The organism is Isoptericola maris, assembly GCF_048065335.1.
GTDB classification, from domain to species: domain Bacteria; phylum Actinomycetota; class Actinomycetes; order Actinomycetales; family Cellulomonadaceae; genus Isoptericola; species Isoptericola rhizosphaerae.
Genome location: NZ_JBLUNY010000002.1, coordinates 1 through 55,895, shown reverse-complemented (window position 1 = coordinate 55,895; position 55,895 = coordinate 1). Strand labels below are relative to the sequence as shown.

Here is a 55,895-nt window from a genome sequence, read left to right as displayed (position 1 = left end):
GACGGGCGGGTCGTGCACGCCTCCGCGGACGAGAACCCCGACCTGTTCTGGGGGCTGCGGGGCGCCGGCGGCAACCTCGGCGCGGTCACCTGGGTGGAGGTCGAGGCGATGGATCTGGGCGACGTCGTCTTCTCCCAGATGACCCTCGACGCCACCGACACCGCGGGGCTGCTCGAGCGGTGGGGTGCCGCGGTCGAGACGGCGCCGCGCGAGCTCACGAGCTTCCTCATCCTCTCGCCGCCCCGGCGGGGCCAGGGGCCGGTGGCGCAGCTCATGACCGTCTACGCCGGTGACGACACGACAGCGGCGGTCACCCAGCTGGAACGTCTCGCCGACGCAGGTCCGCTGCTCGACCACCAGGCGTACCTGCTGCCGTACGCCGGCGTCGTGCAGGCGGGGGACAAGCGCCACACGGGAGGTGGCGACCCCTCCGTGCGATCCGCGCTCGTCACGCACCTCGACACCGCGACGTCCCGCGCCTTCGAGCGCGTGGCGGCGTCGGGCTCGGCGACCTTCCTGCAGGTCCGCGCCACCGGCGGGGCCGCGCACGACCTGCCCGACGCGGCGACGGCGTACGCCCACCGGCACCAGAACTTCCTGCTCTCGGCGATGTCGGCCTCTCAGGAGGCGCTCGACACGGTGTGGGACGCCGAGATGTTGCCGCACGCCGACGGGCTGTACCTCTCCTTCGACACCGACACGCGCCCGGAGCGCCTCGCCGACGCGTTCCCCGAGCCGACCCTGACTCGGTTGCGGGAGGTCAAGCGGGACTGGGACCCGACGAACCTCTTCCGCGCCAACTTCCCGGTGCCGCCCGCCGCATAGCGCCGGCCGTCAGCCCGTGTGGACGATCCCGGCGGCCAGCGAGAAGAGCACCACGCCCAGCGCGACCACGCCGATCATCGCCCCGACGAGCCCGCGGGCCGTGCCGGGCCGACCGTCTCGCTCGGCGACGTGGATGGCGAGCGAACCGAGCGTGATCGACGCGACGGCGAGCGGGGCGGCCACCCAGTCCCCGACCACGGGGACGACGGCGCAGGCCAGCCCGGCCACACCGAGCGCCACCGACCACTCGGCCGACCGTGGCGTGCCCGGGCGCGTCGTGCCACCGTCGTCCATGTCTCGCTCCGTTCCGCCGGTCCGGCTCTCGTTCGGGTCAAGTGTGACCGGCATCAGGCAGGCCACGCGCAGATCAGCTGGTCCGGGCCGAGCACTGGGATGTCGCGGACGGTGCCGCCGGCCCGTGAGATGACGCGCTTCGTCGCCCTCTGCGGACCCGAGCCCCCTTGAATGAAGTCAGGTGCGCTCGACCCTCCCCCTTGAATGAAGTCAGGTGCGCTCGACCCTCCCCCTTGAATGAAGTCGATGCTACCTTCTTGACATGCGCGACGACTCCATCCGGCAGCACCTCGGCGAGCGAAACCCCTGGTGGAAGGCGCAGGTGCTCGGCGAAGAGGCTACCGCTTGGACCGAGCGGCACCCGGTGCTCCAGGGGTTGGCACGTTACGACATCGGGTATCGGACGGAAGTGCTCGACGACGTCGCGACGGATCCGCTCGGCGATCGGGTGATCGTCCTGTCGGGGCCGCGGCGCATCGGCAAGTCCGTCGCGATGCTGCAGCTCGCCGCGGCGCTCTGCGAGCGGGGTGATGTCGATCCCCGCCAGATCATCCACGTCCCGTGTGACACGTTGACGCTGCAGGACGTCCGCCGAGTACTCACACTGGCGCGCAGCATGACCGAGTCGGTCGATCTCGACGGGGCGCGGCCTCGGGTGTGGCTCTTCGACGAGATCACCTCGGTGCGTGGGTGGTCGTCGGTCTTCAAGGACGCGCGGGACAACACGGCGTTCGCACACGACACGGTCATCGCCACGGGGTCCCGATGGGATCCGGACGAGGATGTCGAGGGCAACCTCATGGCTGGCCGGGCAGGTTCTGAGACACGCCGCCGCCGAGTTCTCCTGCCGATGAGCTTCCGCGAGTTCATCGGCACCACGCGCGAGAACCTCCCTGCTCTGCCACGCGTTCATCCCGGTCACCTCCAGAGCGACGAGACGCGGGCCCAGCTCGCCGAGACGGGATTGTTCGTCGACGAGTTCGATCTGGCTTGGCAGCAGTTCCTGAGCGTGGGTGGGTTTCCGCGCGCCGTGGCCGAGTACGTCCGGAACGGTGCCGTCTCGGATGCATACCTGCAGGACCTTCAGGCGTGGCTGCATCGGGACGTGGACCCGGAGAGCACACCAGAATCTGTGCCTCTGCTGTTGGAGGCCCTGTCGGAGCGCGCGACGAGTCCGCTGGCGGTCAACCCGACGGCGATCATCATCGGTCGGACTCGGGCGGCCTTGGAGACACGGCTGACGCGGATGGTGTCGTCGCACGCTGTGCTGCGCTGTCCTCAGCGAGACGACTCCGGAGCGCTGGTGCCTCGAACGCAGTCCAAGCACTACCTCACCGATCCGGTCCTCTCATGGTTGCCGTCACGTCTACGTGCCGGGTCGAAGGCGCCCGCCATGACGTCGCTGACCGAACAGACCATCGGCGTGCACCTCGCGCGCGCGGTGGACGCCCACTCCGAGGGGCGATGGCTGGCTGGTGACACCATCGGATACGTACGGACGAGCAACGACCGGGAGATCGACCTGTCATCGATCTCATTGCCGTCCGACGCAGGGACCGTCATGACTGTGCCGATCGAGTCGAAGTGGGTCTCGCGCGGCTGGAAGAGCGAGGCCCGCGTGATCGTGGGCAAGTACCAGCGCGGGATCCTCGCGACGAAGTCGATCCTGGACACGAGCGGTGAGGTGTGGGCCGTCCCGGCGCCGCTGCTGGCGATGGCGCTGCTCTGACAGGATGCTCTTATGCCTCTCGCACCTCGCTATCTGGCCGACGACGCCCGCTACGACTCGATGACCTACCGTCGTACCGGCCGCTCGGGTCTCGACCTGCCGGCGCTGTCGCTGGGCCTGTGGCACAACTTCGGCCACGTGAACCCGATGGAGACGCAGCGCGCCATCCTGTGCCGCGCGTTCGACCTCGGCGTGACGCACTTCGACCTGGCGAACAACTACGGCCCGCCGTACGGCTCGGCGGAGGAGAACTTCGGGCGGCACCTCGCCAGCGACCTGCACCCGTACCGCGACGAGCTCGTCATCTCGACCAAGGCGGGCTACGACATGTGGCCCGGCCCGTACGGGGACCACGGCTCGCGCAAGTACCTGCTGTCCTCGCTCGACCAGTCGCTGGCCCGCATGGGCCTGGACTACGTCGACATCTTCTACCACCACCGCCCGGACCCCTCCACACCGTTGGAGGAGACCATGGGTGCCCTGGCGTCGGCGGTGCAGCAGGGCAAGGCCCTGTACGTGGGGGTGTCGAACTACTCCCCGGCGCGCACCCGCGAGGCGGCGCGCATCCTGGCGGACCTCGGCACGCCGATGCTCATCCATCAGCCCAGCTACTCGATGTTCAACCGGCACATCGAAGACCCGGAGCGCGAGGACCCCTACGACGGCCGCCAGAGCGAGTCCCTGCTGGACGCCGTCGGCGACCTGGGCGTGGGCACCATCGTCTTCTCCCCGCTGCAGCAAGGGCTGCTCACCGGCCGCTACCTGAGCGGTGAGGCGCCTGCGGGGTCGCGGGCGGCCCGCTCCGACTCGCCTTTCCTGTCCAGCGACGCCCTGAGCGAGACGTACCTCGAGCGTGCACGCGCGTTGAACGAGATCGCTGCCGGCCGCGGGCAGAGCCTCGCCCAGCTCGCCCTGAGCTGGGTGCTGCGCGACCAGCGGGTCACCTCGGCGCTGATCGGCGCCTCGAGCGTGGCCCAGCTCGAGGACAACCTCGCGGCGCTCGCGGCGGGGCCGCTGACGGACGACGAGGTCACTGCGATCGAGCCCTACGCCGTCGACGGCACCGGCCGCTGAGCACCTGGAGAGCGATGCGCACCTGCTGGTTCGTGGGGCTGACCACGCTCGACGTCGTGCACCGCGCGGACGGACGGCCCGGCCGCGACGAGAAGGTCACTGCCTCCCGCCAGGACGTCGCGGCGGGCGGCCCGGCGGCCAACGCCGCGGTCACGGCGGCCGCGCTGGGGGTCCGTGCCGTGCTGGTCACCGCGCTCGGCGACGGCCCTGTCGCGATGGCGGCCCGTGGCGACCTGGCCGCCCACGGCGTCGAGGTGCACGACGTCGTCGGCGGCAAGGCGTTCCCGCTCGCGGTCTCGGCGGTGCTGGTCGACGACGCCACGGGGGAGCGGTCCGTCGTCTCGGCGGACGCGGCGCTCGCCGACGCCCCCGCACCGGCGAACCTGCCGCAGCTGCCCACGCCCGACCTCGTCCTGCTCGACGGGCACCACCCGGCGATCGCCCGCGCCGTCGTCGACCACTTCGACGGCAGCACCCGGCGCCCGCCGGTGGTCCTCGACGCCGGGCGGTGGCGGCCGGTCTTCGCGGACCTGCTGCCCGCCGCCGACGTCGCCGCGCTCTCCGCGGACTTCACCGTGCCCGGGTACGACGACGGCGCGTCCGGCGCGCGGGAGCTCGGTGCGGCTTCCGTGGTGGTCACCCACGGCGGCGGGCCGGTCGAGTGGTTCAACCACTCCGGCTCGGGCACGGTCGACGTCCCGGACGTCGAGGTGCGCGACACCCTCGGCGCGGGCGACGCGTTCCACGGGGCGCTGGCCGCGGCGCTCGCCGCCGGCGAGCCCCTCCCGGAGGCCTGCACCACGGCCGCGCGCGTCGCGACCACCCGGGTGCAGCACGTGGGCCCGCGCGCCTGGCTCGCGCAGGTGCCCCGGTGAGCACGACGGCGGAGCTCGTCGAGCGTGCCCGCGGCCTGGCGGTCCCGGGTCGGCGGGCTGTCCTGGGCATCGTCGGGGCGCCCGGGTCGGGCAAGTCGACGCTGGCAGCCGAGCTGGTCGCGGCGCTCGGGCCGGAGCGGGCCGTGGGTGTCGGGATGGACGGGTTCCACCTGTCGAACGCCGTCCTGGCGGCGCACGGCTGTGCCGGGCGCAAGGGCGCGATCGACACCTTCGACGACGCCGGGTACGCCGCGCTGGTCGCGCGCCTCGCCGACGCGCGTCCTGGTGACCCGCCGGTCTATGCGCCGGCGTTCCGGCGCGAGATCGAGGAGCCGGTCGCGGCCGGGGTCGAGGTGCCCGCCGAGGTGCCGCTCGTGGTCACCGAGGGGAACTACCTGCTCGCGCAGTCGGGAGCCTGGCCGACCGCCCGGGCTCGGATGGCCGAGGTCTGGTACGTCGAGGTGCCCGACGGTGTCCGGCTCGCCCGCCTCGAGGCGCGGCACCGGGCGTTCGGCAAGAGCGTCGAGGAGGCGCGGCACTGGGCGCGCGGCTCCGACCAGGTCAACGCGGAGCTCATCGCGGCGACGCGAGGTGCGGCTGACCTGCTGGTCGGGCTCGCGGGCTGACCCTGCGTCCGCCGTCGTCCGGAACTAGTCGTGCGTGTCTCCCAAGTGGCGCGCCCAGCAGGTCCTCTTGCATCCGCCCGGATGCTCACTGCCCTCTACCCTGGATACGTGGGTAGCGAGTCAGCGAAGGGGCCATGGGTTGCGGCGCTCCCGAAGGGCGAACCCAGCAAGACCTCCCTAGGTCGCCTGGTCGAAGCGGACGGTGGGCGCGACGGCGCAGAAAGCGAGTACTACGAGTGGGCAGCAGACCCGTCCGCCGACCGCATCGAAGCCGCTCAACGGCGATTTAGGGCGCAGTTCCGTCGCCGTCAACGCCACCGAGAAGCACGAGCGCGGAGAGACAAGATCCAGAACTGCGACTAGGGCGTGTCTCCTAAATGCGCATCCAGGTGATGCAGGCTGAGAGCACGACCGCGGCGCGGTAGGTGATGGCGAGCTTGTCGTACCGGTGGCCAGCGCGCGCCACTGCTTGGCCAGGGTAAAGGTGCGTTCGACGACGTTACGGCCCTTGTCGGTCACGGTGTCCAGCTTCGGCGGGCGCCCACCGGCCGACCTCTTGCGGCGCCGGGCGGCTATCTCGTCACTCTTTTGCGGGATCACGGCCTTGATGCCACGGCCCGCGAGCATGCGGCGGGTCTTTCCGCTGGTGTAGGCCCGGTCCGCGATGACGGCGTCCGGTGTGGTGCGCGGGCGGCCGGGGCCCAGCCGCGGCACGTGGATGTCTGCCAGGACCTGCTCGAGCATCGCGCCGTCGTTGCGCTGCCCTCCGGTGACCACGATCGCGAGCGGGCGCCCGCGCCCGTCGACCGCGGCGTGGATCTTCGTACTCAGCCCACCGCGCGAACGACCGATGCCATGACCGGCCGGCTCACGCTTACCCCCGAGGGTGCTGTGGACGAACCCGACCGGCCTGGGCGTGTAGTTCGATGTCGCCCCCTGTGTCCTGCTCCGGGCGCGTCGTGTTCGTGCCGTGCTGGTGGGCGCGGTTGATCGTCGCGTCCACCGACACGTTCCAGTCGATCTGCCCGTTCGCGTCGGCCTCGGCCAGTAGGCGCGAAAGCACGCGGTCCCAGGTCCCGTCACCGGCATAGCGGCGGTACCGCTTCCAGACCGTCTTCCACGGACCGAACTCCTCGCGCGGCAGGTCACGCCACGGAATGCCGGTCCGGTACCGGTAGATGATCCCCTCGACCACCCGCCGGTTGTCCCCGAACGGGCGACCCCTGCGCCCCACGTTCGAGGGCAGCACCGGCTCGATCCGTTCCCACTGCTCGTCGGTCAAGACCCGGTACCGCGAAGACGTCACCGCGCCAGTCTGCCGCGCGCCTCACCGTCCATATAGGAGACACGCCCTAGTCGGGCGTCCGCAGCCTCAAGCGCTCAGCCGCGCCCTCGCGGTCATACCGACGGGCGAGGATGCGCCGCGCGATCTTGAGCTCCAGCCAGAAGGTCGGCGGGGCGACGATGAGCCAGGCTAATGATCCGAAGGACCAGATCACGGCATTGCCGACGACGAGGCATGCGCCGAGGTAGCACCACCACGGGCCGAGTGGTTCCGGTCGTGTTCGTTCGAGGACGCCCGGCCCCCACCACTTGTCGGCGTAGTAGACCAGCCCAGGGAGCACGCTGGTGGCGCTGGCCGCCAGGAGGGTGATCGAGCCGAACCGAGAACCAATCGCGGCGGCCATCAGTCCCATCGCCGGGACGAGCCACACGGCCGGGGCGCAGCGACCCCAGAAGGTCCAATGTTTGCTGTATCTGTTCGTCGGCCCGCTCACCGTTGGTCGAAAGGTCGAGGTCGCTGCCACCAGTCGACACTAGCAACAGCATGAAGCCGGAACGAGTGTTGGCAGGGTTCCTACGCTGGCAACGGCAAATCTGCGACCTCGCAACGGCAGCCGATCCGGACGGGCCAGGTTCCTGGGGGACCAGCCGGGCGCTGAGAACGGCGGCCGGAGCCAGCCGCGCCGGGTGCAAACCTGGCGATGGAGAGGGGCCCCCAGGTTTGACCCTGAGGCCCTCACAGCTCGCGACGCAGCTTCTCCACGAGCGGCTGGATGCGGTACGGCACGAGCTCGCCCATCGACAGCGAGGTCTCGGTGCGCTGCACCCCGTCGATGCGCAGGATGGCGGCGTCGATGCGGAACAGGTGGTCGGTGTCGCGGCAGACGACGTGCACGCGCAGGTCGGCGACGCCGCTGTGCCCGTAGGCCTGGACCACCTCGGGGATCTCGGCGAGCTCGGACACGATCCGGGCGAGGTCCTGCTGGTGCACGGTGACCTCGATGAAGGCGGTCAGCGGGTGGCCGAGCACCGCCGGGTCGATGCAGCGGTCGAACTCGCGGAAGGCGTCTGCCTGCTCCAGGCGGGCGAGGCGGGCGGCCACGGTGTTGCGGGAGATGCCCAGCCGCTGGGCCAGGGCGACCGTCGTCGCACGCGGGTCCTGCGAGAGCGCCCTCAGCAGTGCGAGGTCCACGGCGTCGATGCGGTGCACCTGCCCAGCCTATCCGGGCGCGGAGGCTGGCGATCGACCCGATCCGGGCGGGCGCGAAAAGTGCTGGCAGTGCCGGACGCAGCGGCCGATCATGGGTGGCCATGACCTCGCTGACGCGGCACCGACTGGCCAGCTCCGAGACCGGTCCGGCGCTGCGCGCGCTGTGCGGCTGGACGCCGCGGGACGTCCCGGGCGGTGGCCTGCACCCCGGTGACGTCGGGTGGTACCTGCGGTCCGACGACGCGGCCGTCCTGCTGTGGACCGACGGCGCAGCGCCGACGGCGGTCGGGTTCTTCGACGGTCCCGTCCTGCGGGTGACCGCTGCGCCTGCGGCCGACCTCGGTGCGCTCGCGGCCGACGCCGAGCTGCTCGTGCCCGGCCACGACGCCACCGACGGCCTGCCGGTGCCCGGGTGGGAACCCGACGCGGAGGCCTGGTCGGTCATGTCGTGGACGCCGCGGCCGGTGTCGAGCCGTGCCGAAGCCGTCCGAGAGGCCGACGTGGCCGCCAGGGTCGACGTCCAACGGGCGGCCTTCCCGGGATCCACGTTCACCGCGGCCAGGTGGCGCACGATGATGTCCTCGCCGGCGGGCGGTGCGGCCGTCGACGTGCTGGTACGCACACCCGAGGGGGAGCCTGCGGCCGCTGCGACGGGCTGGTTCGCGGGAGCGGGCCGTTGCGGGCTGCTGGAGCCGGTGGGCACCGCCCCGGAGCATCGCGGGCGCGGCTACGGGCGCGACGCCGTGCTGGGAGCGAGCGCGGCTCTCGTCCGCCGAGGAGCGAGCGCCGTCGCCGTCGTGACGCCGTCCTCGCTCACCGCTGCGGTGGCGCTCTACCGGTCGGCCGGGTTCGAGCTCGTGCGCGAGACCCACGACTGGGTGCGCCCGGACCGCGAGTCCTGAACGGTTCCGCACGCGAGCCTCGCGACATCGAGCACTGTGCACGGCAACACCCGGCGCCCGCTGAGCATCCTGCTCAACAGAACAGGTGCTGGTGGTGCGACCTGGATCACAGAGATATGTTCGGGAACAGGCGCTCGACGAGGAGCGCCGGCTCCGATGCGAGGTGAGGCCACCCATGCCCAGCACCACGGATCCGAGGACCCGCGACCGCCTGTCACGAGCAGGGACGTCGCACGAGGCCTCGGTGGACAGCGCCCACGGCGGCGCGCGGGACCATGTGCCCGCGCCCACCTCCCTGGGCACGACGCCCGAGGGCGTCGACCCCGGTCACGGGACCGTCCGGCTGATCGATGCCGACGGGGTCCGCCACCCGGACGCGACGTACGACCGCTGGGTCGAGGACGTCGACCACGCGGCCCTGCGCGACCTGTACGAGGACATGGTCGTCGTGCGCCGCATCGACACGGAGGCCACCGCCCTGCAACGGCAGGGACAGCTCGCGCTGTGGCCGCCGCTGCTCGGCCAGGAAGCCGCCCAGATCGGTTCCGCCCGCGCCCTGGAGTCCGACGACTTCGTGTTCTCCAGCTACCGCGAGCACGGTGTCGCCCACGTGCGCGGCATCGCCGGGGCGGACCTGCTGCGCGTGTGGCGCGGCGTCACCGGCGCCGGATGGGACCCGCACGTGGCACGCATGGCGCCCATGCAGGTCATCATCGGCGCGCAGGCGCTGCACGCCGTGGGCTATGCCGTCGGCATCCTCGCGGACCAGGGCGCCGACGCCGAGCGGGACGCACGACCCGCGCCCGACGCCGGGACCGCCGTCGGGCAGGGCCGGACCGAGGCCGTCATCTCCTACTTCGGTGACGGCGCCATGAGCCAGGGCGACGTGGCCGAGGCGTTCACGTTCGCCTCGACCTGGACGGCGCCGGTCGTGTTCTTCTGCCAGAACAACCAGTGGGCGATCTCCGAGCCGGTGTCGCTGCAGTCCAAGGTGCCGCTGGTCGAACGGGCCCGCGGCTTCGCCATGCCGGGCGTGCGGGTGGACGGCAACGACGTGCTCGCCGTGCTCGCCGTCACACGCGAGGCGCTGCACCGCGCCCGCACGGGCGGCGGACCCACCCTCATCGAGGCCGTGACCTACCGCCGCGGTCCGCACACCACCGCCGACGACCCGACGCGCTACCGCACCTCGGCCGAGAGCGAGCACTGGGAGGCTCGCGACCCGCTGAGTCGCGTCGCGGCACACCTGCGCAGCGAGGACGCCCTGGACGACGACGGCGAGGCCCGCGTCCAGGCGGCCGCCGACGCCGTGGCGGCCGAGCTGCGCGCCGGCGTCACGTCGATCGAGGACCCGTCGTGGCAGGACGTCTTCGCCGACGTGTACGCCGCGCCGCACGCCGAGCTCGCCGCCGAGCGGGACGCCTACGCCCGCTATCTCGACGGCTTCGAGGAGGGGGACCGATGACCGGCTCGACCACCCAGATGACGCTGGCGCAGGGCCTCAACGCGGGCCTGCGCCAGGCGCTGAGCGACGACGACCACGTGGTGCTGCTCGGCGAGGACATCGGCGCGCTCGGCGGGGTGTTCCGCGTGACCGACGGGCTGCAGCGCGAGTTCGGCCCGCGCCGGGTGGTGGACACGCCCCTGGCGGAGTCGGGGATCCTCGGCACGGCCATCGGGATGTCGTACCGCGGGTACCGGCCGGTGGTGGAGATCCAGTTCGACGGGTTCGTGTACGTCGCGTTCGACCAGATCGTCAGCCAGGTCGCCAAGATGCACGCCCGCACCCGCGGGAAGGTGCCCATGCCGATCACCATCCGCATCCCCGTGGCGGGCGGGATCGGCGCGGCAGAGCACCACAGCGAGTCGCCGGAGACGTACTTCGTGCACACGGCCGGGCTGCGCGTCGTGTCGATGTCGAACCCGCAGGACGCCAGCACGGTGCTGCGGCAGGCCATCGCCTGCGACGACCCGGTGATCTTCTTCGAGCCCAAGCGGCTCTACCACGTCAAGGGCGACGTCGACCCCGCCGTCGACCTCGCCGACGCCCCGCCCATGAGCTCCGCGCACGTGGTGCGCCCGGGCCGTGACGTCACGGTGGTGAGCTGGGGCTCGCACGTCGCGACCGCGATCGACGCGGCCGAGGCCATGGCCGACGACGGCGCGTCCGTCGAGGTGATCGACCTGCGGTCGCTCTCGCCCTGGGACGCCGACGCCGTCACGGAGTCGGTGCGCCGCACCGGGCGCCTCGTCGTGGTCCACGAGGGTCCGCGGCAGGTGGGGGTCGGCGCGGAGGTCTGCGCGACGGTGACCGAACGGTGCTTCGAGCATCTCGAGGCGCCGCCGGTGCGGGTCACCGGCCACGACGTGCCTTACCCGCCGGCCAAGCTGGAGGGGCACCACGTGCCGGACCTGGACCGGGTGTGCCACGGCATCGACCAGGTGCTGGGCCGGGTGCCGCTGGACGTCCTGACGGGGGTGGCCGCATGAGCGCGAGGAGCGGGGCACCGCAGCGGTCAGGCACGGAGGTGATGGCATGAGCACCCAGGAGTTCCTGCTCCCGGACCTCGGTGAAGGTCTGACCGAGTCGGAGGTGGTCGAATGGCGCGTGGGCCCGGGCGACACGGTCACCCTGAACCAGGTGATCGCGGAGGTCGAGACGGCCAAGGCGCTGGTGGAGATCCCCTCGCCGTACGCGGGGGTCGTGGCCCGGCTGCACGCCGAGGAGGGGCAGGTCGTCGAGGTCGGTGAGCCGCTGGTCACCTTCGACCTGGACGTGGCGGGCGGCGGCTCGGCCGCAGGCAACGGGACCGGCACCGGCGGCGCGTCGGCGGCCCCGGCGAGTCCCGCGCCCCGTGAGGAGCCCGCCGGATCGGCCGCGACATCGGCGGACTCGTCGGCGTCGTCGGCCTCAGCGAGCTCGTCGGCCTCGGCGGCGTCCCCCGAGGAGGAGTCCCGCCCCAACCTGGTCGGCTACGGTGCCCGGGCAGCCCGGCGCGGCCGCCCGACCCGACGCCCGCGCAAGCCGGTCGCCACACCCGGTGTCCCGCCGTCGGACGGGGTGGCGCCCCGTGCCACCGCGAACCGGCGCGCCACCCCGGGGGTCCGGGCGACGGCGAAGCGGCTGGGCGTCGACCTGGCCCAGGTGACGGGCAGCGGCCCGGACGGACGGATCACGCGCGACGACGTCACGGCGGCCACGGGGGGCAGCACCCTCGGCACCCGGCCGGTACGGGCCGAGACCCGCGAGCCGGTGCGGGGCGTGCGCAAGCACACCGCCGCGGCGATGGTCGCCAGCGCGGCGATCCCGCAGGCCACCGTGCACCTGACCTGCGACGTGACGGCGCTGAAGGAGCTGCTGACCCGGCTGCGGGAGCACCCGCGCACCGCGGGCACCCGGCTGACGGTGCTCGCCCTGGTGGCCCGCGCGGTGCTGGTGCTGCTGCCGGACCATCCGGCGCTCGTCACGCGCTGGGAGGATTCCGACGACGGCCCGCAGCTGGTGCGCCCCGCGCACGTGAACCTCGGCATCGCGGTGGCGACCGACCGCGGGCTCGTGGTGCCGCACGTGCCGCACGCCGACGAGCTGTCCCTGGTCGGCCTGGCCCGAGCGCTCGGGGAGCTCGCCACGACGGCCCGCGCCGGGCGGACCCGCCCGGAGCGGCTCGCCGGGGGCACGCTGACGCTCACGAACGTGGGCGTCTTCGGGGTCGACTCGGGCACGCCGCTGCTCAACCCTGGCGAGTCCGCCATCCTCGGCATCGGGCGGCTCGCCCGGCAGCCGTGGGAGCACCACGGCGAGATCGCGCTGCGCGAGACGCTGACGCTCAGTCTCACGTTCGACCACCGGGTGGTCGACGGCGAGCAGGGCGCCCGGTTCCTCGCGGACCTCGGCGGGCTCCTGGCCGACCCGGGGCTGGCGCTGCTGCTCGGCGGCTCCGACGGCCCGGACGACGGCAGTCCGGACGACGGCGGTCCGGACGACGGCGAAGGGCGGGGCGCATGACCGTCCTCACCTCCGCCGTCGACCCGGCGAGCGACGCCGCCCGTGCGAACGCCGAGGCGCAGGGTGCGCTCGCGGCGACCCTGCGCGAACGGACGTCCGGGGCGGCACGGGGCGGCTCGGACGCTGCCCGCGAGCGCCACGTGGGGCGCGGCAAGCTGCTGCCGCGGGACCGGGTCGAGCGGCTGCTCGACCCGGGCAGCCCGTTCCTGGAGATCTCCCCGCTGGCCGCGTACGGGGTCGACGCCGGCCCGGGCGAGGTGGGCGCGTGGCCCGGTGCGGGCGTGGTCGCGGGCGTCGGCCGGGTGCGCGGGCGGCAGGTGATGGTGGTCTGCAACGATCCGACGGTCAAGGGCGGCACGTACCACCCGCTGACGGTCAAGAAGCACCTGCGGGCGCAGGAGATCGCGCTGGAGAACCGGCTGCCGTGCGTCTACCTGGTGGACTCGGGCGGGGCGTTCCTGCCCCGGCAGGACGAGGTGTTCCCGGACCGCGACCACTTCGGTCGGATCTTCTACCACCAGGCGCGGCTGTCCGCGGAGGGGATCCCGCAGATCTCCGCCGTGCTCGGCTCCTGCACGGCCGGCGGGGCGTACGTCCCGGCGATGAGCGACGAGACGGTGATCGTGCGGGGCCAGGGCACGATCTTCCTCGGCGGCCCGCCGCTGGTGAAGGCCGCGATCGGTGAGGTCGTCACGGCCGAGGAGCTCGGCGGGGGTGAGCTGCACGCGCGGCGCTCCGGCGTCGTCGACCATCTCGCCGAGGACGACGAGCACGCCCTGGACATCGTGCGCGACATCGTCGCGACGCTCCCGCCGGACCCGGAGCCTGCGTGGACCGTCGCGGAGGCCGAGGCGCCCGCCGTCGGCCCCGACGCCCCGGACGGGTCGGGTGGCGCGGGTCTGGACGCCGTGGTGCCCGCGGACGTCCAGCAGCCGTACGACCCGCGCGAGGTGATCGCGCGCGTCGTGGACGGCAGCAGGCTGCACGAGTTCAAGGCCGGGTACGGGACCACGCTGGTCTGCGGGTTCGCGCACGTGCACGGGCACCCGGTGGGGGTCCTGGCCAACCACGGCGTGCTCCTGCGCGAGTCGGCGCTCAAGGGTGCGCACTTCATCGAGCTGTGCGACCAGCGCGGCATCCCGCTGCTGTTCCTGCAGAACATCTCGGGGTTCATGGTGGGCACCGACGCCGAGGCGGGCGGCATCGCGAAGGACGGCGCCAAGATGGTCACGGCCGTGGCCACGGCCCGGGTGCCGAAGCTGACCGTCATCGTGGGCGGGTCGTTCGGCGCCGGGAACTACGCGATGTGCGGGCGGGCCTACTCCCCGCGGTTCCTGTGGACCTGGCCGGGCGCGCGGGTCTCGGTGATGGGCGGCGAGCAGGCCTCGGCCGTGCTGGCCACCGTCAAGCGCGACCAGGCGGACGCCCGGGGCCAGGAGTGGGACGCGCAGGACGAGTCGGAGTTCCGGCGCGAGATCCGCGACTCCTACGAGGCGGCAGGCAACCCATACCACGCGACCGCCCGGCTGTGGGATGACGGCATCATCGAGCCGGGCGACACCCGCCGCGTGCTCGGCATGGCACTGGCGGTGTGCGCCCGCACGCCGCTCCCGACGACCGAGGGCCCGCGCTTCGGGCTCTTCCGGATGTGAGGACGGTGCCGACGGAGATGTTCAGCACAGTGCTGGTAGCCAACCGTGGCGAGATCGCCTGCCGCGTGATCGGCACGTTGCGCCGGCTCGGCGTCCGCTCGGTCGCGGTCCACACGGACGCCGACGGCGGGTCGCGGCACGTGCGCGAGGCCGACGTCGCGGTGTCCCTCGGCCCGGCCCGCGCGTACCTGGACGTCGAGGCGGTGGTCGCGGCCGCCGTCGGCGCCGGTGCCGAGGCGATCCACCCCGGCTACGGCTTCCTGTCGGAGAACCCGGAGCTCGCCCGCGCCTGCGAACGCGCCGGGCTGGTGTTCGTCGGTCCGCCGGCCGCGGCGATCGAGGCGATGGCCGACAAGGTCGCGGGCAAGCGGCTCGTCGCCGGCCGGGGCGTGCCCGTGCTGCCCGGCACGCTGGACGCGGGGCCCGACGACCGAGGGCTCGACGACGCGGAGCTCGTCGCGGCCGCGGCCGACGTCGGTTTCCCCCTGCTGGTCAAGCCGGTGGCCGGGGGCGGCGGCAAGGGCATGGTGGTGGTCCGGGAAGCCGACGGCCTGCCCGCGGCGCTGGCCTCCGCGCGCCGGGTGGCGACGTCGGCGTTCGGCGACGACAGGCTGCTGCTCGAGCGGTTGGTGGAACGTCCGCGGCACGTCGAGGTGCAGGTGCTCGCGGACACCCGTGGCGCCGTCGTGCACCTCGGCGAGCGGGAGTGCACGCTGCAGCGCCGCCACCAGAAGATCGTCGAGGAGGCTCCGTCGCACGCCGTCGACGACGCGACGCGCGAGCGGCTCGGCGCGGCGGCCTGCGAGGTGGCCCGGTCGGTCGGCTACGTCGGTGTCGGCACGGTGGAGTTCCTCGTGCCGGCGGACGCTCCCGACGACTTCGCGTTCATCGAGATGAACACCCGCCTGCAGGTGGAGCACCCGGTCACCGAGATGGTCACCGGTCTGGACCTCGTGGCGGCCCAGCTCCGGGTCGCCGCCGGCGAGCCGTTGTGGTTCGCCCAGCAGGACGTGCGGCTCACCGGCCACGCGGTCGAGGCCCGGGTGTACGCGGAGGCGCCCGCCCGCGGGTTCCTGCCGTCGGTGGGCCGCGTGGACGTGTTCGACGACGCGGGGGTGGGCGCCGGTCCCGACGCGTTCCCGCTCCGGCTGGACGCGGGTGTCGCGAGCGGCGACGAGGTGTCGGGGGACTACGACCCGATGCTCGCCAAGGCCGTCGCGCACGGCACGGACCGCGACCAGGCCCTGGCGCGCCTCGACGGGCTGCTCGCCCGGACGGCGGTGCTCGGTGTCGAGACGAACGTCGGGTTCCTGCGCGACCTGCTCGCCGACCCGGACGTCCGCGCGGGCAAGCTCGACACGGGCCTCGTGGACCGGTTCGTGGAGCCCGCGGAGCAGCCCGGAGCCGGTGCACAGCCAGCCGAGCCCGACGGGACCGCGCTGGTGGTCGCCGCGCTGCTCGCCGGTACATCCGCGCCCGGCACCAGCACCGGCAGCGGGACCCGCGACCCGTGGGCGCCGGACGGCTGGCGGCTCAACGCCGCGCCCGTATCCCGCCCGGTCGCCCTGCGCGACGCGGCCGGCACCGTCCTCGACCTCGAGGTCACCGGCTCCCGCGACGCCGCCACGGTGGCGGGTGGCGGCGTGGACGACGGCGGCAGCCCGGTCCGGGCGTCCCTGCGGCCGGCCGGTGGTCCGCCGCACCGGCGGCTACTCACGGCCGAGGGGCGCACGGTCCTGGTGCACGTGCTGGAACGGGACGGTGCCGTGTGGGTCGCCGTCGAGGGCCGCACCAGCGTGCTCACCGTCCTGGACCGCACCGAGCGCGCCGCGGTGCGCCGGAGCGGGAAGGCCGCCACCGCCGAGCCGGGCGCGCCCGCCACGGGTCCCACCGAGATCCGGGCGCAGATGCCCGGCACGGTGACCGCCACCCATGCCGAAGGTCCCGTCGACGCCGGCGCCGCCGTCGTCGTCGTCGAAGCCATGAAGATGGAACACCCCCTCACCGCACCCGCCGCAGGGACCCTGCGTCTCGTGGTGCACCCGGGCGACCAGGTCCGCCTCGACCAGGTGGTCGCCGTCGTCGAACCCGAAGGAGCGTCATGATCGCCGATACCGCCGCGACCGTCCTGACCGACGGGCAGCGCAAGCTCAGCCAGACGGTGCGTGAGTTCGCCGACGAGGTCGTCGCGCCGGCCGCCTACCGGTACGACACGGAGCGCCGCCTGCCGATGGAGATCATCGCGCAGATGGGTGAGCTCGGGCTGTTCGGGCTGCCGTTCCCGCGTGACGTGGGCGGCCAGGACGAGGACTACGTCTCGCTGTGCCTCGCCGTCGAAGCGCTCGCCCGGGTGGACCAGTCCATCGCGGTGACGCTCGAGGCCGGGGTCGGGCTCGGCATCATGCCGATCTTCCGGCACGGCACGCCCGAGCAGAAGGAGCGCTGGCTGCCCGACCTGGTGGCCGGCCGGGCGCTCGCGGCGTTCGGGCTCACGGAGGCCGGCGCGGGGTCCGACGCGGGGGCGACGCAGACCCGGGCGCGGCTCGAGGAGGGCCCGGACGGGGACGAGTGGGTGATCGACGGGACCAAGCAGTTCATCACCAACTCCGGCACCCCGATCACCAGCGTCATCACCGTCACGGCCGTGACGGGGGAGCGGGTCGGCAGCGACGGCGTCGTGCGCCCCGAGCTCTCCTCCATCCTGGTGCCTGCGGGGACGCGCGGCCTGACCGTGGGCGAGCCGTACGACAAGGTCGGCTGGCACACCTCCGACACCCACCCGCTGACGCTCGACGGCGTCCGCGTGCCGGCGTCGAACCTCCTCGGCGAGCGCGGCCGCGGGTACGCGAACTTCCTGCGCGTGCTCGACGAGGGACGGATCGCGTTCGCCGCGCTGGCCACCGGCGCCGCCCAGGGCTGTCTGGAGGAGGCGCTGCGGTACGCGAACGAGCGCACGGTGTTCGGCCACTCCATCGGGAGCAACCAGCACGTCGCGTTCACCCTGGCGCGGATGCAGGCCCGCGTGCACGCGGCGCGGCTCTGCTGGTTGGACGCCGCGCTGAAGCTCACGCACGGCAAGCCGTTCAAGGCCGAGGCGTCGGTCGCGAAGCTCACGGCCGGCGAGGCGGCGATGGCGAACGCGCGTGACGCGTCGCAGATCTTCGGCGGGTACGGGTTCCTCAACGAGAACCCCGTCGCCCGGCACTACCGCGACTCGAAGATCCTCGAGGTCGGCGAGGGCACCACCGAGGTGCAGCTCATGGTCATCGCCCGCGACCTGGGACTGACGGCATGAGCGCGGGAGCGAGGGGCAGCGATGCGTGACGAGATCCAGCGGGGCCTCTACCACGACGAGCTCGACGAGGGCGTGCGCTACGTGCACCGACCGGGGCGCACCCTCACCGAGGCGGACAACACGCTGTTCACGTCGGTGACGATGAACCCGCAAGGGTTGCACCTGGACGCGGCCTGGGCGGCGACCCAGCCGTTCGGCAGGCCGCTGATGAACTCGATGCTCACGCTCGCCACGCTCGTCGGGCTGAGCGTCGCCCACCTGACCCGCGGCACGATCGTGGCGAACCTGGGGTTCACGGAGATCCGCTTCCCCGCGCCGATGTTCCACGGCGACACCCTCTACGGGGCGACGACGGTGCTCGACAGGCGGCTCTCCGCCTCGCGGCCCGGCACGGGGATCGTCACGCTCGAGCACGTCGGGACCAACCAGGACGACGTCGAGGTCGCCCGGGCCGTGCGCACGGTGATGATGTGGACCCGGGCCGGGCACGAGCAGGCCGGGAAGGACGAGCCGTGACACCAGAACCCTTCACCCTCGGCCCCGCGCTGCTGTTCTGCCCGGCGGACCGGCCCGACCGGTTCGCCAAGGCGGCACAGCGGGCCGACGGCGTGATCCTCGACCTGGAGGACGGCGTCGACCCGGCCGGACGCCCGGCCGCACGCCGGGCGCTGCTCGAGCACCCGCTCGACCCGGCCTGCACCGTCGTCCGCGTCAACGCCGTCGGGACGCCCGACCACGAGGCCGACCTCGCGGCGCTCGCGGGCACCGCGTACACCACCGTGATGCTGCCGAAGGCGGACGGGAGGTTCGTCGGACCCCTGCTGCGCGCAGACGGCGCCCCCTACGCGGTGGTGGCCCTGTGCGAGACGGCGGCCGGCGTGCTCGCCGCCCCGGCGCTCGCGATGCGACCCGACGTGGTGGCCCTCGCCTGGGGCGCGGAAGACCTCGTCGCGTCCCTCGGCGGGACGTCCAGCCGGCACCCCGACGGCACCTACCGCGACGTGGCCCGGCACGCCCGGTCGACCGTGCTGCTCGCGGCGGGCGCGGTCGGCAAGGCCGCGGTCGACGCCGTGCACGTCGACCTGGACGACCTCGACGGCGTCGCGGCGGAGGCCCGGGACGCGGCGGCGTGCGGGTTCACCGCCACGATGTGCGTGCACCCGCGCCACGCGGCCGCGGTCCGGGAGGCGTACACGCCGCCGGACCAGGAGGTCGAGCGCGCCCGCAGGCTGCTCGAGGGCGCCGGGGTGCCGCCGTCGGGCGGGGCCGTGCGGGCGGAGGGGCGCATGGTCGACGAACCGGTGCTGCGGCACGCGCGCACGGTGCTCGCCCGAGCGGCGAGGGCAGCCGGGGCCGCCGCCGTCGCCGCCGAAGGAGCCGGCCCCGAGCGTTAAGGTGCTTCCGGCGGGCGCCCGGCCCGCCGCGGACCGCAGGGAGGTGCCCGGTGGAGCTGTCGCTGGTGCTCGGCCCGATGAAGTCCGGCAAGTCGCTCGACCTCATCGCGCAGGTAGCCCCGCTGGCCTACTCGCGGCTGAGCTGCGCCGTCGTGCAGTCGGCGCGCCACGTGCGCGACGCGCGGATCGTCTCGCGCACCGGTGCCTCGCTGCCGACGCTCAAGCTGGAGACGCTCGAGCCGCTGCTGCACACCACCGAGGACGTCGTCGCGATCGACGAGGTCCACATGTTCACCCCGGCGGACGTCCGGGTCGTCGAGGAGCTGGTGCTGCGCGGCACCAAGGTGCTGGCGTGCGGCATCGACCTGGACCACCGCGGCGAGCTGTTCGCGACGATCCGTGCCCTGCTGGAGCTGGGCCCCACGGACGTCCGCTACCGCCGCGCCGTGTGCGACCGCTGTCAGGACCTGCACGCCGCGTTCACCCAGGTGCTCTGCGACGGGGTGCCGTTCCTCGAGCCGCTGGGCGCGTCCGAGCCGATCCCGGACGACGGCACCTTCACCTACGAGGCGCTGTGCCGCCGCTGCTTCGTGCTGCCCGAGACCGCGATCGTCACCGGGTCGCCGGGCGTGCCGCGGGCGACCGCGCACCCGTAGGGACGGTCCTGCGACCCCTGCCGGCATCCCGGGAACGTGGCACGATCACGTCGTGACGACGACGCCCGCCGAAGAGCCCGAGAACCCGCACCGCGTCCTGGTGCTGGCCGGTCGCGGCCGGTACGAGGACCCGTGGCACGACCATGCCGCGACCAGCCACCGCCTCGCGCTCGTGCTCGCCGAGCTGGAGCACGACGGGCGCCCGACCGACGTCGTCGTCCGCTCGGTCTTCCCCGACGCCCTGGCCGACCTGGAGGACGTCGACCTGCTCGTCGTGAACGCCGGGACGTCCTGGCCCGGCTACCTGGAGGCCGGCATCGGGCCCGACGACGACGCGTGGGCGCCGTTCCACGTCGACCTCGAGGCCTGGGCGCGCGCGGGCGGGCGGATCCTCGCCCTGCACCAGTCGGCGAACACGTTCCGCGACGCGCCGGGCTGGGAGGAGATCCTCGGCGGCCGCTGGGTGCCGGAGACGTCGTACGACCCGCCGTTCGGCCCGACCACCGTGACCCTGGCGACCGGCGGGCACGCCATCGTCGCCGGGGCCGCCGCGACCGTCGAGCTCCTCGACGAGAGGTACTGCGCCCTGCGCGTCGCGCCGTCGTCGGAGGTGCTCGGCTGGGTGCCCGACGAGGACGGCGAGCCGCAGCCGGTCGTGTGGGCCACCGAGGCGCACGGCGGCCGCACCGTGTACTGCGGACCGGGTCACGACGTGCGCGCCTACGACTCCGCGGGCTATCGACACCTGCTCCTGCGGGCCGTCACCTGGCTGCTGGCCGGGGCCTCGATCAGTCGGTCTTGACCGGCGGGTGGCCCTCCGAGGCCTGCACGACGACGAACCCCTGACCGCTGAGCCCCAGCTGGTACGCCTCGCCGGAGCCGCGCCCGATGACGGCGCCGAGCTTGGCCGTCTTGCGGACCGAGCTGGACAGCGTGGTCGACCAGAGCACGACGGACTGCATGTCCACGAAGGTCGGCTCGTCGACGTTCAGCACCACCGGGGTGCCGTACGCCGTGACGGCGAGCGCCCCGGTGCCGGTGAACGTGGTGTTGAAGAGCCCGCCGGTGAGCATCGAGGCACCCTGGACCCGGTTGATGTCCCAGGTCAGCGTGCTCTCGAAGGCCAGGATGTTGGCACCGCTGACGGTGACGCTCTCGTTCTCCAGGTAGAGGACGAACACCTCGTCGGCGTCCTGCGCGAGGAACACGTCGCCGCGCCCCGAGACCTTCATCAGCGACATGCCCTCGCCGGTGAAGGCCTTCTTGAACAGCTTGGTCACGGACCCGCTGCCCTCGTAGTCGAAGCCGACGTCGCCCTGGTAGGCCACCATCGAGCCCTGCTTGGCGTAGAAGAACCCGCCAGAGCCGGTCAGGTCGACCTTGAGCATGTGCTTGTTCGCGAGCTGGAAGCTGCCGGGCTCGCCCTCGGGTTCGGTGTGCTGGAACAGGTGTGAGCGCATGGACCCATCCTGCGGCATCCCGGTCAACATCGTGCGGCGATCGATCAACTTCTCCCGCTCGCGTCGGCACAGCATGGGCAGGTGACCACCTCGACACGCACCCCCACCCCGACCACGACGGCACGAGCGACCTGGACGCCCGTCCTCACGCTCACCTTCGGCATCGCGATGCTGGTCTCCAGCGAGTTCCTGCCGGCCGGGGTGCTGCCCGGCCTGGCCGCGGACCTCGGCATCACCGAGGGGACGGCGGGCCTGGCGGTGGCGGCCACCGCCGTCGCCGGCTTCCTCACCGCCCCGACGATCGCCGTCGTCCTGCCCCGGACGGACCGGCGCACCGTGCTGGTCGCGCTGCTGGCGATCGGCGCGGTGGCCAACCTGATCGTCGCCGTCGCTCCCGTGTTCGCCGTGCTGCTGGTCGGCCGGCTGTTGCTGGGCGTGGCGGTCGCCGGCTACTGGGCGTTCGCGTTCGCCGCCGGCATCCGCGCGGTGCCGGGCCGGGCCGCCACGGTCTCGACCACGCTGGCCCTGGGGGTCAGCGTCGCCACCATCGCCGGGGTGCCGCTGGGCTCGCTGCTCGGCGACCAGCTCGGCTGGCGGGTGGTGTTCGGCCTCGCCGCGGCGCTCACCGCGGTCAGCGCCGCCGGCGTCTGGTTCGCGATGCCGAGCGTGCCCGCGCAGCCGGGCGCCGGTCTGGCGATGCTGCGGCAGGCGCTCACGCACCGGCGGCTCATGCTCGGCATCACGTTCCTGTTCGTGGCGGTGCTGGGCAACTTCGCCGCGTACCCGTTCATCCGCCTCGCGATCGAGCGGGTCGACGTCGCGATGGTCGCCCTGCTGCTGCTCCTGTGGGGGCTGGGCGGGCTCGCCGGCAACCTCGCCGCGGGGTCGTTGTCGCGCCGGCTGCGGCTCGCGACGACTCTCGGGCCGGCGTTGTTCGGCGTGGCGCTGGCGGCGCTGGCCGGCGCCTCCTCGCTGTGGGTCGTCGTGCCGGCCGTGGTCCTGTGGGGCTTCGGGATGAACATGGTCCCGGTAGCGACCCAGCTCTGGGTCACGACGGCGGAGCCCCGGCGTACCGAGTCGGCGCTCGCTCTGCAGGTGACCGCCTTCCAGGCCGCGATCACGCTGGGCTCCGTGCTAGGCGGCCGGCTGCTCGACGGTGCAGGCCTGACGCCGGTGCTCCTGACCGGCGCCGTCCTCGCGCTGGTCGGCGCCGCCGGCTTCGCCACCCTCCGCGGTCGACCGGCATGACCCGGCCCGCCAGCACCGCGGCGTCATGCCGTGCACGGCGGTGAAGGCCCGGCTGAACGCGGCGACGGACCCGTAGCCCACGGCGAACGCGACGTGGGTGACCGAGTGGTCGGCGTCGGCGAGGAGCTCGCGGGCACGGCGCATGCGGACCTCACGGACGAAATGCAGAGGGCTGGTGGCCAGCGCCTCGCGGAACCGTTCGCCGAGGCTGGACCGGCTCAGGTGCGCCAGGCGCGCGAGCTCTTCGAGCGTCCACGGGTGAGCCGGGTCGCGCAGGACGGCGGCCACGACCCGGCCGACCTCGGGCGCGAGGCCCGCCGGGACGATCGGGTCGCCGGCCCGCTCCAGCCGGTGCTTGCGCATCGCCGCGGCGATGAGCTCGCCGTAGCTCGCGGCGAAGTGGTTCAGGTGCTGCGCCGTGGACACGGGGCAGAGCTCGACCAGGGCCGTGACCCCACGGTTCGCGGTGCCGAACCCGCGGGCGACGTAGTGCTCCGGCAGGGGCGGTTCGCCGCCCGCCTGGCGCACCGAGGCCAGGACGAGCCGCGCGGTGGTCGTCGCGGCGACGCGGTAGGCGTGCGCGCGGCCGAGGAAGGCGGCGTCGTGCGGGCCGAGCACCTCGGTGGACTGCCACGACTCGACCGCGAGCTCGCCGTCGAGGACCAGGAGCCATGCGGACGGCCCGGGCAGATGGACCGTGGCACCGGCCTCCACGGTGCGGACGCTCGATCCGGTGAGCTCCCAGCGGGCGGTCGGTGCGCCGTCGTCGACGACGGCGTGGAGCTCTCCGGCGCGGGCGGCGGGCGGTGCGGGCTCCAGGGCGACCATGACCGGGTCAGCGCGGTCCGGGGCAGGTCTATTCCGAGAGCCTGCGTCCGGGCCGGACGCCGGGGCCGGTCCTGGCGGGACTCACGCGCCGACGAACCCTGTCTGGCGCCAGGCCTCGTAGACGGCGATCGAGGCGGCGTTCGTGAGGTTGAGCGAGCGTCGCCCGGCCAGCATCGGGATCCGCACCTGGTCGGTGATCCGTGGGTGGGCCAGCACGTCGTCGGGCAGCCCGGTGGGCTCGGGACCGAAGAGCAGCACGTCGCCCGGTGCGTACTCGACGGAGGTGAACGGCGTCGTCGCCTGGGTGGTGAACGCGAAGACGCGCGCACCGGGGAGCGTGTCGAGGACGGCGTCGAGGCTCGGGTGCACGTCCATGACCGCCAGGTCGTGGTAGTCGAGCCCGGCGCGCTTCAGCTTCGCCTCGGAGAGGTCGAACCCGAGCGGCTCCACGAGGTGCAGGCGCGCCCCGGTCACGGCGGCGAGCCGGATCGCGGACCCGGTGTTGCCGGGGATGCACGGCTCGAAGTACACGACGTGGGCGAACGGGGACGACGGCTGGTCTGGCTGGGGCACGACGCCGATTCTCCCACCCCGGCGAATCCGATCGGCGCTTCGCGGAGCGGACGCCAGGGGGCGCCCCTAGTGTCGAAAGATGGAACCGATACCGGACCTGATGAAGGCGGTGCAGCTCGTCGGTCACGGCGGGCTCGACCAACTGGTGTATCGCGACGACGTGCCCACCCCCGCGCCCGACGCGGGTGAGGTGCTGATCGACGTCCATGCCTGCGGCATGAACAACACGGACGTCTGGGTGCGCGAAGGCGCCTACGGCTCCGAGACCGACGCCGCGGAGGTGTCCACGTGGCGGCGTGGCCGGTCCACCCTCGAGTTCCCGCGCATCCAGGGCACGGACACCGTCGGGGAGATCGTCGCTGTCGGTGACGGCGTCCCGCCCGAGCGGGTCGGGACACGCGTCATGGTCGACTTCTCGATCTACAACCGGCCCGAGGGTGACGACTCGCTGGCCGACATCGACTACATCGGCCACGGCCGTGACGGCGGGTACGCCGAGTACGTGGCCGTGCCGGCCGAGAACGCCTACGAGATCACGGCCGACATCTCCGACGCCGAGCTGGCGACGTTCTGCTGCGCCTACCTGACCGCCGAGCAGATGCTCGACCGTTCGCGGCTGGCCGACGGCGAACGCGTCCTGGTGACGGGTGCTTCGGGAGGAGTGGGCTCGGCGATCGTCCAGCTCGCGCGGGTCCGGGGCGCGATCCCGTACGCCGTGACCAGCGCCGGCAAGGAGGAGGCCCTGCGGGAGATCGGCGCCGAGGGCACGATCCTGCGCGACGTCGAGGACCTCGTTGCCGAGGTGGAGCGCGTGGTCGACGGGCCGGTGGACGTGGTCGCGGACCTCGTGGCCGGGCCGATGTTCAACGACCTGCTGCGCATCCTGCGCCCCGAGGGCCGCTACAGCACGGCGGGCGCCATCGGCGGGCCCGTGGTCGACCTCGACCTGCGGACCATGTACCTCAAGCAGCTCGAGCTGCACGGCTCCTCCCAGGGCACGCGGACCGCGTTCCGCCGCCTGGTCCGCTACATCTCCGACGGCGAGATCAAGCCGCTGCTCGACCGCACGTTCCGGCTCTCCGACTTCCACGAGGCGCAACGCACCTTCATGAGCAAGACGTACATCGGCAAGCTGGTCGTGGTCCCCGACCGGCACTGGGACACCGTGGGAGCGCCGCATGCCGCACCGTGAACGCTCCCTGCACCTCATCGACACCCAGTCCGGGGGTGACGTCAGCCGGATCGTCACCGAGGGCGTCGAGCTCATCCCGGGCACGAGCGTGCTCGAGAAGGCGCGCTACCTGGAACGTGAGGGCGACGGCCTGCGACGGCTGCTGCTGTCCGAACCGTACGGCGACCCCGCGATGTCCGTGGACCTGATCGTCGAGCCGAGCCACCCCGAGGCCCAGGCCGGCTACATCATCATGGAGGCGATGGGCTACCCGCTGTACTCCGGGTCCAACACCATCTGCACCGCCACGGCGCTGCTGTCCAGCGGGATGATCCCGATGCGCTCCGACGACGGCCTGCAGAGCGTGGTGCTGGAGTCGCCCGCCGGGCTCGCGCGGATCACGGCCCGGATCACCGACGGCCGCGTCGCCTCGATCACCACCCAGGGCGAGCCCGCGTACGTGGCCGAGGAAGGGCTGCGCGTCGAGGTGCCGCACTACGGCGAGGTGAGCTTCGACCTGGTGTGGAGCGGTGCCTACTACGCGCTGATCGACGCGGCCGCGTACGGGTTCCGCATCAACGCGGAGGAACAGATCGCGCTGACGGCGTTCGGCGACGCGTTCGTCCGGGCCGCCAGGCCAGGTCTGCTGCAGGAGCATCCCGAGCTGGGCGACGTCGGCCCGCTGCCGTTCGCCCACTTCATGGGGGAGGTCCGCGGTGCGGGACCGGGTCGTCTCGAGTCGCCGTCGGCCACGTACGTCCACCCGGGAGTAATCTGCCGGAGCCCGACCGGGACCGGGACGTCCGCACGGTTGGCCCTCATGGTGCAGCGCGGAGAGATCGCGGAGGGCGACGCGCTGGAGACGATCTCACCGCGCGGCAGCAGGTTCGTCGGCACGGTGCTGGGCGAGGCTCACGTGGGTGCGTACCGTGCGCTGCACTCCACGATCACCGGGTCGGCGCGGCTCATGGCGCACTCGCAGATCACGGTCGACCTGGACGACCCGCTGGTGGACGCCTCCGACCTGGAGCACGTGCTCGCGGTGCAGCCCGCCCATCCCGCCCCCTGACGGTCGACGGATCCCCTCGCCGGTCGGCGTTCCATGGCAGCATGCGGTGGCATGGCCAGCACGGGGACCGGCGATGCCGTCCTGCACGACCTGACCGACCGCGCCGCCGCGATGCTCGGCGTCCCGCTGACCCTGACCGGCACGCTCGGAGGCTCGCTGCGGTCCACCGTGGTGCGGTGCGCCGGCCCGGACGGGAGCACCGTCGTCGTCAAGCGCGTGCACGACGACGGCGCGGAAGCCCGTGAGCGCTTCGTGCGGGAGGCGGTGGGCCTCGACGTGCTCGACGGCGTGCCCCGGCCCGCGGCGCGCGACGACGAGGCGATGACCCTCGTCCTGGAGGACCTCGGAGACGGGCCCACTCTTGCCGACCTGTTGCTCGGTGACGACCGCGCCGCTGCCTGGGAGGGCGCGCACGACTGGGCGCGGGCGCTGGGCGCGATGCTCGGCCGGTCCGCCGGGCGGCTCGGGGACGCGCGCGAGCGGTTCGCCGCCGCGGGCGTGGGCGACCGCTGGTCGGCCCGCCACGTCGTGGTCGACGGCCTGGGTGTGCTCACCGGTCGCGACCCGCACGACGTCCTCGCGGGTGACGCGGGACTCGCCGCGGAGCTGGCCCGCTTCGAGGTGGTCCTGCAGCCCGGCGACTGCGACGTCATCTCGCCGACCGACACCTGCCCCGACAACGCGGTCCTGACTCCCAGCGGCTGGCGGTTCCTCGACCTCGAGGGCACCTCGGTCCAGCACGTCGCCCTGGACGCCGCGTACACGCTCCTGCCGTTCGCGACCTGCTGGTGCGTGTACGACCCGCCGCCAGGGCTCACCGCCGACCTGCTCGCCGCGTTCCGGGTCGGGCTCGGCGAGTCGGCACCGGCGCTCGCGGAGTCGCCCACGTGGGACGACGACATCGACGCCGCGTGCGCGGCCTGGATCCTGGCGGCGAGCGGCTGGATGGACCGCGGTGCCCGGGCAGGTGACCAGCACGTCGGGTTCACCGACCAGGCACCGCCGTACCGCGAGCTGCTGGTGAACCGGTGGCGGTGGGGCGCCACGCACCTGGAGCGGTCGTTCCCCCGGCTGGCCGAGCTCTTCGGCGAGTCCGCCGACCGCGCCGACGCCGCGTGGGACGCACCCCGGCTGGCCGGGTACCCGGCGTTCTCCGCTAACCTGACCTCATGACGAGGCGCACGGACTGGTGGCGGCTGCAGCAGCAGCCGTGACCTGACGCGCCCCGAGCCTACGAGTCCCGAGCTGCCCGCCGCAGCCCGGGACTCGTCGCGAACGCGGCGACGTCGGGCACCGGTGGGCGGCACCACCGAAGGAGCCGACCGATGACCAGCACGACCAGCCCCGCCGCCGACCCCGCCGCCGACGGCGAGACCGCCTCCGTGCGCGCCGCCCGCACCCGCAGCGCCGAGATCGAGCGGCGCATCGCCCGCGACCCCAGCATGTTCCGCGTGCTCACCGGGGACCGCCCGACGGGCGCCCTGCACCTGGGCCACTACCTCGGCACGCTCGCCAACCGCGTGCGGCTGCAGGACGCCGGCGTGGACGTGATCCTCGTCGTCGCCGACTACCAGGTCATCACCGACCGCGACGAGACGGGCGACCTGCCCGCCGTCGTCCGCGAGGTGGTGCTTGACTACCTGGCGGCCGGCATCGATCCCCGCCGCACCACGGTGTTCGCGCACTCGGCGGTGGCGGCCCTGCACCAGCTGATGCTGCCGTTCCTGTCCCTGGTCACGGTGGCCGAGCTGGAGCGGAACCCCACCGTGAAGGCCGAGTCCGTGGACGCCGCGAGCCGGCAGGGCCGCGGCATGTCGGGCCTCCTGCTGACGTATCCGGTCCACCAGGCCGCCGACATCCTGGCGGTGCACGGCAACCTGGTGCCCGTCGGCACGGACCAGCTGCCGCACCTGGAGACCTCGCGCACGGTCGCCCGGCGGTTCAACCAGCGCTTCACCGCCGCGCAGCCGTACTTCGCCGAGCCGGAGGCGCTGCTCGCCGACATGCCGACCGTCCTCGGCAACGACGGCGAGAAGATGTCGAAGTCGCGGGGCAACGTGCTCGAGCTCCGCGCGGACGAGGACGAGACGGCCGCCTACCTGCGGCGCGCCCGGACCGACTCCCAGCGGCACATCACCTTCGAGCCGGACGCCCGCCCCGAGGTCGCGAGCCTGCTGCGCCTGGGCGCGCACTTCGCGGGGACGACGCCGGAGTCTCTCGCCGCGTCGGTGGGCTCGGCGGGCGCGGGACGCCTCAAGGAGGTCGTCACCGAGGCGGTGGTCGAGGGTCTGCGGCCGATCCGGGCCCGACGGCGGGACCTCGCCGCGGACGGTCGCGCCGTCGTCGGCGAGGTCCTCGCGCGGGGAGCGGCGCGGGCCACGGTGCTCGCCGAGGGCACGCTGGCCGACGTCCGCGAGCTCATGGGCACGGTCTACTCCTGACCGGCGCCCACCGGCCGGGACGGGTCAGCGGAGCCGGTCGCCGAGCCGCGCCAGCTGGTCCCGCAGCGCAGCCGGCATGCGGTCACCGAAGGTGTCGAAGAACTCGGACGTCAGCTCGGCCTCGGCGAGCCAGGCCTCCGCGGGCACGTCGAACAGAGCCTCCAGGTCGCTGTCGGAGACGTCGAGGCCGTCGACGTCGAGCGCCCCGGGCGCGGGGAGCAGCCCGACGGCGGACGGGACGGCTCCGGCGTCGGTGCGCACGCCGCGCGATCGGTCGATCTGCTCGGCGATCCACTTGACCACTCGCGAGTTCTCACCGAACCCGGGCCAGATGAACTTCCCGTCGGCGTCCTTGCGGAACCAGTTGACCTGGAAGATCTTCGGTCGCTTCTCGGAGTCCAGGCCGGCGCCCACCTCGAGCCAGTGCGACCAGTGGTCGGCCATGTTGTAGCCGCAGAACGGCAGCATCGCGAACGGGTCACGCCGCAGCTCGCCGACGGCACCCTCGGCCGCGGCCGTGCGCTCGGAGCTGATCGTGGCCCCCATGAACACGCCGTGCTCCCAGCTCGTCGCCTGGGCGACCAGCGGCACGTTGGTCGCCCGCCGCCCGCCGAAGACGATCGCGTCCACGGGCACGCCCGCCGGGTCCTCCCAGACGTCCGCGATCGACGGGCACTGCGCCGCCGCCACCGTGAAGCGCGAGTTCGGGTGCGCGGCGGGCCGGCCGGCCTCCCCGTCGGTGGGCGTCCAGTCGTCGCCCCGCCAGTCCACCAGGTGCTCGGGCGGCTCCGGGGTGAGCCCTTCCCACCAGACGTCGCCGTCGTCCGTGAGTGCGACGTTGGTGAAGATGACGTCGTGGGTGAGCGTCTCGATGGCGGTCGGGTTCGTCTCGACGCCGGTGCCCGGTGCGACCCCGAAGAACCCGGCCTCCGGGTTGATGGCACGCAGCGTGCCGTCGGGGCCGGGGCGCATCCAGACGATGTCGTCGCCGATCGTCTCGACGGTCCACCCGGGGACCGTCGGCTGCAGCATGGCGAGGTTCGTCTTGCCGCAGGCGCTGGGGAACGCGGCAGCCAGGTGGTACTGGCGCTGCTCGGGCGAGGTGATGCGGATGAGCAGCATGTGCTCGGCCAGCCAGCCCTCGTCACGGGCCATCGCCGAGGCGATGCGCAGCGCGAAGCACTTCTTGCCGAGCAGCGCGTTGCCGCCGTAGCCGGAACCGTAGGACCAGATCTCTCGCGCCTCGGGGTAGTGGACGATGTACTTGGTCTCGTTGCACGGCCACGCGACGTCCTGGTCCCCGTCGGAGAGTGGTGCGCCTACCGAGTGCACGGCGGGGACCCACTGCTGCCCGCCCTCGATGAGGTCGAGGACCTCGCTCGAGACCCGCGTCATCACGTGCATGGAGACGACGACGTAGGGGGAGTCGGTGATCTCGATGCCCACCTGGGAGATCGGCCCACCCACGGGGCCCATCGAGAAGGGCACCACGTACATCGTGCGGCCCTTCATGGAGCCGGCGAAGACCTCGTCCAGCTCGGAGCGCATCTCGGCAGGTGCGCACCAGTTGTTCGTCGGGCCGGCGTCGACCTCGCGCTCCGAGCAGATGAACGTGCGCGACTCGACGCGGGCGACGTCGGACGGGTCGGAGCGCGCGAGGTAGGAGCCGGGGCGCTTCTCCTCGTTCAGCTTGAGGAGCGTGCCCGCCGCGACCATCTGGTCGATCAGCCGCTGCTTCTCCTCGGCAGAACCGTCGCACCACACGACCTCGTCCGGCTGGGTGAGCTCGGCGATCTCGGCCACCCAGGCGAAGGGGTCGCGGACGGGCACGGCGGCCGACGGCGCACCGAACGTGTCCGGGAAGCCGGCGGCATCGGTGCGGCCCAGCGTGTCCGGCGCGAGCTCCGCGACCGCGAGCCGGGTCCGTCGAGGATTGGCGGTGAAGTGCATGGCGGCTCCGTCCGTGATGGTTCTCCCGTCGCGGCGGACGGGCTTCCTGCTTCCACTCTGCGCCTCGGTGGCGGCGGGTTTCCATCCGGACGGCCGTGAAGATTCGCAGATCTTCACGTAGCGTGAAGCCATGACCACCACGGCGGCGTCGGAGACCCCGGACCTCATCACCCTGGGGCGGCGCATCCGGCACGCGCGCACCTCCCGCGGACTGACGCTGGACGCGCTCGGCAGGGCCGTCGACGCCGCACCGAGCCTCCTCTCGCTCGTCGAGAACGGCCGCCGCGAGCCCCGGCTCTCCCTCCTGCGCGCCATCGCCGAGGCGCTCGACGTGGGGCTCGCCGACCTCCTGGCCGACGAGCCGCCGTCGCGCCGCGCCGCCCTCGAGATCGCCCTCGAGCGCGCGCAGCGCGGCCCGCTGTTCGCCACGCTCGGGCTGCCGGGGATCAAGCCGAGCCAGAAGCTGCCCGTGCCCGTCCTTGAACAGCTCGTGGGCCTGCACGCCGAGCTCTCCCGGCGCGAGGAGGAGGCGATCGCGACGCCGGAGGAGGCGCGGCGAGCCAACACGGTGCTGCGGCACGAGCGGCAGGAGCGCGGCAACCACATGCCGCACATCGAGGAGATCGGCGAGGACATGGCGCGCCGCGCCGGGTACACCGGCGGTGCGCTGACGCACCGCACAGTGGCGAGGATCGCCGAGGACCTCGGGCTGACGATCCTGCACGTGGACGACCTGCCGCGCTCCGCCCGCTCGGTCACCGACTGGAAGAACGGCCGGATCTACCTGCCGCCGGCCTCGATCCCCGGCGGGCACGGCCTGCGCTCGCTGGCGCTGCAAGCCATCGCCCACCGCGTGCTCGGTCACGAGCGGCCCCGCTCCTACGCCGAGTTCCTGCGGCAGCGTGTCGAGATCACGTACTTCGCGGCGGCGTGCCTCATCCCGGAGTCGGCCGCCGTCGAGTTCCTGTCGCAGCGCAAGCGCGAGAAGGACCTCGCGGTGGAGGACTTCCGGGACGCCTTCGGCGTCACCCACGAGGCGGCCGCCATGCGGCTCACGAACCTCGCCACGGTGCACCTCGGCATCCCGTTGCACTTCTTGCGGGTCGGCGACGACGGCGCGCTGTTCCGCGGGTACGCCAACGACGGTCTGCCGCTGCCGCAGGACGTCACCGGCGCCATCGAAGGCCAGCTCGTGTGCCGCCGGTGGCCCGCGCGCGAGGCCTTCACCCGCCGGGACCGGGCGTCGGAGTCGTACCAGTACACGGACACACCGGCCGGTACCTTCTGGGACTCCGTGCAGACGGGCACGGCCGCCGACGGGCGGCAGTTCTCGATCACCGTCGGGGTGCCGTACGCGCACGCCAAGTGGTTCCGGGGTCGCGACACCCAGGTGCGCCGGACCTCGACCTGCCCGGACCCCGCCTGCTGCCAGCGGCCGCCGTCGCACCTCACCGAGCGGTGGCAGGCGCACTCGTGGCCGAGCGCGCGCATGCACCAGCAGGTGCTCGCCGCGCTGCCGCGGGGAGTGTTCCCGGGGGTCGACGACACCGACGTCTACCGCTTCCTGGAGCGCCACGCGCCGCCCGCCGAGGACGGCGCGAGGTAGCGCACGACGGCGCGAGGTAGCGCACGCTGACGGCTCAGCTGGCGAGTCGGTGCTCCCAGGCCTCGAGCCGCACGGTCCACGGCCAGGGCAGAGCCGCCCGGAGAGCGTCGCGCAGGCGCTCACCCTCGCCGCGGTGCTCGTCCGCCACCGCGGCATCGTCCCAGCCGTCGAACGGGTCGAAGTGCTCCTGGAAGACGTCCGCCCACGCGCGGAGCCTCGCCCGCAAGGCGTCGTCGAGCGCGTCCTCGATGCGTGCCGGCAGGTCCGACCAGAGGGGCCAGTCGCAGGAGTAGTCGTTCGCCAGCCGGACCTCGTACGCGGTCCGCGGCGACGGCGGGTCGACCGGGCTGTCGGCCGAGACCTCGGCGGCGTCGCCGGTCGCGTCCGCGTCGTCCGACCGCATGTCGTCGGGCCGGAACACCTCGCCGGACTCGGGGGCGTATGCGAACCAGCCGAAGGACCGGACGTCCTCCGGTTCGCGCAGCGGGCCGCCGCGGGCGTCGAGGCGGTCGAGCAGCGTCGTGAACACGTCGCCGGCGCGCAGGCCGTCGTGCTCGAACTCGTTGGTGACCCACGCACGGGCGTTGCCGACGCGGGCGGCGGTGTCCAGGGACAGGTCGGCGTCGACGAACATGTCGTCGTGGTAGACCGCCGCCTCGAGCGGCACCTCGTTCGCCGCGAGCACGTCGAGGTCGTAGAGGTCGCGCCAGCCGTCGCGTGCGGCGAGCGCCTCCGCGGCCGCGCGGAACGGACGCAGGGCGGCGACCTGGTCGAACATCCAGGGGTAGATCATCTCGCCGGTGAACAGCAGCGGCCGGGCGTCCGCGGCGAAGGTGGGATCGCCGTCGCGCACGCGCTGCGCGGCCCACGCCGTCGGACCGGTGCCCGCCTGGGCGTAGATCGACTCGTGCAGCACCGCGTAGAGCGGGTTGGTGGCGAACCCGGTGGCGGACTCCACCTCGGCGAGGAACGTGTCGGTGAGGGTGTCGGCGGCGCCCGGTGCGGACAGGTCGTCGAACGCCTCGTCGACGATCCAGTGGACGCGCTCGAAACCGGGCCCCATCCCGAACGCCATGCCGAGGGACTGGAAGCGCTCGACGGTCAGCAGGTCTCCGCCCGGCAGGCGCACGTCGCCGGCGGCGATCCGGTCCGCGATCCGGCCGATCCGTTCGACGTCCTGCGGGTACCGCTCCCGGAAGAGCGCGTTCTTGGCGACGACGCGCGGTTGTGTGCGTCCGTAGACGTCGTCCGCGCTCGCGGTCAGCCCGGCGAGCCCGCCGGTGACGTACGACGCCGCCACGCCCTCGGGTGCGAGGGACAGGTAGGTGAGGGTGAGGAACCCGCCGTAGGACTGGCCGAGCGTGGACCAGCGTCGTCCGTCGTAGACCTCGCGGCGCACGTGCTCCGCGTCCAGCACGATCGAGTCCGCGCGGAAGTGGCTCAGGTGTTCGGCCTGCGCCTCGGGGGAGCCGAGCGCCTGCAGCGCCGCGGCACGCACCGCCGTCGACCGTCCGGTGCCGCGCTGGTCCAGCAGGACGACGCGGAACCGTTCGAGGGCCTTGCCGAGCCAGCCGTCGGGGCCGGTGGGGCGTGGCCCCTTGCCGCCGGGGCCGCCCTGGAGGAAGACCAGCAGCGGCAGGTCGTCCCCACGGCGCTGCGGGGCGACCACCTCGCGCACGAACAGCGAGAGGGTGCGGTCGTCGTCGGGGTCCGCCCAGTCGAGCGGGACCGTGAGGGTGCGGTCGGTGACGTGGGCGCCGGGGATGGTGTACTCGGAGGTCGAGGTGATGCTCACCTCGCCACCCTAGGCCGGTTGCGTTCGTAGAGTGCTTGCTCCAATAATTGCGGCATGACCCCCACCGAGGTGCGCATGCCGCGCGTCGCGCCCATTCTCATCGCCTTGAGCGTCCTGGTGCTGGCCGTCGGGCTGGGCGTCGCGCTGCCACCGTTCGCCCGCTGGCTCCAGGACGCGCTCGACGGCACGCCGCTGCCGGTCCACGGCGCGATCAACCTCGTCGCCGGCCTGCCGCTCGGCTGGTCGGTGCCGATCCTGACGGGTCTCGGCCTGGTCGCCGGTGCCTGGCTCGCGCTCGTCGCCGTCGCCGAGGCGCTGCGGCTGACCGTCGCCGACGACCATCTCGAGCACCGCACCGACGAGCACGAGGGCTGGATCGAGCGGAGCGACGTCTCCGCCGTCTTCCGCGACGGCCGGCACCTCGTCCTCGTCACCGCGGAGGGCCGGGTGCGCGCCCGCCTCGACGCCGACGACCTGCGGTCGGCCGAGCTGCGCGACGCGCTCGTCGGCCACGGCTGGCCGTGGCGTGACGAGGACCCGTACGAGGGCGACTATGTCGGCTGGGTCGACGGCCGGCCCGGGTTCACGGAGACGGAGCGGGCGCTGCTGCGCCGTCGACTCCGCGAGCGCAAGGACGCTGCGGCCGTCGCGGAGCTCGACACCGAGCTCGGTGCGCACGACCTCGCGGTCCGGGTGCGCGACGACCGTCTGCAGGTGCGCCGCACGACGGCCGGTGCCGAGGGCGGTGCCCGTGGCTCGTCCCGTTGACCCCGAACGGCGCGCGGCTCGACGCCTGCAGATCGTCGACGCCGGCCTGACGGTCTTCGCGGAGCGCGGGTACGACGGCGCCACGACCGCTCGCATCTGCCGGCGGGCCGGCATCGGGTCCGGCACGTTCTTCTACTACTTCGCGACGAAGGCCGACCTGCTGCTGGCCATCCTCGAGCTCGGGACGGCCGAGACGAGGGAACGGGCGGCGGGCCTCGAAGGGCGGACCGACCCGCTCGGCGTCCTCCTCGAGCTCGTTGCCTCGACAGCGGACGACGCCGCCGACGCGCGCGTCCCCGGGTTCGTCCGGGCGGTCGCCGGCGTCATGCACGAGCCGGCCGTCGCCGAGGCGCTCGCCGCCGACGACGCGGCGCAGCGCGACGTGCTGCGGGGGTGGGTCGAGCGAGGTCAGGCGAACGGCGAGGTCCGCACCGACCTGCCCGCCGCCCGGATCGTGTCCTGGCTGGCGCTGCTCACCGACGGGTTCCTGGAACGGGTGGCCGTCGACGAGGGGTTCACCGCCGAGGGCGAGCGAGAGCTCCTGGTCGCCACCGCCCGCAGCTTCCTGCGCGGCGGCTGACAGGCCATCCGCAGGAGGTCACGCCGGCGGTTGCCAGCCCAGGATGCCGTCGAGCCGCCGAGCGGCGCGGGGCAGTGCCCAGCGACCGGCCGCGCGCATGCCCACCTCCCGGAGGCGGACCGCCGTCGGGGAGCGCCAGGTCGTCATCCTGCCGATGCGCGCCGAGGTCCGCGCGATCCGTCGGGTGCGGTCGCGCCGACGGTCCGTGTAGGAGGCCAGGGCCGCCGGGAGCTGCTCGGTCCCGGCATCGGCCACCACGGAGGCCAGCACCACGGCATCTTCGATCGCCTGGGCGCCGCCCTGCCCCAGGTTCGGCGGCATGGCGTGGGCCGCGTCCCCGACGAGCGCCACCCGCTCGACGTGGTAGTGGGCCAGCGGGGTGCGCAACCATCGCAGGTCGTGATGCAGGACCTGGTCGGGCCGGAGGGCCGCGAGCAGCGCGGGCAGCGGATCGTGCCAGTCGGCGAACCGCCGTCGCAGCTCGCCGAGCTCGTCGTCGAAGCGTGTCCGTTCGGGCAGCGTCGCGGTGAGGTAGCCGTAGACCCGGCCGTCGGCGAGCGGCGTGAGGCCGACGACGGCGCCGCGCCCCCAGGTCTCCGCCGGCTGGACGATGACCGGTCGGTCAGTGACGAACCTCCAGGCGGTGGCGCCCGAATACACCGGTCCAGGGTGGTCCGGGAACAGCGCGGCCCGTGCAGGGGAGTCGATCCCGTCGGCGGCGACGACCAGGTCCGCCGACCAGGTCTCGGCACCGGTCGTCACGGTCGCCGGCTTGTCCGGCCCGCCGGGGTCCACGCCGACGACCTCGACGCCGAGCCGGAGCGACGCGTCGGGAAGCTCGTCGGTGAGCAACGACACGAGCCGGGCGCGGTGCAGGAGCACGGTGGCAGCCTCGCCGGCCATGGCCGCGTCACCGCGGACCAGCCAGTCGCCGTCGGGCCGCCGGATACCGACGGGGCCCTGCAGGGCAGCCAGCTCGTGCACCCGGTCGCCGACGCCCGTCGTCGCCAGGGCGCGCACAGCGTTGGGAGCCAGCGCGATCCCGGCACCGACGGGTTCGAGCGACGGGGCGCGTTCGAGCACGGTCACGTCCCAGCCGCGTCGTCGCAGGGCGACGGCAGTGGTGAGACCGCCGATGCCGGCACCGACCACCACGGCGTTCCTCGTCGTCGTCATGCTCCGATGATGGGGCACGGACGGTCACGGCCGACAGCAGCGAGCGCTCACGACGAAGGCCGCCGTCGTCCTGGGCGGCGGCCTTCGTCGATCGGCGGGGCGAGCGGGACTACTCGCCCGAGTCCTCGTCCACCCAGTCGAAGGTCTTGGTGACGGCCTTCTTCCACTGCCGGTAGAGACGCTCGCGCTCGTCCTCCGCCATCGACGGCGTCCAGCGCTTGCCCTCCACCCAGTTCTCGGTGACGTCGGACTCGCCCTGCCAGAACCCGACGGCGATGCCGGCCGCGTACGCGGCACCGAGCGCCGTCGTCTCGGCGACCTCGGGACGGACGACGTCGACACCGAGCTGGTCGGCCTGGAACTGCATGAGCAGCTCGTTCGCCACCATGCCGCCGTCGACCTTCAGCTCGGTGAGCTCCACGCCGGAGTCCGCCTTCATCGCGTCCATGACCTCACGGGTCTGGAACGCGGTCGCCTCGAGGGCGGCGCGCGCGATGTGGTTGCGGTCGACGAACCGGGTCAGGCCGACGAGCGCACCGCGGGCGTCGGGACGCCAGTACGGGGCGAAGAGGCCGGAGAAGGCCGGGACGAAGTACGCGCCACCGTTGTTCTCGACCTTGCCGGCCAGGTACTCGATGTCCGGGGCGTCCGCGAACAGGCCGAGGTTGTCGCGCAGCCACTGGACCAGGGACCCGGTGACGGCGATGGACCCCTCGAGGGCGTAGACGGGGTCGGCGTCACCGATCTTGTAGCAGACCGTGGTGAGCAGGCCGTTCTCCGAGGGCACCTTCTCGGTACCGGTGTTGAGCAGCATGAAGTTGCCGGTGCCGTAGGTGTTCTTGGCGGTGCCGACCTCGAAGCACGCCTGGCCGAAGGTCGCGGCCTGCTGGTCGCCGAGGATGCCGGCGATCGGCACGCCGGGGACCATCCCGCGCGGACGGCCGCGGCCGTAGACCTCGGACGAGGAGCGGATCTCGGGCAGCATCGACATCGGGATGCCCATGTCGGCCGCGATGTCCTCGCGCCAGCTCAGGGTGTCGAGGTCCATGAGCATGGTGCGCGAGGCGTTGGTGACGTCGGTGACGTGGACGCCGCCCTCGGGGCCGCCGGTCATGTTCCACACGACCCACGTGTCGGTGTTGCCGAACAGCAGGTCGCCCTTCTCCGCGGCCTCGCGGGCGCCGTCGACGTTGTCGAGGATCCACTTGATCTTCGGGCCGGAGAAGTACGTCGCCAGGGGCAGGCCGACGATCGACTTGTACTTGTCGGGACCCTCGTCGCCGCCGAGCTCCTCGGCGATCGCCTGGGTACGGGTGTCCTGCCAGACGATCGCGTTGTAGACCGGCTTGCCGGTGTTCTTGTCCCACACCACGGCGGTCTCACGCTGGTTGGTGATACCGACCGCAGCGAGGTCCTCGTGCGAGATGTTGCCGCGGGTCAGCGCCAGGCCGACCACCTCGCGGACGTTGTTCCAGATCTGCTCGGCGTTGTGCTCGACCCAGCCGGCCCGGGGAAAGATCTGGTCGTGCTCGATCTGGCCGGTCGAGACGCTGCGTCCCGAGTGGTCGAAGACGATGGCACGCGAGCTCGTCGTGCCCTGGTCGATGGCGAGGACGTAGTCCGCCATGGTGTGCTCCTTTGCGTCGTGGGGTTCGGTGGTGGTCGCAGGGACGAGGGGTGGTCAGAAGATGACGACGGTGGCGAGCAGGCCGGCGAGCGCACCACCCAGGAGCGGGCCGACGACCGGCACCCACGCGTAGGACCAGTCGCTGGGACCCTTGCCCCGGATGGGCAGCAGTGCGTGGGCGATGCGCGGTCCGAGGTCACGCGCCGGGTTGATGGCGTACCCGGTCGGGCCACCGAGGCTCGCGCCGATACCGACCACGAGCAGGGCGACGGCCAGGGGCCCCATGTCGCCGGGCCAGTTGGCGAAGGACAGCACACCGAAGACGAGCACGAAGGTCGCGAGGATCTCGGTGACCAGGTTCCAGCCGTAGGACCGGATCTCCGGCCCGGTGGAGAAGACGCCGAGCTTGACCGCCGGGTCCGCGTCCTGGTCGAAGTGCTTCTTGTAGGCGAGGTACGTCAGGACGGCACCGAGGAAGGCACCGACCATCTGGGCGCTGATGTAGATCATCGCGTTGGCGAAGGTCGCGGGGATGCCGGGGCCGAACTCTTCGGCACCGTTGGCCATCAGCCCGACCGTGACCGCCGGGTTGATGTGCGCGCCGGTGGAGAAGGCCACGAACACACCGGTGAACACGCCGAGGCCCCAACCGAAGTTGATGAGCAGCCATCCGCCGTTGAAACCCTTGGTCTTCGGCAGGATGGCGTTCGCCACCACGCCGCCACCGAGGAGGAGCAGCACCATGGTGCCCATCATCTCGGTGACGAAGATCTGGCCTGTTGACATCGTCGTCTCGCTCTCTGGTCTGACTTGGAGGTCCGTCCCGGACATCGGTGTCGGGACGGTCCGGCGCCGGGGCGCCGGGGTCTGTGGTGGTTCGGGTCAGGCGGTCCGCAGCGGCTGCATCGGCGCCACGTCGGGGGCCTGGGAGCGGGCCTCCCCGGCCGAGGCGTCGTCCGGCTGTCGGGCTGCGGCGTCCTCGGCGTCGGCGCGGGCGCGGTAGGCCTCGATCTCGGCCTGCTTCGCCTCCTCGTCCCAGCCGAGCAGCGGCGCCACGATCTCGGCGATCTCGTCGAGCGCCGCCCGGCCCTTGTCCGCCACCTCGTAGACGAGGCGGGTGCGGCGCAGGAGCAGGTCCTCCAGGTGGAGGGCGCCCTCGTGGCTGACGGCGTAGTAGATCTCCGCGCGCAGGTAGGCCGGCGCGTGCTCCAGCGGCCTGGCGAGCGACAGGTCCTCCTCGCAGAGGGTGACGAGCTCGCGCAGCGCCGAGCCGTAACGGTGCAGCAGGTGGTCGAGCATCGCAGGGCTCCAGCGGTACCGCTGCGACCAGGCGCGCGCCTGGCGACGGACGGCGGAGAGGCCGACGGCGCCGACGAGCGGGATCTGGTGCGTCACCGACGGCAGGGCGTGCGCGCGCTGGCCGATCGCGAAGTCGACGGCGTCCTTGGCCATCACCCGGTAGGTGGTCAGCTTGCCGCCCGCGATGACGGTCAGGCCGGGAGCGGGGGAGGCGACGGTGTGCTCGCGGGAGACCTTGGAGGAGCCGGTGCCCTCCTTGGTGCCGGGCTGCAGCAGGGGGCGCAGGCCGGCATAGGTGCCGATGATGTCCTCGCGCGTCAGCGGGTGGGCCAGCACGGCGTTCGCGTGGTCCAGCACGTAGTCGATGTCGGCGGCGGTGGCCACCGGGTGCACTGGGTCCTGCTCCCACGGTGTGTCCGTGGTGCCGATGATCCAGTAGCGCGACCACGGGATGATGAACAGCACCGACTTCTCGGTCTGCAGGATCAGGCCGACCTTGCCCTTGACGCGCTCGCGGGGCACGACGATGTGGATGCCTTTGGAGGCGAGGACCCGCAGGCCGCCCTCGTCGCCGGCGAGCGCCTCGGTGTCCTCGGTCCACACGCCGGTCGCGTTGATGACGTGGCGCGCACGGACGGGGATCTCGCGCCCCGTCTCGAGGTCGACGACGACGGCGCCGTTGACCGCGCCGGTCGCGAACTTCGTGAGGCTCACCACCTGCGTGCGCGACGCGGCGTGCGCGCCGTAGTCGACGGCGGTACGCACCAACGTGCTGACGAGGCGCGAGTCGTCGACGGAGGCGTCCCAGTACTGGATGGCGCCGATGGCGGCCTCGTGCGCCAGGTCGGGGAACTTCTGCGCGATCTGGCGGCGGCTGACGTGCCGGTGGATGGGCATCGCGCGCCGGCCCGGCGCGATCGCGGCCAGGGTGTCGTACAGGGCGATGCCCGCGCCGACGTAGGCCCGCTCCCACACGCGGTGCTCGAGCGGGTAGAGGAACGGCACGGGCTTGACCAGGTGCGGCGCGATCTCCTTCAGGAGCAGGTCGCGCTCGGTCAGCGCCTCGTGCACCAGCGAGAAGTCGAGCATCTGCAGGTAGCGCAGGCCGCCGTGGACAAGCTTGCTGGACCAGCTCGAGGTTCCTGCCGACCAGTCCTGGGCCTCGACGATCGCGGTGGACAGCCCGCGGGTGACGGCGTCGAGCGCGATGCCGGCACCGGTGACCCCACCGCCGATGACGAGGACGTCGAGCTCGGTGGCGGGCTCCTGGGAGCTCTCCAGGGCGGTCAGGGCCCGGGTGCGGGACTCTGCGGTGAGGCGGGAGGCCATCGGTGGTGCTCCTCTCGGTGGGGACGACACCAGGGCAACACTGCGGGAACGTTCTCGCAACCTAGGTGCACGAACGTGCAAGAAGCGGTGTCATGCGGCACGCTGGCGTCGTGACGATCACCCGGGAGCGCGACATGGTCATGGCCGCGACCATGTACTACCTGCAGGACATGAAGATGGAGTCGATCGCGCGTCACCTGCGCACGTCGCGGTCCACCGTCTCGCGGCTCCTCAAGCGCGCGCGGGACACCGGCGTAGTGGAGATCACGCTGCGCCCGGCCCACTCCCGCGCGCCCGGGCTGGGCCGCGAGCTGGTCTCGCGGTACGGCATCGAGGTCTACGTGGTGCCCGTGGCCGACTCGGCCGACGACGCCGAGCGCCTCGGTCAGGTGGCGCGCACCGCCGCCCGCCTCGTCTCGCGCTGGTTCGACTCCGACATGGTGCTCGGCGTGGCGTGGGGGACGACGCTGGGAGCAGTGGCCGAGCACCTGACGCACAAGGCGACCCGTGGTTCGTCCGTGGTCCAGCTCAACGGGGCGGCCAACACCCGGACCTCCGGCGTGAGCTATGCGGGCGGCCTGATCGACCAGATCGGCTCGGCCTTCGAGGCCAGCGTGCACCACTTCCCGGTGCCGGCCTTCTTCGACTACGCCGAGACCCGCGCCGCGATGTGGCGCGAACGGTCGGTGCGCCGCGTCCTGGACTACCAGTCCCGCACCGACCTGGCGGTCTTCTCCGTCGGGGCGCTCACGGGAGTGCCCTCCCACGTGTACTCGGCCGGCTACCTGGACCCCGAGGACGTCGCCACGCTCGACCGCGCCGGGGTGGCCGGGGACGTCTGCACCGTGTTCCTGCGGCCCGACGGCACCTACCGCGACATCGCGATCAACGCGCGGGCGACCGGGCCGACGCCGGACCAGCTGCGCCGCATCCCGCGCCGGCTCTGCGTCGTCGCCGGCGACAACAAGGTGGTGCCGCTGCGCGCGGCGCTCGCGGCGGGCGTCGTGACCGACCTGGTGATCGACGAGATGACGGCAGTGCTGCTCGCCGACGCCGAGGCTATGCCCTGAACATTCGTGCGTGGCGGCCATAAGGTGGGCGGGTGCCCGAGCGCTTCACCGTCCGTCCCGCACTGCCCGCCGACGTCCGCGTCGTGCGCCGGCTGGTCGAGCCGTACGCCAACGAGCGGATCCTGCTGGCCAAGGAGATGGTCGGCTACTACGAGGCCGTCCAGGAGTTCGTCGTGGCCGACGGCGGACCCGACCACGGGGTGATCGGCTGCGGCGCGCTGCACGTCATGTGGGAGGACGTCGCCGAGATCCGGACGCTCGCGGTCGACCGGTCCTGGACCGGGCGCGGCGTCGGGCACGCGCTGGTCACCGAGCTCGTCGGCCGGGCGCGGGCGATGGGGTTGCGCCGGCTGTTCTGCCTCACGTTCGAGGTGAACTTCTTCGCCGCGCACGGCTTCCAGGAGATCCAGGGCACCCCGGTCTCGCACGAGGTGTACGCCGAGCTGTTGCGCTCCCACGACGACGGCGTCGCGGAGTTCCTCGACCTGGCCCGGGTCAAGCCGAACACCCTGGGCAACACGCGGATGCTGCTCGAGCTCTGAGGCTCAGACCGGCAGGAGGTAGCGCCCCGCGTCGTCGGTCTCCGCCAGGCCGTCCTCGACGAGCCCGGCAAGGCAGCGGTCGAGCTGCCCGGCCGGCCCGGCGTCGGCGAGCAGCGCCCGCGGCACGGGAGCGTCGGCGCCCCGCAGTGCCGCCATGACGCGGCCCCGCACCTGCCGGTCGGTGCCCTCCCAGGCCTGGGTCCGCCGTCGGGCCGCGTGCTCGTCCGCCGGGTACCCGGCGAGCCGCCAGGCGCACGCCGCCCGCAGCGGGCACGCGTCGCAGCGCGGGGACCTCGCGGTGCAGACGAGCGCGCCGAGCTCCATCGACGCGGCGGCCCACGCGGCGGCGGTCGCGTCGTCGGCGGGCACCAGGGAGGCCGCGAGCGCGCGCTCGGCCGCCGTGTACGACGGCGCGGGCAGCGCGACACCGGTGACGGCCCGGGCCTGTACCCGCCGCACGTTCGTGTCCACGACGACGGAGCGCCGTCCGTACGCGAACGCCCGCACCGCGCCGGCGGTGTACTCGCCGACCCCCGGCAGCGCGCGCAGCGACTCCTCGTCGGCGGGGACCACGCCGTCGTGCCGCTCGACGACCGTGCGGGCGCAGTCCGCGAGACGCAGCGCCCGGCGGGGGTAGCCCAGCCGGCCCCACGCGCGCAGCACGTCGGACGTCGGTGCGGCGGCGAGGTCCGCGGGCGTCGGCCAGCGTCGCATCCACGCACGCCACACCGGCTCGACCCGGACGACGGGCGTCTGCTGCAGCATCACCTCGGAGACGAGCACGCCCCACGGCGTCCGGTCGGTCGCGCGCCACGGCAGGTCTCGGGCGGCGCCTTCGTACCACGCGGTGACCCGCTCGACCAGATCGTGCACGGCAGCCATTGTGCCTGGTCCGCGAGCGTGCCGGGCACGCCCGCAGCGCGGCGCGGCTGCGTGTCCCGGCGCACCGGACGCCGTAGCGTGGCGCCGGAAGGGAACTGTCCAGGAGGCGGGGGCGCAGTGGCGGCAGCGAAGGACCGGGGTCGAGGCGACCCCGCTCGCAGAGGACGGCCGACGTCCTCGTCGAGGGCGTCGGGCGGTTCGCGCTCGTCGTCGCGTTCCTCGTCGCAGCGCACGACGGCGGCCCGCGGGTCGTCCGGTGCGGCCTCGGGCGGGCGCCAGCCTGCCGCGAAGAAGCCCGCCGCCAGGAAGCCGGCCCCCAAGGCCGCTCCCAAGGCCTCGACGGCCAAGAAGCCGGCGGCCAAGAAGCCCGCCGCGAGAAAGCCTGCCGCGAAGAAGCCCGCCGCGAGGTCGTCGGCCGGTCAGCGGTCGGGCCCGCAGCAGCCGAGGTCGTCGGGGAGCTCGGGCGCGCGAGGATCCACCTCGACCCGGACGGCCCCGCAAGGCTCGGGCACGCGCAGGGCCGCTCCGCAGGGCGGCGCGCGGCGGTCGACCGGCCGGGCGGACGGAGGCTCGTCCGCACGCAAGGTGACGACGAACGGCCTCGTCGCGCCCGGGTCCACGCCCCGGCCCCGCGCGCGGCCCGCACCCCGCAAGGCACCGCAGCGCCGGCCGAGGAAGCCGTCGGCGGCCGAGCTCCGCCGTCGTCGGTCGCGGCGCAACCGAGCGCTCGTGGTGCTGCTCTGCGCCGGGCTCCTCGTCGGGCTCGGGACCGCCGCCGGCTACGGCGTCGGGCGGGCGGTCGACGGCGTGCGCGATCTGTGGCCCGAGCCTCGCCCGGACCTCACCGCCGAGAAAGCGGCCCCCCCAGAGCCTCTGGACCTGTCCGGGCCTGCCGACACCTGCACCGCGGGCGCCGTCGCCCTGGACCTGTCCGCGGGCGCGACCACGCTGGCCGCGGGGGACGTCGTGCCGTTCACCCTGCGCGTCACCAACGAGGGGCGGATGCCCTGCCTGCTCGACGGCCGCGGCTCCAGCATGCAGGTGGTGGTGACCGACGCCGAGGGGGAGCGGGTGTGGTCCTCCGCCGACTGCGGCGGTGGCGGCGGGGCGGACCTCCTGCTGGGCGTCGACTCGCCCTGGGACATGACGGTCCGCTGGAGCGGTTCGACGTCCGCTCCCGACTGCGAGGGGAAGCGCGAGCGCGTCCCGGCCGGGGACTACACGGCCGAGATCGTCCTGGGCGACGTCCCCGACGCGAGCGGTGAGTCAGTGACGGTGGCGGTGGCGGAGCCGCCCTCCCAGGAGCCCGAGCCCGACGACGAGAAGAAGGCCGACGAGAAGGCCGACGACGAGAAGAAGGACTGAGCCTCAGACGTACCGCTCGAGGATGCTGGACTCGGCGAGGCGGGACAGGCCCTCGCGCACCGCGCGGGCACGCTGGTCCCCGACGCCCTCGACGCCCATGAGGTCCTCGGCGCTGGCGGCCAGCAGCTTCTGCAGCCCGCCGAAGTGGGCGACCAGCCGGTCGATGATCGACGTCGGCAGGCGCGGCACCTTGGACAGCAGCCGGTAGCCGTGCGGTGCGACGGCAGCGTCCAGGGCGACCCCGCCGCCCGGCAGCTCGAGCACGCGGCCGATCTGGGACAGGTCCAGGAGCTGGGCGGAGTCGAGCGCGGCGAGGTCGGCGTGGACGTCCTTGGTGGTGCGTCCCGAGCGGTCCACGTCCACGTAGTCGCGCACCACGAAGTCGCGGTCGGCGCCGATACCGCCGAGCAGCTCGTCGAGCTGCAGGGCGAGGAGCCGGCCGTCCGTCCCGAGCTCGACGACGTAGCCGTCGATCTCGTCGGAGATCCGCCGGACCATCTCCAGGCGCTGCACCACGGCGCAGACGTCCCGGATGGTCACCAGATCCTCGATCTCCAGGGCGGACAGCGTGCCGGAGACCTCGTCCAGCCGGGAGCGGTACCGCTCCAGCGTGGCCAGTGCCTGGTTCGCGCGGCCCAGGATCGTGTCCGAGTCCTCCAGGACGTGCCGCATGCCACCGATGTAGATGGCGACGATCCGCATCGACTGGCTCACCGAGACGATCGGCAGGCCGGTCTGCTTCGCCACCCGCTCGGCAGTGCGGTGGCGGGTACCGGACTCGCTCGTCTCGATCGTCGGGTCAGGCAGGAGCTGGACGGCGGCGCGGCGGATGCGCGTGGCGTCGCGGTCGAGCACGCAGGCGCCGTCCATCTTCGACAGCTCGCGCAGGCGCGTCGCGGAGAACTCGACGTCGAGCTCGAACCCGCCGGAGCAGATCCCCTCGACCGTCTTGTCCAACCCGAGCACGATCAGCGCACCGGTGCGCCCTCGCAGGATGCGTTCCAGACCGTCGCGCAGCTCCGTGCCGGGGGCGACGGCGGCGAGGGTCTCCCGCAGCAGGGCGTCGGGGTGCGCGTTGGAGGGAGCCACCTGGGCATTCTACGACGGATGGTCCCGACGGCGAGGGGGCGTCCGCGCCGCGTCGTCCTGGGCGGCGAGCTCCACGGCCTCGGCGATGTGCCGAGCCTCGGCCAACCGGAGCCCGGCCGGTGCTTTGACGGCCGTCCCGGCGGGGACGACGGCGCGGGTGAACCCGAGCCGGGCCGCCTCGGTCAGGCGACGCTCGAGCCCCGTGACCGGGCGGATGTCCCCGGCCAGGCCCACCTCGCCGAGCGCCACGGTGCCGGCCGGCAGTGCGTCGCCCGTGCGGGCCGAGACGATGGCCAGCGCGGTGGCGAGGTCCGCGGCGGGCTCGGTGACCCGGGCACCGCCGATGGTCGAGGCGTACACGTCGGAGTCCGCCAGGCGCAGGCCGGCGTGCCGGTGCAGCACCGCGAGGATCATGGCGAGCCGCTGGGACTCCACGCCGCTGGTCGCCCGGCGCGGGTTGGCCAGGGGGGAGGGTGCCACGAGCGACTGGATCTCCAGGGCCAGCGGCCGGCGTCCCTCCAGCGTCACGGTGACGCAGGTGCCCGGGACCCCCGCGCCCAGGTGGGACAGGAACAGGCCGCTCGGGTCGCTCAGGCCCACGATCCCGGACTCCGAGAGGTCGAAGCACCCGACCTCGTCCGTGGGGCCGAACCGGTTCTTGACCGCGCGGACCATCCGGAGCCGCGAGTGCCGGTCACCCTCGAACTGGCACACCACGTCGACCAGGTGCTCCAGGGTGCGCGGCCCGGCGACCGTGCCGTCCTTCGTGACGTGCCCGACCAGGAGGACCGGCACCTGACGCGCCTTCGCGGCCGCGATGAGCGCGCCCGCCACCTCGCGCACCTGGCTGACGCCGCCCGGCGCCCCGTCGACCTCCGCCGAGGCGATCGTCTGCACCGAGTCGACGACCAGCAGCGCCGGGTCCGCGGCCTCCAGGTGCCCGAGCACCGTGGCGAGGTCCGTCTCGGCAGCCAGCAGCAGGGTGTCCGCCAGGGCGCCGATCCGCTCGGCGCGCAGCCGGACCTGCCCGGCCGACTCCTCGCCCGTGACGTAGAGCACCGGGCGCGCCACGCCGTCGGCCCCCCGCGCCGCGTTCGAGGCGACCGAGAGCAGCAGCGTCGACTTGCCCACCCCCGGCTCCCCGGCGAGCAGCACGACCGCCCCGGGCACGAGCCCGCCACCGAGGACCCGGTCCAGCTCCTCCACGCCGGTGGGGGTGGCGCGGGCCGCGTCGACGTCGATCTCCGCGATCGGCCGGGCGGCCGAGCGCACCGGGTTGACCGCCGTCGTGCGCGGACCTGCCGAGGCCGGCCCCTCCTCGGCGACCGTGCCCCACTCCTGGCACTCGCCGCAGCGGCCCACCCACTTCGCGGTGGTCCACCCGCACGCGTTGCAGCGGAAGGCCGGACGGGAGGACTTGGCGCGCGAGCGCGCGGAGGTCGTGGAGCTCACGGACGTCACGCTAGGCGCTGCTACCGACACCGGGAGGCGCCAGGCCGTAGGCTTCTGCGCGACGCCGCCGTCGGCAGCGCCGGCAGGCGGCGAGAGCAACCAGGAGGACGTCGATGGCCGACCAGAGACCGGGGTACATGTCTCCGGGATTCCGGACCCCGGGAGACAAGGTGCACCAGAACAAGTCGCGGGCCGCCGCCGTCCGCCGCCGCAGGGTCGGGCTCGCCGTCGCACTCGTCGTGATCGCCGTCGTCGCCGTCGTGACCGCCTTCGTGTGGCCCGGGTTCGCGCGCCAGCCGGCGGACCCGCTGCCGGACGTCACCGTCACCGCCGCCCCGCCCACCCCGACGGCCGACCCCGTCGACCTGCCCGAGGACGCCACCGAGCTCCTGTCCTCCATGCCGGGCTCCGTGCTGCAGCTCGTGCGCCTCGACGCCGCCGCGGACTCGGAGCTCGAGGAGGAGACCGAGGCCGTCGAGGCGTGGGGCCTCACCTACGGCGACGGGTCCGACGGCGGCGCGGAGGTCGCGCTGCAGGCCGGTCAGTGGGCGGACGCGGACGCCGCCGAGGAGGTGCACGCCGCCCTGCTGCAGGCAGCGGGCGACCCTGTGGCCGAGGGGGACGTCACCGTCGGCGACGAGACCGTCGGCACCTACGTCGTGACCCCGGGCGCGCAGAGCGGCACGTCCGTCGTCACCTGGCGCAACGGCACCGTCGTCCTCCAGGCCGAAGGCCCAGACCAGCTCGTGCAGGACTTCTACCAGGCCTTCCCGCTGTAGGCCGTCCCGCCGCCACCCATCCCGCCGTCACAGGAGAGCACAGATGACCACGCAGATCGCCGGGACGCGGGTCGCGTTCCTCGGCACCGGCACCATGGCCGAGGCCGTCCTCGTGGGCGCGCTGCGCTCCGGGCTGGCGCCGTCCGACGTCGTGGCCACCGCCCGGCGGCCCGAGCGGGGCGCCGAGCTCGCCGAGCGGTACGGGATCAGCACGACCGCCGACAACGCCGCGGCCGCCACCGGGGCGCGCGTCGTCGTGATCGGCGTCAAGCCGAAGGACGTCGGCGGGATGCTCGACTCCGTCGTGGGGGCGCTGGAGCCGGACACCGTCGTGGTGAGCGTCGCCGTCGGCCTGCCGCTGGCCTTCTACGCCCGCCACCTGCCCGCGGCGCAGCCGGTCGTGCGGACCATGCCGAACACGCCGGCGCAGGTCGGTGCCGGGGTGACCGCCGTCGTCCCCGGCCCCACGGCGGCGGAGGCGGACGTCGCGCTCGTCGAGGCGCTGCTCGCCGGCACCGGGGAGACGGTGCGGATCACCGAGAAGGAGATCGACGCCTTCGGGGCGCTCGCCGGCTCCGGGCCCGCATACGTCTTCTACGTCGTCGACGCGATGGCCGAGGCGGGCGTCCTGCTGGGGCTGACCCGCGACGTCGCGCGGCGGCTCGCCGTCCAGACCGTGCTCGGCTCCGGCCGGCTGCTCGCCGAGACGGGAGAGCACCCGGCGATCCTGCGCGAGAAGGTCTCCTCGCCGGGCGGCACCACCATCCAGGCGCTCAAGCGGCTGGACGACGGCGGGGTGCGGGCCGCGTTCCTCACCGCCGTCGAGGCGGCGCGCGACCGTTCCCGCGAGCTCGCCGCCGAGCTGGGCTGACCGGACCGGCCCATGGACGAGACCTGGTCGGGACCGGCCGTGCGGACGCGCGGGCTGGTCGTGGAGCGCGGCGGGCGCCAGGTCGTCGACGGCCTCGACCTGGAGGTGCCCGCCGGGCAGGTCGTCGGTCTGCTGGGTCCCTCCGGCTCCGGCAAGACCACACTCATGCGAGCCCTCGTCGGTGTCCAGGACCACGTCACCGGCGACGCGACCGTGCTGGGCGAGCCCGCCGGCACCGCGGCGCTGCGACGGCGCGTCGGGTACGTGACGCAGGCCTCGTCCGTCTACACCGACCTCACCGTCACCCAGAACCTGCGCTACTTCGCGCGCCTGTCCGGGCTGCCGCCGTCAGGCACCGCGGCCGCCGTGGCCCGGGCGGTGGCGACCGTGGACCTGGACGGGCACGAGAAACAGCTCGTCGGCACGCTCTCCGGCGGGGAACGGTCCCGCGTCTCCCTCGCCGCCGCCCTCGTGGGCGACCCCGAGCTGCTCGTCCTCGACGAGCCGACCGTCGGGCTCGACCCCGTGCTCCGCCGCGACCTGTGGGCGACGTTCCGCGAGCTCGCCGCGCAGGGACGCACGCTCCTCGTCTCCAGCCACGTCATGGACGAGGCCGTGCAGTGCGACCGCCTGCTGCTCCTGCGCGACGGCAGGCTCGTCGCCGACACCACGCCGGACGAGCTGCTCGCCACCACCGGCGCGCCCGACGCCGAACGGGCGTTCCTCGTGCTCATCGACCGCGCGGACGAGGAGCCCCGATGATGCTCACCACCGCCGCCAGGGTGCTCGACCAGCTCGGGCCGCAGCTCGTCGGGATCTTCCCGCTCATCGTCATGTTCCTCGTCACCAGCGTCGCCACGCTGCGCGAGCGCCAGTCCGGCACCCTGGAACGGCTCATGACCACCCCCGCGCGCAAGGGCGACCTCGTGGGCGGCTACGCGCTCGCCTTCGCCGCACTCGCCCTGCTGCAGGCGTTCGTGGTGGTCGCCTTCGCCGTCGCCGTCGGCATGGACGTCTCCGGACCGCTCTGGCTGGTCGTCCTGGTCGCGCTGCTCAACGCGGTCCTGGGGTCGTGCCTCGGCCTCGCCGCGTCCGCGCTCGCCCGCACCGAGTTCCAGGCCGTGCAGCTCATGCCGGCGACGATCTTCCCCCAGCTCATCGTCTGCGGGCTGATCATGCCGCGAGACCAGATGCCCGAGATCCTCGAGTGGGTCTCACGAGCCTTCCCCCTGACCTACGCCGTCGACGCCATGCAGCAGATCGCCGCCGGCGCCGAGTGGGCCGACGTCGCAGGCTCCGCGGGCGTGACGGCCGCGTTCATCGTCGGCGCGGTCGGCCTCGGCGTCGTCACGCTGCGCCGGCGCACCCCGTGAGCCCGTGCGCCGGGGCGCCCGCACCTCGACGCCCCGTGGACGACGGCGTCAGGAACGCGCCGAGAAGCGCTCCAGCAGGTCGGCGTGCCCCGAGCACACCAGCAGGTCGTTGGCGCTGACGCGCGTCTCCGGCGTCGCGTAGGCGAACTCCACGCCCGGGGACTTCACGCCGATGACCGTGATGCCGTACTTCTTGCGGACGTCCGACTGCGCGAGCGTGAAGCCCTGCATCTCGCGGGGAGGGCGCATCTTGACGATCGTGAACCCGTCCTCGACCTCGATGTAGTCCAACATCTGGCCGCTCACCAGGTGCGCCACCCGCGAACCCGCGTCCGACTCCGGGAAGACGACGTGGTGCGCGCCGATGCGCGTCAGGATGCGGCCGTGCTCCGCCGAGACCGCCTTGGCCCAGATCTGCGGCGTTCCCAGGTCGACGAGGTTGCCGGTGATGAGCACCGACGCCTCGAGCTGGGTCCCCACCCCGACGACCACCACGCCGAAGTCCCGCGCCCCGAGCTGCTCGAGAGCCTCCGGGTTCGAGGCGTCCGCCTGCACCACGGGAAGCCGCCCGGACCAGTACGCGACCAGGCGGTCGTCGGACTCGACGGCCAGCACGTCCTGGCCGAGCCGGTCGAGCGTCGTCGCGAGGGACGAGCCGAAGCGGCCGAGCCCGACGACCAGCACCCCGGCATCGCGAGCGGGAGCCTTCTTGTCTGCCACGAGATCTGTCCTCCGGTTCTGCTCCGCCTGACCCGGTATCCGTGTCGGGTGAGCCTGCGGTTCCGTTGCGGGCGGTGACCTTGCTTCGCTGCGGTCCCCACCCTGCACTGCACCTCCGTCTCACCCGATCACCGGGCGCTCCTCGGGGAAGCGTATGACGCGCCGACGGTCCCGCAGCGCGATCGCGCCCAGCACCGAGATCGTGCCCACGCGGCCGAGGTACATCAGCGCGCAGAGCACGTACTTGCCGCCGTCGGGCAGGCCGCTCGTGATGCCGGTCGTCAGGCCCACCGTCGCGAACGCCGAGATCACCTCGAACAAGATCTCCGACAGCGAGAAGTCGGTGATCCGGAGCAGCGCGATGCAGGAGGCCAGCACCATCGTGGCGCCGATGAACACCACCGCGATGGACAGCCGGAGCGTGTCGCGCGGGATGCGCCGTCCGAAGACGTCGATGTCCCGGTCTCCGCGGGCCTCGGCGACGATCGCGAGGATCATGACTGCCAGGGTGGTGACCTTGATGCCGCCCGCCGTCGACGCCGAGCCGCCGCCCACGAACATCAGGGCGTCGGTGACCAGCCACGTCTCCGGGTTCATGGCTCCCGTGTCGACGGTGCTGAACCCACCGGAACGCGGCATCACCGAGGCGAAGGACGCGGACAGCAGCTTGGTCGCCAGGTCCTGCCCGCCCAGGGTCCGCGGGTTCGCCCACTCCATCGCGCCGATGATCACGAACCCCGCCACGAACAGCGCGACGCTCGTCGTCACGGTGAGCTTGGTGTGCAGCGTCAGGTGGCGGTACCAGCGCCGGCCGAACCGGCGGGCCTGCAGGACGTTCGCCATCACCGGGAAGCCGAGCGCGCCGACGAACACGCCCAGCCCGATAGGCACGACGACGAGCCAGTCGGAGGCGTACCCCGCCAGCCCGTCCGAGGTCGGCACGAACCCGGCATTGTTGAACGCCGAGACGCCGTAGAAGACGGCGTGCCACAGCGCCGAGCCGAAGCTCTCGCCCAGCGCGAGGAACCGGGGCAGCAGGATCAGTGCCACGGTCGCCTCGATCGTCACCGACACGACGACGATGAGGCGGATGAGGTAACCGACCTCGCCGAGGCTGCTGGTGCGCACCTTCGCCTCGGAGGCCGTGAGCAGCTTCTGGGTGAGACCGATGCGTCGTGAGACCGCCATGCCGAGCAGCGAGGCGAGCGTCATGACGCCGAGCCCGCCGATCTTGATGCCCACGAGGATGACGGCATGCCCGTACTCGGACCAGTAGTCGGCCGTGTCCACCACGACCAGCCCGGTGACGCAGACCGCTGACACCGCCGTGAACAGGGCGTCGACGAACCTCGCACCCTCTCCGGACGCCGTCGCCCACGGGGGCAGCAGCAGCACGGTGAAGAGCGCGATGACGGCGCCGAAGACGGTCATCGCGAGGCGCGCCGGGTACTCCCGGGCGGTGTGGTCCACCCACTCGCGCACCAACGCACCGCGATCGCGCCACCTCGTCGCCACCGACCGGGCCCTCCGTCGTCTCATCCGCCAGCCGTCGGGCCCAGCCTGCCACGGGTTCCGCTACCGTGACGGGATGTCCGTCGCCCGGCTGCTGTGGAGTCCTGAGCTCCTGACCTACGACTTCGGTCCCGGGCACCCCATGGCGCCCGCACGGCTCGACCTGACCATGCGGCTCGTCGAGGCCTTCGGCCTGCCCGACGAGCCCACGCTCGAGGTGGTGCGCATCCCGCCGAGCAGCGACGAGCTCGTGCGCACGGTGCACGACGGCGACTACGTGACGGCGGTGCAGTCCGCGGACCGCACCGGAGAGCCCGACCTGGCGCGAGGGCTCGGCACCGAGGACGACCCGATCTTCTCCGGGATGCACGAGGCGGCCTCGCGGCTCGTCAGTGCGTCCGTCGACGCCGCCGAGGCGATCTGGACCGGCGCGGCGGAGCACGGCCTCAACATCGCCGGCGGGATGCACCACGCGCGGCGCGGGGCCGCCTCGGGCTTCTGCATCTACAACGACGCCGCCGCCGCGGTGCAGCGGCTGCTCGACCTCGGCGCGCAGCGGGTCGCCTACGTGGACCTCGACGCCCATCACGGCGACGGCGTCGAGTCGATCTTCTGGGACGACCCGCGCGTCCTGACGGTCTCCGTGCACCAGGACGGCCACTCGCTGTTCCCCGGGACCGGCAACCCTGCGGACACCGGCGGCAAGCGCGCTGACTGCACGGCGGTGAACGTCGCCCTGCCGCCCCGGACCGACTCGGCGCGCTGGCTGCGTGCCGTGGATGCCGTCCTGCCGCTCGTGCTCCGGGAGTTCCGACCCGACGTGATCGTGTCCCAGCACGGCACCGACGCGCACGGGAACGACCCGATGGCAGACCTGAACGTGGGGATCGACGCACAGCTCATGGCCGCCTCGTGGGTGCACGGGCTTGCGCACGAGCTCTGCGAGGGCCGGTGGGTCGCGCTCGGCGGCGGCGGGTACGCCGTCGTCGACGTGGTGCCGCTCGTGTGGACCGCGCTGGTGGCCGAGGCCGCGCACGTGCCGATCGCCCCTGCCGCGCCCCTGCCCGCGGCGTGGCAGACGGCGGTCGAGGAGATGTCGGGACTCTCGCCCGCGACGATGCTCGGCCGGGGCGCGGTGGAGTGGCGGCCGTGGAGCGAGGGGTACGACCCGTCCGACGCCGTGGACCGCGCCGTTCTCGCGACCCGTCGGCACGTGTTCCCCGGCCTCGGCCTGGACCCGTTCCTCGACTGAGCCGGAGGCGCGGGCGCAGGGCCGCGATTCGGGGCAGCCGTCCGTGTCGGGTACTCTGGGAGACGGACTTTTTCGCGTTGGTCGGCACTGCTTGGTCTCAGGACTCTTCCGGGGAACAGGATCGTCGGGACCAACCGGCCTCCACCACCGATCAGCATTGTGAGGACCTCATGGGCTCCGTCATCAAGAAGCGCCGCAAGCGTATGGCGAAGAAGAAGCACCGCAAGCTGCTTCGCAAGACGCGTCACCAGCGTCGCAACAAGAAGTGACGCACGGCCCGCCCGACGGCGGGCCGCACGCACCGAGCCCGGACCTCACCAGAGGTGCCGGGCTCTTTGCGTCCTGGGCGCGGCGGCGGGCGCCCGCGCCCTCGCGCCGCGTCAGCGCCCGTGGAGCCGCTTGCGCACGCTGCGCTGGGCCGCGCGCAGCACGAGGCCGAGCACCCAGGCCGCACCGGCCCACGACGCCGTCCGCACCCCGCGCCCGGCAGCCCGCTGGCCGCGGCCCCGGAACTCGCGGATCGGCCAGCCGACCTCCTTCGCGTGGCGCCGCAGCCGTGCGTCCGGGTTGATCGGGCACGGATGCCCCACGGACCGCATCATCGGCAGGTCGTTGAGCGAGTCGCCGTACGCGTACGACGACTCGAGGTCGAGCCCTTCGCGCTCGGCGAGCTCCCGCACGGCCGCTCCTTTGGCCTCTCCGTGCATGAGGTCGCCCACCAGCGCACCGGTGTAGTAGCCGTCGGCGTGCTCGGCGATGGTGCCCAGGCAGCCCGTGGCCCCGAGCCGGCGTGCGATGAGGCCGCCGATCTCCACGGGCGTCGCCGTGACGAGCCAGACCTCGTTCCCGGCCGCGAGGTGCTCGTCCAGCAGGCGCTTGGTCCCGGGAAAGATGCGCAGCTCCAGGACCGTGTCGTAGACCTCCTCGCCGACGGCGGTGATCTCGGCGACCGAGCGTCCGGCGATGAGCGACAGCGCCCGGGACCTGACCGTCTCGATCTGGGACCGCGACTCGCCGAAGACCAGGTACTTCGCCTGGATCCAGCCGAAGCGCAGCAGGTCCGCCGTGCCGAAGAACTTCCGTTGGTACAACGCTCTGGCCAGGTGGAACGCGCTGGCTCCGCGGATGATGGTGTTGTCGACGTCGAAGAACGCTGCTGCTGTCGGTCCGACCGGGGGCGCAGCATGAGACGACATGCTGCCCACTGTAGTAGCGCCGATACGCTGTGCTCGTGAGCAGGCCCACGATGCGACCAGACGTGACGTCCCGGGTCGTCGTGTACAGCAGGGCGGACTGCCACCTGTGTGACGACGCACGGGCGGTGGTCGCAGCGGTGTGCGCGGAGGCGGGGGAGACCTGGCAGGAGATCGACATCGATGCCGAGCCCGCTCTGGTGGAGCGGTACGGCGAGTACGTGCCCGTCGTCGAGGTGGACGGCGTGCAGCAGGGGTTCTGGCGGGTCGACGCGGCACGGCTGGCGCGGCGGCTCGCACGGCCCCCGGGAGGGAAGAAGAAGACGTGATCGAGATCGGTGAGGTGACGGTGCCCGCGGCGACGGTGGCGCGGCTTCCGTTCTACCTGCGCGCGTTGCGTGACCTGACGCGCGAAGGTGTGGCGACGACGTCGTCGTCCGACCTGGCAGTGCGTTCCGGCGTCGGGTCCGCGCAGCTGCGCAAGGACTTGTCCTACCTGGGATCGTTCGGCACCCGCGGCGTCGGGTACGACGTCGAGTCGCTGTCGTCGTACATCGCCGCCGCGCTGGGCCTCGGCTCCGAGCACCGGCTGGCGATCGTAGGCGTCGGCAACCTCGGCCACGCGCTGGCCAACTACTCGGGCTACGCGGCCCGCGGGTTCCAGATGGTGGCGCTGCTCGACGCGGACCCTGCCGTGGTCGGCGGGCAGGCGGCCGGGATCGAGGTCGAGCACGTCGACCGCCTGGAGGAGATCATCGTCGAGCGCAGCGTCTCGATGGTGATGCTCGCGACCCCGGGACCGCCCGCGCAGGAGGTCGCCGAGCGGGTCGTGTCGGCGGGCGTGCGGGAGATCCTGTCCTTCGCTCCGGTGGCTCTGCACCTGCCCGACGACGTCGTCGTGCGCAGCGTGGACGTGGCGGGAGAGCTGCAGATCCTGGCGTTCCACGCGGCGGCCCGTCATGCCAACGGCGTCGCGGCGTCGGACGCCGACGTCCCGGCGCCGTGAGGTGGTACCGCTTGCGGCGAGGTAGTGCGGGTGGTGGTGCCGCGGGG

Annotated in this window: 52 protein-coding genes and 2 pseudogenes (1 of these 54 running past the window's edge); 35 read left to right on the top strand and 19 right to left on the bottom strand. The window is 73.2% G+C overall.

Translation table 11 applies throughout. The features are described 5' to 3' along the window. Positions 1 to 825 carry the 3' end of an LLM class flavin-dependent oxidoreductase gene (locus ACH5HR_RS04455; protein ID WP_416476465.1) on the top strand. Its footprint begins 1,443 nt before the window's first position, so only the last 825 of its 2,268 coding nucleotides appear in the window; its start codon lies off the left edge, out of view; the stop codon is at positions 823 to 825. A 9-nt stretch (positions 826 to 834) separates the two neighbouring features. Here the strand turns inward: ACH5HR_RS04455 and ACH5HR_RS04450 are convergent, their stop codons facing one another. Next, entirely contained in the window at positions 835 to 1,119 is a 285-nt protein-coding gene (locus ACH5HR_RS04450; protein WP_402377700.1) for a hypothetical protein, read from the bottom strand. Between the two features lie 262 nt (positions 1,120 to 1,381). Between ACH5HR_RS04450 and ACH5HR_RS04445 the strand changes: the two genes are divergently transcribed. The 4 genes from ACH5HR_RS04445 to ACH5HR_RS04430 are packed head-to-tail and all read left to right on the top strand — an operon-like array spanning position 1,382 to position 5,423. Next, complete coding sequence (locus ACH5HR_RS04445) at positions 1,382 to 2,848, top strand: AAA family ATPase (RefSeq protein WP_416476463.1); 1,467 nt, start codon at positions 1,382 to 1,384, stop codon at positions 2,846 to 2,848. A 12-nt stretch (positions 2,849 to 2,860) separates the two neighbouring features. Then, positions 2,861 to 3,922, top strand: coding sequence for an L-glyceraldehyde 3-phosphate reductase (mgrA, locus tag ACH5HR_RS04440; protein WP_416476462.1), 1,062 nt, complete (start codon positions 2,861 to 2,863; stop codon positions 3,920 to 3,922). A gap of 14 nt (positions 3,923 to 3,936) precedes the next feature. Then, entirely contained in the window at positions 3,937 to 4,797 is an 861-nt protein-coding gene (locus ACH5HR_RS04435; RefSeq protein ID WP_416476461.1) for a PfkB family carbohydrate kinase, read from the top strand. After that, the gene (locus tag ACH5HR_RS04430) at positions 4,794 to 5,423 is read left to right on the top strand and encodes a nucleoside/nucleotide kinase family protein (RefSeq protein ID WP_402377689.1); all 630 of its coding nucleotides are present in this window, start codon (positions 4,794 to 4,796) and stop codon (positions 5,421 to 5,423) included. The genes ACH5HR_RS04435 and ACH5HR_RS04430 overlap by 4 nt, the downstream gene beginning before the upstream one ends. 359 nt (positions 5,424 to 5,782) lie before the next feature. Here ACH5HR_RS04430 and ACH5HR_RS04425 read toward each other — a convergent pair. The 3 genes and pseudogenes from ACH5HR_RS04425 to ACH5HR_RS04415 form a co-directional block, all read right to left on the bottom strand. Beyond that, positions 5,783 to 6,729: pseudogene (locus ACH5HR_RS04425) on the bottom strand (IS5 family transposase). 46 nt (positions 6,730 to 6,775) lie between these two features. After that, positions 6,776 to 7,111 (bottom strand): hypothetical protein, encoded by a 336-nt coding sequence (locus ACH5HR_RS04420; protein ID WP_402377686.1) that lies wholly within the window; start codon positions 7,109 to 7,111, stop codon positions 6,776 to 6,778. 332 nt (positions 7,112 to 7,443) lie between these two features. Next, entirely contained in the window at positions 7,444 to 7,917 is a 474-nt protein-coding gene (locus ACH5HR_RS04415) for an Lrp/AsnC family transcriptional regulator (RefSeq protein WP_402377683.1), read from the bottom strand. 101 nt (positions 7,918 to 8,018) lie between these two features. Between ACH5HR_RS04415 and ACH5HR_RS04410 the strand changes: the two genes are divergently transcribed. The 11 genes from ACH5HR_RS04410 (at position 8,019) to ACH5HR_RS04360 (ending at position 20,624) form a co-directional block, all read left to right on the top strand. Beyond that, positions 8,019 to 8,819: a GNAT family N-acetyltransferase gene (locus tag ACH5HR_RS04410; protein WP_416476460.1), complete on the top strand. Its 801-nt coding sequence runs from the start codon at positions 8,019 to 8,021 to the stop codon at positions 8,817 to 8,819. A gap of 175 nt (positions 8,820 to 8,994) precedes the next feature. Then, a complete protein-coding gene (locus tag ACH5HR_RS04405; protein ID WP_402377678.1) occupies positions 8,995 to 10,284 on the top strand; it encodes a thiamine pyrophosphate-dependent enzyme in 1,290 nt (429 codons plus the stop codon). Next, complete coding sequence (locus ACH5HR_RS04400) at positions 10,281 to 11,309, top strand: alpha-ketoacid dehydrogenase subunit beta (protein ID WP_416476458.1); 1,029 nt, start codon at positions 10,281 to 10,283, stop codon at positions 11,307 to 11,309. The genes ACH5HR_RS04405 and ACH5HR_RS04400 overlap by 4 nt, the downstream gene beginning before the upstream one ends. Before the next feature lie 46 nt (positions 11,310 to 11,355). Then, positions 11,356 to 12,825 carry a dihydrolipoamide acetyltransferase family protein gene (locus tag ACH5HR_RS04395; protein ID WP_416476457.1) on the top strand — a complete coding sequence of 490 codons (1,470 nt, stop codon included), beginning with the start codon at positions 11,356 to 11,358 and terminating at the stop codon, positions 12,823 to 12,825. Next, a complete protein-coding gene (locus ACH5HR_RS04390) occupies positions 12,822 to 14,477 on the top strand; it encodes a carboxyl transferase domain-containing protein (protein ID WP_416476455.1) in 1,656 nt (551 codons plus the stop codon). The genes ACH5HR_RS04395 and ACH5HR_RS04390 overlap by 4 nt, the downstream gene beginning before the upstream one ends. Before the next feature lie 17 nt (positions 14,478 to 14,494). After that, on the top strand, positions 14,495 to 16,582 hold the full coding sequence (locus ACH5HR_RS04385) for an ATP-binding protein (RefSeq protein WP_416476453.1): 2,088 nt from the start codon (positions 14,495 to 14,497) through the stop codon (positions 16,580 to 16,582). Then, positions 16,579 to 17,772: an acyl-CoA dehydrogenase family protein gene (locus tag ACH5HR_RS04380; protein WP_402377664.1), complete on the top strand. Its 1,194-nt coding sequence runs from the start codon at positions 16,579 to 16,581 to the stop codon at positions 17,770 to 17,772. The genes ACH5HR_RS04385 and ACH5HR_RS04380 overlap by 4 nt, the downstream gene beginning before the upstream one ends. Positions 17,773 to 17,793: 21 nt before the next feature. Next, positions 17,794 to 18,288, top strand: a complete 495-nt coding sequence (locus ACH5HR_RS04375; RefSeq protein ID WP_402377661.1) for a MaoC family dehydratase — start codon at positions 17,794 to 17,796, stop codon at positions 18,286 to 18,288. Next, the gene (locus tag ACH5HR_RS04370) at positions 18,285 to 19,166 is read left to right on the top strand and encodes an HpcH/HpaI aldolase/citrate lyase family protein (protein ID WP_416476452.1); all 882 of its coding nucleotides are present in this window, start codon (positions 18,285 to 18,287) and stop codon (positions 19,164 to 19,166) included. The genes ACH5HR_RS04375 and ACH5HR_RS04370 overlap by 4 nt, the downstream gene beginning before the upstream one ends. A gap of 50 nt (positions 19,167 to 19,216) precedes the next feature. Next, on the top strand, positions 19,217 to 19,822 hold the full coding sequence (locus tag ACH5HR_RS04365) for a thymidine kinase (protein WP_402377655.1): 606 nt from the start codon (positions 19,217 to 19,219) through the stop codon (positions 19,820 to 19,822). Positions 19,823 to 19,874: 52 nt separating this feature from the next. After that, positions 19,875 to 20,624 (top strand): ThuA domain-containing protein, encoded by a 750-nt coding sequence (locus ACH5HR_RS04360; RefSeq protein ID WP_416476450.1) that lies wholly within the window; start codon positions 19,875 to 19,877, stop codon positions 20,622 to 20,624. Here the strand turns inward: ACH5HR_RS04360 and ACH5HR_RS04355 are convergent. After that, on the bottom strand, positions 20,611 to 21,282 hold the full coding sequence (locus tag ACH5HR_RS04355) for an AIM24 family protein (RefSeq protein ID WP_402377650.1): 672 nt from the start codon (positions 21,280 to 21,282) through the stop codon (positions 20,611 to 20,613). The two genes, ACH5HR_RS04360 and ACH5HR_RS04355, sit on opposite strands and share 14 nt — an antisense overlap. Before the next feature lie 81 nt (positions 21,283 to 21,363). Here ACH5HR_RS04355 and ACH5HR_RS04350 point away from each other — a divergent pair, with 81 nt between their 5' ends. Further along, on the top strand, positions 21,364 to 22,530 hold the full coding sequence (locus tag ACH5HR_RS04350; RefSeq protein ID WP_416476449.1) for an MFS transporter: 1,167 nt from the start codon (positions 21,364 to 21,366) through the stop codon (positions 22,528 to 22,530). Here ACH5HR_RS04350 and ACH5HR_RS04345 read toward each other — a convergent pair. Then, positions 22,417 to 23,358, bottom strand: a complete 942-nt coding sequence (locus tag ACH5HR_RS04345) for a helix-turn-helix transcriptional regulator (RefSeq protein ID WP_416476447.1) — start codon at positions 23,356 to 23,358, stop codon at positions 22,417 to 22,419. The two genes, ACH5HR_RS04350 and ACH5HR_RS04345, sit on opposite strands and share 114 nt — an antisense overlap. A gap of 81 nt (positions 23,359 to 23,439) precedes the next feature. Beyond that, positions 23,440 to 23,931 carry a tRNA (cytidine(34)-2'-O)-methyltransferase gene (locus ACH5HR_RS04340; RefSeq protein ID WP_416476446.1) on the bottom strand — a complete coding sequence of 164 codons (492 nt, stop codon included), beginning with the start codon at positions 23,929 to 23,931 and terminating at the stop codon, positions 23,440 to 23,442. A 79-nt stretch (positions 23,932 to 24,010) separates the two neighbouring features. On the opposite strand from ACH5HR_RS04340, the gene ACH5HR_RS04335 reads away from it, so the two are divergent. From ACH5HR_RS04335 to trpS, 4 genes are all read left to right on the top strand, one after another. Then, entirely contained in the window at positions 24,011 to 25,123 is a 1,113-nt protein-coding gene (locus ACH5HR_RS04335) for an alcohol dehydrogenase family protein (RefSeq protein WP_416476444.1), read from the top strand. After that, entirely contained in the window at positions 25,110 to 26,171 is a 1,062-nt protein-coding gene (locus tag ACH5HR_RS04330) for a proline racemase family protein (RefSeq protein WP_416476442.1), read from the top strand. The genes ACH5HR_RS04335 and ACH5HR_RS04330 overlap by 14 nt, the downstream gene beginning before the upstream one ends. A 51-nt stretch (positions 26,172 to 26,222) precedes the next feature. Further along, positions 26,223 to 27,344: a hypothetical protein gene (locus ACH5HR_RS04325; protein ID WP_416476441.1), complete on the top strand. Its 1,122-nt coding sequence runs from the start codon at positions 26,223 to 26,225 to the stop codon at positions 27,342 to 27,344. Positions 27,345 to 27,496: 152 nt separating this feature from the next. Further along, a complete protein-coding gene (gene trpS / locus ACH5HR_RS04320; RefSeq protein ID WP_416476439.1) occupies positions 27,497 to 28,612 on the top strand; it encodes a tryptophan--tRNA ligase in 1,116 nt (371 codons plus the stop codon). Between the two features lie 24 nt (positions 28,613 to 28,636). Here the strand turns inward: trpS and ACH5HR_RS04315 are convergent, their stop codons facing one another. Then, complete coding sequence (locus tag ACH5HR_RS04315; RefSeq protein WP_416476438.1) at positions 28,637 to 30,562, bottom strand: phosphoenolpyruvate carboxykinase (GTP); 1,926 nt, start codon at positions 30,560 to 30,562, stop codon at positions 28,637 to 28,639. A gap of 130 nt (positions 30,563 to 30,692) precedes the next feature. Between ACH5HR_RS04315 and ACH5HR_RS04310 the strand changes: the two genes are divergently transcribed. Then, on the top strand, positions 30,693 to 32,168 hold the full coding sequence (locus tag ACH5HR_RS04310; RefSeq protein WP_416476437.1) for a helix-turn-helix domain-containing protein: 1,476 nt from the start codon (positions 30,693 to 30,695) through the stop codon (positions 32,166 to 32,168). Positions 32,169 to 32,202: 34 nt separating this feature from the next. Here the strand turns inward: ACH5HR_RS04310 and ACH5HR_RS04305 are convergent, their stop codons facing one another. After that, complete coding sequence (locus tag ACH5HR_RS04305; protein WP_416476436.1) at positions 32,203 to 33,963, bottom strand: alpha/beta fold hydrolase; 1,761 nt, start codon at positions 33,961 to 33,963, stop codon at positions 32,203 to 32,205. A gap of 54 nt (positions 33,964 to 34,017) precedes the next feature. Between ACH5HR_RS04305 and ACH5HR_RS04300 the strand changes: the two genes are divergently transcribed. Together ACH5HR_RS04300 and ACH5HR_RS04295 are read left to right on the top strand one after the other, a co-directional pair. After that, entirely contained in the window at positions 34,018 to 34,731 is a 714-nt protein-coding gene (locus ACH5HR_RS04300; RefSeq protein WP_416476434.1) for a YqeB family protein, read from the top strand. After that, positions 34,715 to 35,311 carry a TetR/AcrR family transcriptional regulator gene (locus ACH5HR_RS04295; protein WP_416476432.1) on the top strand — a complete coding sequence of 199 codons (597 nt, stop codon included), beginning with the start codon at positions 34,715 to 34,717 and terminating at the stop codon, positions 35,309 to 35,311. The genes ACH5HR_RS04300 and ACH5HR_RS04295 overlap by 17 nt, the downstream gene beginning before the upstream one ends. 18 nt (positions 35,312 to 35,329) lie before the next feature. Here the strand turns inward: ACH5HR_RS04295 and ACH5HR_RS04290 are convergent, their stop codons facing one another. The 4 genes from ACH5HR_RS04290 to ACH5HR_RS04275 form a co-directional block, all read right to left on the bottom strand. After that, entirely contained in the window at positions 35,330 to 36,487 is a 1,158-nt protein-coding gene (locus ACH5HR_RS04290) for an FAD-dependent oxidoreductase (protein ID WP_416476431.1), read from the bottom strand. Positions 36,488 to 36,596: 109 nt separating this feature from the next. Further along, the gene (gene glpK, locus ACH5HR_RS04285) at positions 36,597 to 38,114 is read right to left on the bottom strand and encodes a glycerol kinase GlpK (protein ID WP_402372784.1); all 1,518 of its coding nucleotides are present in this window, start codon (positions 38,112 to 38,114) and stop codon (positions 36,597 to 36,599) included. 54 nt (positions 38,115 to 38,168) lie between these two features. Continuing rightward, positions 38,169 to 38,900 (bottom strand): MIP/aquaporin family protein, encoded by a 732-nt coding sequence (locus tag ACH5HR_RS04280; RefSeq protein ID WP_402372781.1) that lies wholly within the window; start codon positions 38,898 to 38,900, stop codon positions 38,169 to 38,171. 96 nt (positions 38,901 to 38,996) lie between these two features. Next, entirely contained in the window at positions 38,997 to 40,742 is a 1,746-nt protein-coding gene (locus ACH5HR_RS04275; protein ID WP_416476429.1) for a glycerol-3-phosphate dehydrogenase/oxidase, read from the bottom strand. 134 nt (positions 40,743 to 40,876) lie between these two features. Between ACH5HR_RS04275 and ACH5HR_RS04270 the strand changes: the two genes are divergently transcribed. Together ACH5HR_RS04270 and ACH5HR_RS04265 are read left to right on the top strand one after the other, a co-directional pair. Beyond that, on the top strand, positions 40,877 to 41,812 hold the full coding sequence (locus tag ACH5HR_RS04270; protein ID WP_416476898.1) for a sugar-binding transcriptional regulator: 936 nt from the start codon (positions 40,877 to 40,879) through the stop codon (positions 41,810 to 41,812). Positions 41,813 to 41,844: 32 nt separating this feature from the next. Further along, the gene (locus ACH5HR_RS04265) at positions 41,845 to 42,354 is read left to right on the top strand and encodes an amino-acid N-acetyltransferase (RefSeq protein WP_416476428.1); all 510 of its coding nucleotides are present in this window, start codon (positions 41,845 to 41,847) and stop codon (positions 42,352 to 42,354) included. A gap of 3 nt (positions 42,355 to 42,357) precedes the next feature. Here the strand turns inward: ACH5HR_RS04265 and ACH5HR_RS04260 are convergent, their stop codons facing one another. Beyond that, positions 42,358 to 43,236 carry an iron-sulfur binding domain-containing protein gene (locus tag ACH5HR_RS04260; RefSeq protein WP_416476427.1) on the bottom strand — a complete coding sequence of 293 codons (879 nt, stop codon included), beginning with the start codon at positions 43,234 to 43,236 and terminating at the stop codon, positions 42,358 to 42,360. 585 nt (positions 43,237 to 43,821) lie between these two features. Here ACH5HR_RS04260 and ACH5HR_RS04255 point away from each other — a divergent pair. Then, the gene (locus ACH5HR_RS04255; protein WP_402372767.1) at positions 43,822 to 44,601 is read left to right on the top strand and encodes a hypothetical protein; all 780 of its coding nucleotides are present in this window, start codon (positions 43,822 to 43,824) and stop codon (positions 44,599 to 44,601) included. 3 nt (positions 44,602 to 44,604) lie between these two features. Here ACH5HR_RS04255 and disA read toward each other — a convergent pair whose 3' ends face one another. Continuing rightward, complete coding sequence (disA, locus tag ACH5HR_RS04250) at positions 44,605 to 45,690, bottom strand: DNA integrity scanning diadenylate cyclase DisA (protein ID WP_402372765.1); 1,086 nt, start codon at positions 45,688 to 45,690, stop codon at positions 44,605 to 44,607. 9 nt (positions 45,691 to 45,699) lie between these two features. Next, on the bottom strand, positions 45,700 to 47,142 hold the full coding sequence (radA, locus tag ACH5HR_RS04245) for a DNA repair protein RadA (RefSeq protein WP_402372762.1): 1,443 nt from the start codon (positions 47,140 to 47,142) through the stop codon (positions 45,700 to 45,702). 113 nt (positions 47,143 to 47,255) lie between these two features. Between radA and ACH5HR_RS04240 the strand changes: the two genes are divergently transcribed. From ACH5HR_RS04240 to ACH5HR_RS04225, 4 genes and pseudogenes are all read left to right on the top strand, one after another. Next, positions 47,256 to 47,921 carry a hypothetical protein gene (locus tag ACH5HR_RS04240; RefSeq protein WP_402372759.1) on the top strand — a complete coding sequence of 222 codons (666 nt, stop codon included), beginning with the start codon at positions 47,256 to 47,258 and terminating at the stop codon, positions 47,919 to 47,921. A 43-nt stretch (positions 47,922 to 47,964) separates the two neighbouring features. After that, a complete protein-coding gene (gene proC, locus ACH5HR_RS04235; protein ID WP_416476425.1) occupies positions 47,965 to 48,792 on the top strand; it encodes a pyrroline-5-carboxylate reductase in 828 nt (275 codons plus the stop codon). Between the two features lie 12 nt (positions 48,793 to 48,804). Further along, a pseudogene (locus tag ACH5HR_RS04230) lies at positions 48,805 to 49,314 on the top strand (ABC transporter ATP-binding protein); the annotation flags it as partial. Between the two features lie 236 nt (positions 49,315 to 49,550). Continuing rightward, positions 49,551 to 50,165, top strand: coding sequence for an ABC transporter permease (locus tag ACH5HR_RS04225; protein WP_416476424.1), 615 nt, complete (start codon positions 49,551 to 49,553; stop codon positions 50,163 to 50,165). A 48-nt stretch (positions 50,166 to 50,213) separates the two neighbouring features. On the opposite strand, the gene ACH5HR_RS04220 is transcribed toward ACH5HR_RS04225, so the two are convergent. Both ACH5HR_RS04220 and ACH5HR_RS04215 read right to left on the bottom strand, forming a co-directional pair. Beyond that, positions 50,214 to 50,885, bottom strand: coding sequence for a potassium channel family protein (locus ACH5HR_RS04220; protein ID WP_402372747.1), 672 nt, complete (start codon positions 50,883 to 50,885; stop codon positions 50,214 to 50,216). A gap of 120 nt (positions 50,886 to 51,005) precedes the next feature. Then, on the bottom strand, positions 51,006 to 52,424 hold the full coding sequence (locus tag ACH5HR_RS04215; protein WP_402372744.1) for a TrkH family potassium uptake protein: 1,419 nt from the start codon (positions 52,422 to 52,424) through the stop codon (positions 51,006 to 51,008). A gap of 49 nt (positions 52,425 to 52,473) precedes the next feature. Here ACH5HR_RS04215 and ACH5HR_RS04210 point away from each other — a divergent pair, with 49 nt between their 5' ends. Together ACH5HR_RS04210 and ACH5HR_RS04205 are read left to right on the top strand one after the other, a co-directional pair. Beyond that, complete coding sequence (locus tag ACH5HR_RS04210; RefSeq protein ID WP_416476422.1) at positions 52,474 to 53,649, top strand: acetoin utilization protein AcuC; 1,176 nt, start codon at positions 52,474 to 52,476, stop codon at positions 53,647 to 53,649. Positions 53,650 to 53,819: 170 nt separating this feature from the next. Next, positions 53,820 to 53,918, top strand: a complete 99-nt coding sequence (locus ACH5HR_RS04205) for a 30S ribosomal protein bS22 (RefSeq protein WP_003792170.1) — start codon at positions 53,820 to 53,822, stop codon at positions 53,916 to 53,918. A 111-nt stretch (positions 53,919 to 54,029) separates the two neighbouring features. On the opposite strand, the gene ACH5HR_RS04200 is transcribed toward ACH5HR_RS04205, so the two are convergent. Next, positions 54,030 to 54,845 (bottom strand): HAD family hydrolase, encoded by an 816-nt coding sequence (locus ACH5HR_RS04200; RefSeq protein WP_402372740.1) that lies wholly within the window; start codon positions 54,843 to 54,845, stop codon positions 54,030 to 54,032. Positions 54,846 to 54,895: 50 nt separating this feature from the next. Between ACH5HR_RS04200 and ACH5HR_RS04195 the strand changes: the two genes are divergently transcribed. Both ACH5HR_RS04195 and ACH5HR_RS04190 read left to right on the top strand, forming a co-directional pair. Continuing rightward, positions 54,896 to 55,171 carry a glutaredoxin family protein gene (locus ACH5HR_RS04195; RefSeq protein WP_402372950.1) on the top strand — a complete coding sequence of 92 codons (276 nt, stop codon included), beginning with the start codon at positions 54,896 to 54,898 and terminating at the stop codon, positions 55,169 to 55,171. Then, complete coding sequence (locus ACH5HR_RS04190) at positions 55,168 to 55,848, top strand: redox-sensing transcriptional repressor Rex (protein ID WP_402372738.1); 681 nt, start codon at positions 55,168 to 55,170, stop codon at positions 55,846 to 55,848. Before ACH5HR_RS04195 ends, ACH5HR_RS04190 begins: the two co-directional genes overlap by 4 nt. Positions 55,849 to 55,895: the final 47 nt, after the last annotated feature.

Bases quoted from the DNA above. Each gene is read 5' to 3' on its own strand.
- ACH5HR_RS04450 (WP_402377700.1), bottom strand. From the start codon at position 1,119: ATGGACGACGGTGGCACGACGCGCCCGGGCACGCCACGGTCGGCCGAG.
- ACH5HR_RS04445 (WP_416476463.1), top strand. From the start codon at position 1,382: ATGCGCGACGACTCCATCCGGCAGCACCTCGGCGAGCGAAACCCCTGG.
- mgrA (WP_416476462.1), top strand. From the start codon at position 2,861: ATGCCTCTCGCACCTCGCTATCTGGCCGACGACGCCCGCTACGACTCG.
- ACH5HR_RS04435 (WP_416476461.1), top strand. From the start codon at position 3,937: ATGCGCACCTGCTGGTTCGTGGGGCTGACCACGCTCGACGTCGTGCAC.
- ACH5HR_RS04420 (WP_402377686.1), bottom strand. From the start codon at position 7,111: ATGGCCGCCGCGATTGGTTCTCGGTTCGGCTCGATCACCCTCCTGGCG.
- ACH5HR_RS04410 (WP_416476460.1), top strand. From the start codon at position 8,019: ATGACCTCGCTGACGCGGCACCGACTGGCCAGCTCCGAGACCGGTCCG.
- ACH5HR_RS04405 (WP_402377678.1), top strand. From the start codon at position 8,995: ATGCCCAGCACCACGGATCCGAGGACCCGCGACCGCCTGTCACGAGCA.
- ACH5HR_RS04400 (WP_416476458.1), top strand. From the start codon at position 10,281: ATGACCGGCTCGACCACCCAGATGACGCTGGCGCAGGGCCTCAACGCG.
- ACH5HR_RS04395 (WP_416476457.1), top strand. From the start codon at position 11,356: ATGAGCACCCAGGAGTTCCTGCTCCCGGACCTCGGTGAAGGTCTGACC.
- ACH5HR_RS04390 (WP_416476455.1), top strand. From the start codon at position 12,822: ATGACCGTCCTCACCTCCGCCGTCGACCCGGCGAGCGACGCCGCCCGT.
- ACH5HR_RS04385 (WP_416476453.1), top strand. From the start codon at position 14,495: ATGTTCAGCACAGTGCTGGTAGCCAACCGTGGCGAGATCGCCTGCCGC.
- ACH5HR_RS04380 (WP_402377664.1), top strand. From the start codon at position 16,579: ATGATCGCCGATACCGCCGCGACCGTCCTGACCGACGGGCAGCGCAAG.
- ACH5HR_RS04375 (WP_402377661.1), top strand. From the start codon at position 17,794: ATGCGTGACGAGATCCAGCGGGGCCTCTACCACGACGAGCTCGACGAG.
- ACH5HR_RS04355 (WP_402377650.1), bottom strand. From the start codon at position 21,282: ATGCGCTCACACCTGTTCCAGCACACCGAACCCGAGGGCGAGCCCGGC.
- ACH5HR_RS04345 (WP_416476447.1), bottom strand. From the start codon at position 23,358: ATGGTCGCCCTGGAGCCCGCACCGCCCGCCGCCCGCGCCGGAGAGCTC.
- ACH5HR_RS04335 (WP_416476444.1), top strand. From the start codon at position 24,011: ATGGAACCGATACCGGACCTGATGAAGGCGGTGCAGCTCGTCGGTCAC.
- ACH5HR_RS04330 (WP_416476442.1), top strand. From the start codon at position 25,110: ATGCCGCACCGTGAACGCTCCCTGCACCTCATCGACACCCAGTCCGGG.
- ACH5HR_RS04325 (WP_416476441.1), top strand. From the start codon at position 26,223: ATGGCCAGCACGGGGACCGGCGATGCCGTCCTGCACGACCTGACCGAC.
- trpS (WP_416476439.1), top strand. From the start codon at position 27,497: ATGACCAGCACGACCAGCCCCGCCGCCGACCCCGCCGCCGACGGCGAG.
- ACH5HR_RS04315 (WP_416476438.1), bottom strand. From the start codon at position 30,562: ATGCACTTCACCGCCAATCCTCGACGGACCCGGCTCGCGGTCGCGGAG.
- ACH5HR_RS04310 (WP_416476437.1), top strand. From the start codon at position 30,693: ATGACCACCACGGCGGCGTCGGAGACCCCGGACCTCATCACCCTGGGG.
- ACH5HR_RS04300 (WP_416476434.1), top strand. From the start codon at position 34,018: ATGACCCCCACCGAGGTGCGCATGCCGCGCGTCGCGCCCATTCTCATC.
- ACH5HR_RS04290 (WP_416476431.1), bottom strand. From the start codon at position 36,487: ATGACGACGACGAGGAACGCCGTGGTGGTCGGTGCCGGCATCGGCGGT.
- glpK (WP_402372784.1), bottom strand. From the start codon at position 38,114: ATGGCGGACTACGTCCTCGCCATCGACCAGGGCACGACGAGCTCGCGT.
- ACH5HR_RS04280 (WP_402372781.1), bottom strand. From the start codon at position 38,900: ATGTCAACAGGCCAGATCTTCGTCACCGAGATGATGGGCACCATGGTG.
- ACH5HR_RS04275 (WP_416476429.1), bottom strand. From the start codon at position 40,742: ATGGCCTCCCGCCTCACCGCAGAGTCCCGCACCCGGGCCCTGACCGCC.
- ACH5HR_RS04270 (WP_416476898.1), top strand. From the start codon at position 40,877: ATGGTCATGGCCGCGACCATGTACTACCTGCAGGACATGAAGATGGAG.
- ACH5HR_RS04260 (WP_416476427.1), bottom strand. From the start codon at position 43,236: ATGGCTGCCGTGCACGATCTGGTCGAGCGGGTCACCGCGTGGTACGAA.
- ACH5HR_RS04240 (WP_402372759.1), top strand. From the start codon at position 47,256: ATGGCCGACCAGAGACCGGGGTACATGTCTCCGGGATTCCGGACCCCG.
- proC (WP_416476425.1), top strand. From the start codon at position 47,965: ATGACCACGCAGATCGCCGGGACGCGGGTCGCGTTCCTCGGCACCGGC.
- ACH5HR_RS04225 (WP_416476424.1), top strand. From the start codon at position 49,551: ATGATGCTCACCACCGCCGCCAGGGTGCTCGACCAGCTCGGGCCGCAG.
- ACH5HR_RS04215 (WP_402372744.1), bottom strand. From the start codon at position 52,424: ATGAGACGACGGAGGGCCCGGTCGGTGGCGACGAGGTGGCGCGATCGC.
- ACH5HR_RS04210 (WP_416476422.1), top strand. From the start codon at position 52,474: ATGTCCGTCGCCCGGCTGCTGTGGAGTCCTGAGCTCCTGACCTACGAC.
- ACH5HR_RS04205 (WP_003792170.1), top strand. From the start codon at position 53,820: ATGGGCTCCGTCATCAAGAAGCGCCGCAAGCGTATGGCGAAGAAGAAG.
- ACH5HR_RS04200 (WP_402372740.1), bottom strand. From the start codon at position 54,845: ATGTCGTCTCATGCTGCGCCCCCGGTCGGACCGACAGCAGCAGCGTTC.
- ACH5HR_RS04195 (WP_402372950.1), top strand. From the start codon at position 54,896: ATGCGACCAGACGTGACGTCCCGGGTCGTCGTGTACAGCAGGGCGGAC.